The 57,671-nt window shown below is 54.1% G+C and carries 54 protein-coding genes and 1 pseudogene (1 of these 55 running past the window's edge); 20 read left to right on the top strand and 35 right to left on the bottom strand.

The genetic code is table 11. From position 1 onward, the window contains the following. The 7 genes from F3J37_RS20215 to F3J37_RS20185 form a co-directional block, all read right to left on the bottom strand. On the bottom strand, positions 1-337 hold the 5' portion of the coding sequence (locus tag F3J37_RS20215) for a DMT family transporter (RefSeq protein ID WP_166935396.1). The gene continues 530 nt to the left of window position 1, outside the view; only the first 337 of its 867 coding nucleotides appear in the window; it begins with the start codon at positions 335-337; its stop codon lies beyond the left edge, outside the window. A gap of 5 nt (positions 338-342) precedes the next feature. Continuing rightward, complete coding sequence (locus tag F3J37_RS20210) at positions 343-1,713, bottom strand: amidase (protein WP_166935308.1); 1,371 nt, start codon at positions 1,711-1,713, stop codon at positions 343-345. After that, positions 1,706-1,909 (bottom strand): hypothetical protein, encoded by a 204-nt coding sequence (locus F3J37_RS20205; RefSeq protein ID WP_166935306.1) that lies wholly within the window; start codon positions 1,907-1,909, stop codon positions 1,706-1,708. The genes F3J37_RS20210 and F3J37_RS20205 overlap by 8 nt, the downstream gene beginning before the upstream one ends. 66 nt (positions 1,910-1,975) lie before the next feature. Continuing rightward, entirely contained in the window at positions 1,976-2,983 is a 1,008-nt protein-coding gene (locus tag F3J37_RS20200; protein ID WP_034822438.1) for an ABC transporter substrate-binding protein, read from the bottom strand. A 2-nt stretch (positions 2,984-2,985) separates the two neighbouring features. Beyond that, positions 2,986-3,828 (bottom strand): ABC transporter permease, encoded by an 843-nt coding sequence (locus tag F3J37_RS20195; RefSeq protein WP_166935304.1) that lies wholly within the window; start codon positions 3,826-3,828, stop codon positions 2,986-2,988. A gap of 12 nt (positions 3,829-3,840) precedes the next feature. Next, positions 3,841-4,623: an ABC transporter ATP-binding protein gene (locus F3J37_RS20190; protein WP_034822435.1), complete on the bottom strand. Its 783-nt coding sequence runs from the start codon at positions 4,621-4,623 to the stop codon at positions 3,841-3,843. Next, positions 4,616-5,533, bottom strand: coding sequence for a carbon-nitrogen hydrolase family protein (locus tag F3J37_RS20185; protein WP_160833158.1), 918 nt, complete (start codon positions 5,531-5,533; stop codon positions 4,616-4,618). Before F3J37_RS20185 ends, F3J37_RS20190 begins: the two co-directional genes overlap by 8 nt. Before the next feature lie 133 nt (positions 5,534-5,666). Here F3J37_RS20185 and F3J37_RS20180 point away from each other — a divergent pair, with 133 nt between their 5' ends. Next, on the top strand, positions 5,667-6,326 hold the full coding sequence (locus F3J37_RS20180; RefSeq protein ID WP_166935302.1) for a helix-turn-helix domain-containing protein: 660 nt from the start codon (positions 5,667-5,669) through the stop codon (positions 6,324-6,326). Positions 6,327-6,398: 72 nt separating this feature from the next. Beyond that, positions 6,399-6,857, top strand: coding sequence for an OsmC family protein (locus F3J37_RS20175; protein ID WP_034822428.1), 459 nt, complete (start codon positions 6,399-6,401; stop codon positions 6,855-6,857). Here F3J37_RS20175 and F3J37_RS20170 read toward each other — a convergent pair whose 3' ends face one another. Beyond that, the gene (locus F3J37_RS20170; protein ID WP_166935300.1) at positions 6,858-7,943 is read right to left on the bottom strand and encodes a diguanylate cyclase; all 1,086 of its coding nucleotides are present in this window, start codon (positions 7,941-7,943) and stop codon (positions 6,858-6,860) included. It abuts the gene before it with no gap. 126 nt (positions 7,944-8,069) lie between these two features. Then, a complete protein-coding gene (locus F3J37_RS20165; protein WP_166935298.1) occupies positions 8,070-8,969 on the bottom strand; it encodes a DMT family transporter in 900 nt (299 codons plus the stop codon). A 97-nt stretch (positions 8,970-9,066) separates the two neighbouring features. On the opposite strand from F3J37_RS20165, the gene F3J37_RS20160 reads away from it, so the two are divergent. Continuing rightward, a complete protein-coding gene (locus tag F3J37_RS20160) occupies positions 9,067-10,401 on the top strand; it encodes an aminotransferase-like domain-containing protein (RefSeq protein ID WP_166935394.1) in 1,335 nt (444 codons plus the stop codon). A gap of 141 nt (positions 10,402-10,542) precedes the next feature. After that, positions 10,543-11,805 carry an MFS transporter gene (locus F3J37_RS20155; RefSeq protein ID WP_166935296.1) on the top strand — a complete coding sequence of 421 codons (1,263 nt, stop codon included), beginning with the start codon at positions 10,543-10,545 and terminating at the stop codon, positions 11,803-11,805. A gap of 40 nt (positions 11,806-11,845) precedes the next feature. On the opposite strand, the gene F3J37_RS20150 is transcribed toward F3J37_RS20155, so the two are convergent. The 3 genes from F3J37_RS20150 to F3J37_RS20140 form a co-directional block, all read right to left on the bottom strand. Continuing rightward, complete coding sequence (locus tag F3J37_RS20150; protein WP_166935294.1) at positions 11,846-13,681, bottom strand: methyl-accepting chemotaxis protein; 1,836 nt, start codon at positions 13,679-13,681, stop codon at positions 11,846-11,848. A 137-nt stretch (positions 13,682-13,818) separates the two neighbouring features. After that, complete coding sequence (locus F3J37_RS20145) at positions 13,819-14,460, bottom strand: aspartate/glutamate racemase family protein (RefSeq protein ID WP_160866926.1); 642 nt, start codon at positions 14,458-14,460, stop codon at positions 13,819-13,821. A gap of 118 nt (positions 14,461-14,578) precedes the next feature. Then, the gene (locus tag F3J37_RS20140; protein ID WP_166935292.1) at positions 14,579-15,490 is read right to left on the bottom strand and encodes a LysR family transcriptional regulator; all 912 of its coding nucleotides are present in this window, start codon (positions 15,488-15,490) and stop codon (positions 14,579-14,581) included. Positions 15,491-15,601: 111 nt separating this feature from the next. Between F3J37_RS20140 and F3J37_RS20135 the strand changes: the two genes are divergently transcribed. Further along, positions 15,602-16,042: an ester cyclase gene (locus F3J37_RS20135; RefSeq protein ID WP_097117666.1), complete on the top strand. Its 441-nt coding sequence runs from the start codon at positions 15,602-15,604 to the stop codon at positions 16,040-16,042. A gap of 196 nt (positions 16,043-16,238) precedes the next feature. Beyond that, entirely contained in the window at positions 16,239-17,162 is a 924-nt protein-coding gene (locus F3J37_RS20130) for a formyltransferase family protein (protein WP_166935290.1), read from the top strand. Positions 17,163-17,196: 34 nt separating this feature from the next. Here F3J37_RS20130 and F3J37_RS20125 read toward each other — a convergent pair whose 3' ends face one another. Next, complete coding sequence (locus tag F3J37_RS20125) at positions 17,197-18,246, bottom strand: NAD(P)-dependent alcohol dehydrogenase (RefSeq protein ID WP_166935288.1); 1,050 nt, start codon at positions 18,244-18,246, stop codon at positions 17,197-17,199. 110 nt (positions 18,247-18,356) lie between these two features. Here F3J37_RS20125 and F3J37_RS20120 point away from each other — a divergent pair, with 110 nt between their 5' ends. Next, a complete protein-coding gene (locus tag F3J37_RS20120; RefSeq protein ID WP_166935286.1) occupies positions 18,357-18,788 on the top strand; it encodes a winged helix-turn-helix transcriptional regulator in 432 nt (143 codons plus the stop codon). Here F3J37_RS20120 and F3J37_RS20115 read toward each other — a convergent pair. Further along, on the bottom strand, positions 18,730-19,554 hold the full coding sequence (locus tag F3J37_RS20115) for a helix-turn-helix transcriptional regulator (RefSeq protein ID WP_166935284.1): 825 nt from the start codon (positions 19,552-19,554) through the stop codon (positions 18,730-18,732). The genes F3J37_RS20120 and F3J37_RS20115 overlap by 59 nt on opposite strands. 103 nt (positions 19,555-19,657) lie before the next feature. Between F3J37_RS20115 and F3J37_RS20110 the strand changes: the two genes are divergently transcribed. Beyond that, positions 19,658-20,548, top strand: coding sequence for an SDR family oxidoreductase (locus F3J37_RS20110; RefSeq protein WP_160866932.1), 891 nt, complete (start codon positions 19,658-19,660; stop codon positions 20,546-20,548). Here the strand turns inward: F3J37_RS20110 and F3J37_RS20105 are convergent. Continuing rightward, positions 20,533-21,447 carry a LysR family transcriptional regulator gene (locus F3J37_RS20105; RefSeq protein WP_166935282.1) on the bottom strand — a complete coding sequence of 305 codons (915 nt, stop codon included), beginning with the start codon at positions 21,445-21,447 and terminating at the stop codon, positions 20,533-20,535. The genes F3J37_RS20110 and F3J37_RS20105 overlap by 16 nt on opposite strands. Positions 21,448-21,549: 102 nt before the next feature. On the opposite strand from F3J37_RS20105, the pseudogene F3J37_RS20100 reads away from it, so the two are divergent. Next, a pseudogene (locus tag F3J37_RS20100) lies at positions 21,550-22,725 on the top strand (MFS transporter). Between the two features lie 76 nt (positions 22,726-22,801). On the opposite strand, the gene F3J37_RS20095 reads toward F3J37_RS20100, so the two are convergent. Beyond that, on the bottom strand, positions 22,802-23,623 hold the full coding sequence (locus F3J37_RS20095) for a Cof-type HAD-IIB family hydrolase (RefSeq protein WP_045815508.1): 822 nt from the start codon (positions 23,621-23,623) through the stop codon (positions 22,802-22,804). Between the two features lie 137 nt (positions 23,624-23,760). Further along, complete coding sequence (locus F3J37_RS20090; protein ID WP_369410689.1) at positions 23,761-24,399, bottom strand: TetR/AcrR family transcriptional regulator; 639 nt, start codon at positions 24,397-24,399, stop codon at positions 23,761-23,763. 81 nt (positions 24,400-24,480) lie between these two features. Here F3J37_RS20090 and F3J37_RS20085 point away from each other — a divergent pair, with 81 nt between their 5' ends. Beyond that, positions 24,481-25,152: an O-methyltransferase gene (locus tag F3J37_RS20085; RefSeq protein WP_166935278.1), complete on the top strand. Its 672-nt coding sequence runs from the start codon at positions 24,481-24,483 to the stop codon at positions 25,150-25,152. Between the two features lie 32 nt (positions 25,153-25,184). On the opposite strand, the gene dksA is transcribed toward F3J37_RS20085, so the two are convergent. After that, on the bottom strand, positions 25,185-25,604 hold the full coding sequence (gene dksA, locus F3J37_RS20080; RefSeq protein ID WP_166935276.1) for an RNA polymerase-binding protein DksA: 420 nt from the start codon (positions 25,602-25,604) through the stop codon (positions 25,185-25,187). Between the two features lie 72 nt (positions 25,605-25,676). Here dksA and F3J37_RS20075 point away from each other — a divergent pair, with 72 nt between their 5' ends. Beyond that, the gene (locus tag F3J37_RS20075; protein ID WP_034822387.1) at positions 25,677-25,904 is read left to right on the top strand and encodes a hypothetical protein; all 228 of its coding nucleotides are present in this window, start codon (positions 25,677-25,679) and stop codon (positions 25,902-25,904) included. A 1-nt stretch (position 25,905) separates the two neighbouring features. Here the strand turns inward: F3J37_RS20075 and F3J37_RS20070 are convergent, their stop codons facing one another. From F3J37_RS20070 to F3J37_RS20055, 4 genes are all read right to left on the bottom strand, one after another. Further along, positions 25,906-27,096 carry a CobW family GTP-binding protein gene (locus F3J37_RS20070; RefSeq protein WP_166935392.1) on the bottom strand — a complete coding sequence of 397 codons (1,191 nt, stop codon included), beginning with the start codon at positions 27,094-27,096 and terminating at the stop codon, positions 25,906-25,908. A gap of 186 nt (positions 27,097-27,282) precedes the next feature. Further along, positions 27,283-28,494, bottom strand: a complete 1,212-nt coding sequence (zigA, locus tag F3J37_RS20065; protein ID WP_166935274.1) for a zinc metallochaperone GTPase ZigA — start codon at positions 28,492-28,494, stop codon at positions 27,283-27,285. A gap of 160 nt (positions 28,495-28,654) precedes the next feature. Then, positions 28,655-29,761 (bottom strand): ABC transporter substrate-binding protein, encoded by a 1,107-nt coding sequence (locus tag F3J37_RS20060; protein WP_166935272.1) that lies wholly within the window; start codon positions 29,759-29,761, stop codon positions 28,655-28,657. A gap of 288 nt (positions 29,762-30,049) precedes the next feature. After that, a complete protein-coding gene (locus tag F3J37_RS20055; protein ID WP_034822379.1) occupies positions 30,050-30,805 on the bottom strand; it encodes an IclR family transcriptional regulator in 756 nt (251 codons plus the stop codon). 381 nt (positions 30,806-31,186) lie between these two features. Here F3J37_RS20055 and F3J37_RS20050 point away from each other — a divergent pair, with 381 nt between their 5' ends. From F3J37_RS20050 to F3J37_RS20025, 6 genes are all read left to right on the top strand, one after another. Beyond that, complete coding sequence (locus F3J37_RS20050) at positions 31,187-31,579, top strand: RidA family protein (protein ID WP_058960439.1); 393 nt, start codon at positions 31,187-31,189, stop codon at positions 31,577-31,579. 139 nt (positions 31,580-31,718) lie between these two features. Next, positions 31,719-32,543 (top strand): ABC transporter substrate-binding protein, encoded by an 825-nt coding sequence (locus F3J37_RS20045; RefSeq protein WP_034822375.1) that lies wholly within the window; start codon positions 31,719-31,721, stop codon positions 32,541-32,543. A 50-nt stretch (positions 32,544-32,593) separates the two neighbouring features. Beyond that, complete coding sequence (locus tag F3J37_RS20040; protein WP_045833600.1) at positions 32,594-33,331, top strand: amino acid ABC transporter permease; 738 nt, start codon at positions 32,594-32,596, stop codon at positions 33,329-33,331. Then, the gene (locus F3J37_RS20035; RefSeq protein ID WP_045815500.1) at positions 33,328-33,972 is read left to right on the top strand and encodes an amino acid ABC transporter permease; all 645 of its coding nucleotides are present in this window, start codon (positions 33,328-33,330) and stop codon (positions 33,970-33,972) included. Before F3J37_RS20040 ends, F3J37_RS20035 begins: the two co-directional genes overlap by 4 nt. Beyond that, positions 33,969-34,706 (top strand): amino acid ABC transporter ATP-binding protein, encoded by a 738-nt coding sequence (locus F3J37_RS20030; protein ID WP_034822369.1) that lies wholly within the window; start codon positions 33,969-33,971, stop codon positions 34,704-34,706. The genes F3J37_RS20035 and F3J37_RS20030 overlap by 4 nt, the downstream gene beginning before the upstream one ends. 11 nt (positions 34,707-34,717) lie before the next feature. Beyond that, positions 34,718-35,989, top strand: coding sequence for an alanine racemase (locus F3J37_RS20025; RefSeq protein ID WP_166935270.1), 1,272 nt, complete (start codon positions 34,718-34,720; stop codon positions 35,987-35,989). Between the two features lie 122 nt (positions 35,990-36,111). Here the strand turns inward: F3J37_RS20025 and F3J37_RS20020 are convergent, their stop codons facing one another. Together F3J37_RS20020 and F3J37_RS20015 are read right to left on the bottom strand one after the other, a co-directional pair. Further along, a complete protein-coding gene (locus tag F3J37_RS20020; RefSeq protein WP_166935268.1) occupies positions 36,112-36,807 on the bottom strand; it encodes an aspartate/glutamate racemase family protein in 696 nt (231 codons plus the stop codon). Positions 36,808-36,900: 93 nt separating this feature from the next. Further along, on the bottom strand, positions 36,901-38,958 hold the full coding sequence (locus F3J37_RS20015; protein WP_166935266.1) for an FUSC family protein: 2,058 nt from the start codon (positions 38,956-38,958) through the stop codon (positions 36,901-36,903). Between the two features lie 252 nt (positions 38,959-39,210). Between F3J37_RS20015 and F3J37_RS20010 the strand changes: the two genes are divergently transcribed. Then, on the top strand, positions 39,211-40,158 hold the full coding sequence (locus F3J37_RS20010) for a sulfonate ABC transporter substrate-binding protein (protein ID WP_166935264.1): 948 nt from the start codon (positions 39,211-39,213) through the stop codon (positions 40,156-40,158). 33 nt (positions 40,159-40,191) lie between these two features. On the opposite strand, the gene F3J37_RS20005 is transcribed toward F3J37_RS20010, so the two are convergent. Further along, on the bottom strand, positions 40,192-41,151 hold the full coding sequence (locus F3J37_RS20005) for a quinone oxidoreductase family protein (RefSeq protein ID WP_166935262.1): 960 nt from the start codon (positions 41,149-41,151) through the stop codon (positions 40,192-40,194). A gap of 108 nt (positions 41,152-41,259) precedes the next feature. On the opposite strand from F3J37_RS20005, the gene F3J37_RS20000 reads away from it, so the two are divergent. Beyond that, positions 41,260-42,114, top strand: coding sequence for a LysR family transcriptional regulator (locus F3J37_RS20000; protein ID WP_072226533.1), 855 nt, complete (start codon positions 41,260-41,262; stop codon positions 42,112-42,114). Between the two features lie 35 nt (positions 42,115-42,149). Here F3J37_RS20000 and F3J37_RS19995 read toward each other — a convergent pair whose 3' ends face one another. The 8 genes from F3J37_RS19995 to ssuD all read right to left on the bottom strand — a co-directional run bounded on the left by F3J37_RS19995 (position 42,150) and on the right by ssuD (position 51,622). Continuing rightward, on the bottom strand, positions 42,150-43,364 hold the full coding sequence (locus tag F3J37_RS19995) for an acyl-CoA dehydrogenase family protein (protein ID WP_166935260.1): 1,215 nt from the start codon (positions 43,362-43,364) through the stop codon (positions 42,150-42,152). A 2-nt stretch (positions 43,365-43,366) separates the two neighbouring features. Continuing rightward, entirely contained in the window at positions 43,367-44,800 is a 1,434-nt protein-coding gene (locus F3J37_RS19990; RefSeq protein ID WP_166935258.1) for an MFS transporter, read from the bottom strand. 175 nt (positions 44,801-44,975) lie between these two features. Then, positions 44,976-45,851, bottom strand: a complete 876-nt coding sequence (locus F3J37_RS19985) for a MetQ/NlpA family ABC transporter substrate-binding protein (RefSeq protein WP_166935256.1) — start codon at positions 45,849-45,851, stop codon at positions 44,976-44,978. Further along, a complete protein-coding gene (locus F3J37_RS19980) occupies positions 45,848-46,546 on the bottom strand; it encodes a methionine ABC transporter permease (RefSeq protein ID WP_166935254.1) in 699 nt (232 codons plus the stop codon). Before F3J37_RS19980 ends, F3J37_RS19985 begins: the two co-directional genes overlap by 4 nt. Next, on the bottom strand, positions 46,543-47,562 hold the full coding sequence (locus F3J37_RS19975; RefSeq protein WP_166935252.1) for a methionine ABC transporter ATP-binding protein: 1,020 nt from the start codon (positions 47,560-47,562) through the stop codon (positions 46,543-46,545). Before F3J37_RS19975 ends, F3J37_RS19980 begins: the two co-directional genes overlap by 4 nt. Further along, positions 47,559-48,953, bottom strand: coding sequence for an LLM class flavin-dependent oxidoreductase (locus F3J37_RS19970; protein ID WP_166935250.1), 1,395 nt, complete (start codon positions 48,951-48,953; stop codon positions 47,559-47,561). The genes F3J37_RS19975 and F3J37_RS19970 overlap by 4 nt, the downstream gene beginning before the upstream one ends. 75 nt (positions 48,954-49,028) lie before the next feature. Next, positions 49,029-50,435, bottom strand: coding sequence for an FAD/NAD(P)-binding protein (locus tag F3J37_RS19965; protein WP_166935248.1), 1,407 nt, complete (start codon positions 50,433-50,435; stop codon positions 49,029-49,031). Positions 50,436-50,449: 14 nt separating this feature from the next. Then, a complete protein-coding gene (gene ssuD / locus F3J37_RS19960; protein ID WP_166935246.1) occupies positions 50,450-51,622 on the bottom strand; it encodes an FMNH2-dependent alkanesulfonate monooxygenase in 1,173 nt (390 codons plus the stop codon). A gap of 276 nt (positions 51,623-51,898) precedes the next feature. On the opposite strand from ssuD, the gene F3J37_RS19955 reads away from it, so the two are divergent. Next, positions 51,899-53,830, top strand: coding sequence for a sigma-54-dependent Fis family transcriptional regulator (locus F3J37_RS19955; RefSeq protein WP_370662135.1), 1,932 nt, complete (start codon positions 51,899-51,901; stop codon positions 53,828-53,830). Between the two features lie 448 nt (positions 53,831-54,278). Here F3J37_RS19955 and F3J37_RS19950 read toward each other — a convergent pair whose 3' ends face one another. After that, positions 54,279-55,250 (bottom strand): ParB family protein, encoded by a 972-nt coding sequence (locus tag F3J37_RS19950; RefSeq protein ID WP_166935242.1) that lies wholly within the window; start codon positions 55,248-55,250, stop codon positions 54,279-54,281. Positions 55,251-55,257: 7 nt separating this feature from the next. Further along, entirely contained in the window at positions 55,258-56,457 is a 1,200-nt protein-coding gene (locus tag F3J37_RS19945) for an AAA family ATPase (protein ID WP_058960453.1), read from the bottom strand. Positions 56,458-57,671: the final 1,214 nt, after the last annotated feature.

Below are 57,671 nucleotides of genomic sequence, written 5' to 3'. Positions count from 1 at the left end.
AGCGCAGCCGCTCTTTGAGCCAGAATGCTGCCAGCAGCATGGCGATCGGCGTGCCCATCTGGATAAACACGGCGGTGGTGCCCGCATCGGTGGTTTGCATGCCAATCACCATTAACCCGAAATGCACAAAGCCAAAGGTGAATCCCAGCAGCATCATGCCAGGTAGCTGACGCCACGTCAGGCGATGAAACGGCAGCAGCAGGGCCGCCACCAGCACAAAACGCAGCGTCAGCATGAACAGCGGCGGCAGTTCCATCAGGCCAAACTTCATGGCGATAACGTTAAAAGCCCAGCCGTTGACCGCCAGCAGCAGGATTAACAGGTCGCGCAGCGGAATGGGTTTCACGCACGTAGCCGGGTTGGCGTTTGCAGATGATAATCGTGCTCCTGTTGGAATCGACGCGCGAAAGCGAGCAGTTTGCGCTCAGCGCCATCACGTCCGATGAGCTGCATGCCAATGGGCATCCCTGCATGATCAAACCCGGCCGGCAGACTGATAGCGGGCAGTGCTGACAGACTTGCCAGCGCGTTGTAACGCATGTTGCCGGTCAACACGCTCTCTTCGCGGTCTCCCATTTGAATCGCTTCCAGTCCTTTATGCGGTGCGGTAAATGGCAGCGTCGGCACCAGAATCACATCCACCTGATTCAAATGCTGCAACAACTGCTGGCGTAAACCGGTGCGGAAACGTTGTGCCTGCAGATACTCCACTGCGGTAATGGCGAGTCCCGCTTGCAGCAGCTTACGCACATCCGCACCGTATTCTTGCGGACGGTCAGCAAGCCAGGCGGCGTGCAGTGAAGCCGGTTCCGCAAGGTTGATCAGCACCAGCGCGTTCACCGCCTGCTCAAGCCCGGTCAAACTCAGCGTGTGGCAACGCGCGCCCGCCGCACTCAACCACTGCACCATTTGATCATAAGCAGCCGCGACATCTGGCTGCACCTGCTGATGCACATCAGCTAGCAAGCCAATACGCAATCCGGCCAGTTCCGGTAATGCTGTCAGCGGCTGTGTTTTGCCGTCGAGCACGTTAAACAGCACCTCACACTCTTCGGCATAACGTGCCAGTGGCCCAACGGTATCGAGGCTGGTGGCGAGAGGAAAAATGCCTTCAGTGGAGAGTCGCCCCACGCCCGGACGTAACCCCGTGATCCCGTTCATCGAAGCCGGTAAACGAATCGATCCACCGGTATCGGTTCCGAGCGTTGCCAGCGCACTGCGCACCGAGGCGGCGACACCCGAACCGCCGCTGGAACCGGCAGGAATGCGGGCATCATCCCAGGGATTGCTGCTGGCACCGTAGTGCGGATTGTTGGTGGTGCCGCCCCATGCGAATTCATGCATGTTGGTGCTGCCGATGATTAACGCACCCGCCTGCTTCAGACGCTGCACGACCACCGCATCACGCTGGGCGATATTGCCGCTGAGTATCTGACTGCCCGCGTGCATCTCCTCACCGGCCAAATCGATATTGGCTTTAATGGCAATCGGCATGCCATGCAGCGGGCCCAGATCGTAGCCCTGTTCCAGTAAGCGTTGGCTGGCTTTGGCCGTCTGACGGATTTGAGACACATAGACCTCATTGAAAGCATTGAGATCGCGTGTGATTTCCTCACGCGCCAGACAGGCTTCGACCAGCTCTGGCACGCTGGTCTGCCGCATGCGCAACTGCTGTGCCAGCGTCAGCATTGAGGCATCGATTAACTCACTCATGAGGCAACTCCAGCGGCGGCTGCAAAGCGGAAACCCAGGCGTTTGCCGGTAGCAGCGTTGGCGCGAAATGTTGCGCAGCAAAGGCGCTAACGCCCGCCGCACGCGCTTCACAATCGGTAAGCAGGTGTTCCAGCTCAACCGCATCAGCCGCGCAATGGCGCAGTATCAATGCCAGTCGAAGTGTCAGTGCATCCATAATCATTCCTCTTTTAATGCGGGCGCACAGTGGTACGCCCGTAACCTGGCGACAGTCGGTGATGGCTTATTTATCACCCATCGCATCGACCGCTTCTTTGGCCTTAGTCGCCAGCGTCGTGTTCACGTTGTTCTGATATGACGTGGCTTCAGAGGGATAGGCTTTGATGTTTTTGGCATACAGCGCGATGTTCATGTTGTTATCCCAGGCCTTCTGCGACACCAGCACGTTCTCCGGATAGCCTTTGGCATCGATTTCACGCTGCACTGCGGTTTTCACCACCTCCTCGGGCAACGCCGGGAAGTATTTACGTGCAATGGTCACCGACTCAGCCGGATGCTTGTAGATAAAGCGTGAGGCCTGTTCAAAGGCGGTCACGACGGCCTGCGCGGCCTGTGGATTCTTATCAATATATTGTTGTGTGGTCGTCAGGCTAGAGAAGGCAAACGGATACCAGGATTGCGCGGCTGAGAACGAGTAAGCCACATGCAAGCCGTTTTGCTTTTCGGCCATGGTGACCTGTGGCTCCGCCGCTAACGCGTAATCTGCACGACCTGCCGCCACCGCCGGGATCTCATTGCCAATCGCCACATGCACCAGCTTCACGTCTTTGAGGTTATTCTGTTTGATCAGATAACTCATAAACGCCCAGGTGGTATCAGGTTGCGGGCTGGTCACCACACGTTTGCCCGCGAGCAGTGACAAATTGTCCTGCAAAGAAGCCGCTTCTTTGCCGAAGATGAAGATGGTTGGCGCGTTCTGTACCCCGGCCACCACCACCCCTTTGCCGCCGTTTTCACGGGTTTTCGGCACAAACACCGGATCCTGAATCGAGAAATCTGCCGAGCCGCCAATCACCGCCGCCCAGGATTGCGCCCCGCCGCCACCGGTGCTGATTTTCACATCAACGCCCTGCTGTTTAAAAAAGCCCTGCTCTTGTGCCACATACAACGGCAGATAGAGCAGCGATTGAAACGCCTGGTTGATGCGCACTGGCGTGTCAGCCGCGTGCGCACTCACCAGAGAAGCCAGACAAACTGCGGCAGAGATCGTAGCTAAACGGAATTTTTTCATGATTATTTCCTGTCCCAGGAGAGAATGAGGCGTTCAATAAATGCCACCAGCGCGTTGAAACACAGCATCATCAGCATGACCAGCACGATGCCAGCCAGCACAATGTTCATACCGAAATTGGAACTCCCCAGCAGGATCATGTGACCCACGCCGCTATCTGAAGAGATGTATTCACCGACGATGGCACCGACCAGTGCGAAGCCAACGTTAAGCCGTAAGCCCGACAGCACCCACAACATCGCGGATGGTACCACCAGCTTGAAGAAAATGGTGCCGCGTCCGGCGTTGAAGGATCGCAGGAGGTTGATGAGATCGGGATCGGTGCGCATCGCGCCTTTATAAGAGGTGGTCAGGGACACCACCACGCAGGAAAACGCCACAATCACCACTTTGGAAAGCATCTCCGTGCCGAACCAGATGATGGTCATCGGCGCAATCGCCAGCACCGGAATTGAGCCAATCGCGGCGATAAACGGCGCGGTAAGGTCAGAGATAAAGCGCGAGTACCACAGCAGCAACCCCAGGATAGAGCCGCCAATCGCGCCCACGGCAAACCCCACCAGGGTTTCAACGGCGGTGACGCGCACATCAGTCACCATTTCACCGGACTGAAAGCGCTGGACCAGCACCTCCCATACCTGCGAGGGGCTGGAGAACAGGAAGGCGTTGATGTTGCCACTGCGCACACCGAGCTCCCACCCTCCCAACAGCAGCACCACAATCGCCACCTGTAAGAACAGCAGCGTGTAGCGACGTGCGTTAGCTGAGCGGAAAAAGGTTTCTCGCGAACTGCGATTTGCCGTCGCCGCAACCGTAGGGCGTGTAGACACTGAGTTCATTGTCATGTCGTCCTCTCGTTAGTTAACCGGCTCAGGCTGAATGCCGATGCTGCGCCAGATATGCTCGTAATACTCATTGAAACGCGGCGACAAGCGGCGTTCGGGTATCGACAGGCTATCCGTGCCGAGATCGACCTCAATCTCCTGCACAATTTCACCGGGGCGCGCTTTCATCACATAAACACGATCCGACAGCGTGACCGCCTCTTCGATATCATGCGTAATGAAGATCACCGTCTTGTGCTGCTCTTTCACCACACTCAGCAATTCACTTTCCAGCGAGATTTTGAGCGGGTAGTCCAGCGCCTTATAAGCCTCATCCATCAGGATGATTTCCGGGTTGGTGACCATGGTGCGCATCAATGCCACACGTTGTTTCATGCCGCCGGAAAGCTGCGACGGATACTTCTGCTCGTAACCGGTCATTTTGTAGAGTTCGAACAGTTCACGCGCTTTGGCTCGCGCCTGTGCTTTGGGCATGCCGCGCACTTCCAGACCGAGGATCACGTTGTCGATCACCGTACGCCACGGGAACAGCAGGTCTTTTTGCAGCACATAACCGAGTTCCGGTGACGGCGTGCCGGTGGTTTCGCGATTCTTCAGCAAAATGCTGCCGCTGTCGGGCATTAGCAGCCCGGTGATGATGTTGAACAGCGTCGATTTGCCGCAGCCGCTGGGCCCGACAAAAGAGACGAATTCATTGCGATTGGCATGGAAGTTGAGGTTGCGCAGCACCGTCACCTCACCCTCCGGCGTGGGATAGCTTTTGTGGATGCCAGCGGCTTCCAGAACTTTACTCATGGTTTTCCCCCAAAGGTCGCGCGTGGCGATTGTGAACCGTCAACGGCGAAGGCGGGGCCTGCACCGGAACGTAATCTTTCAGGAAGTGATAGCCGAGATAGTCACTGCTGCGGGCGCGCAGAATGGCGGATTGCACCTCAACGCGGGCAATCGCCATGCCTTCCGTGGTGCCACTGTCGGCCACGATATTTCCCAGCGGATCGATAATGCGGCTGTGGCCGTGATAGTGAAGATTGCCGTGCTGGCCGCACAGATTGGATTCGATCATCCAGCATTGATTTTCCAGTGCGCGCACACGGCCAAACAGCGTGTAGCTATCCACCATGGGATCGGCATCGCCTGCACTGCCGTCTCCGGCATAGCCCCATGCGGTGGGCATAATCATGATGTCCGCGCCTTTCAGCGCCAACTCGCGAGTGCTTTCCGGGAACACTTTGTCGTAGCAAATCAACATACCAATGCGACCAATTGGCGTGCTGAACACCGGAAAATCGCTGCCGGGATAGTAGACGTGCTTCTCATCGCCCGGCTGATGCACTTTGCGATACACGCCGAGCAAACCGTCTGGCCCCAATAGCACCGCACTGTTAAACAGTACTTCGGCACGTTCAGGATGGCGCTCGGTCATGCCGAAAACCACATGCAAGCCCAGTTGCGTGGCGAGCTTTTGCATGGCCTGCACGCTCTCACCTTCGGTCACCACTTCGGCTTGCGCCATTTGCCACGCCACCGCTTCACCGTTCCAGTTGAGCGTATCCGGCAGATAGCCTTGTAAAACCTGCTCCGGGAATACCACCAGGTCGGCACCTTCCTGTGCTGCCTGTTCCATCCAACTCAGCAGGTTGTTGAGGTTGCGGGCTTTATCGTAAAACGCGGGCAGCGTAATGCTGGCGATGGTGGTTATGTTCATAGCAGCTCCCAGAAGTTTTCTTTTAAACTGCTACTCTGCTCACATTTAGACCAATACAATTTTCTTATGTGATAATTTTTATCATATGTGAGAAATTAACTGTCCAGTTCACTTAGCAGAAGAATCATTGCCAATGAAAACCACCCGACAGCATGAAGCCTCCGGGCTGGGCGCCGCCTTAACCGGCGAACAAGATTTTGGACTGCGAATCAAAACGATACGTCAGGCGCGAGAATTGACGCTGGAGCAGGTCGCCGAGTTGAGTGGCGTGTCGATTTCGACACTTTCGAAGATTGAAAAAGGCCAGGTGTCCGCTTCATTCGATACCATTGCCAAGATTGCCAGCGCGTTTGATTACTCTCTGGCCGAACTGTTCGCCGAAGAGTTGCCCCTGCCTTCGGTGGCGAGCACCGCCATTCAGGGCCGCCGCACTTACACACTGGCCGGTAAAGGATTGGCCTTTACCAACCCCTATTTTCGTTATGAAGTGCATGCTGCCGAACTGCTGGTGAAAGGGATGATTCCGGTGGTGATGGGAATTGAGACGCGCGAGTTGCCGCCGCCGGAAGCCTGGTCTCAACATGCCGGTGAAGAGTTCATTTATGTTGTGTCAGGCGAAGTGATGTTGCATACGCAGCTCTATGCACCGCTGCGGCTGGCACAAGGTGACAGCGCTTACATCGACAGTACGATGCGCCATACCTTTGTACGGCTAAGTGATGAAGCCGCCAGCCTGATCTCTATTTGTCAGACTGAAACGCTGGATATTGAGGATTTGACGCGCGGTGGCTGATCAGAGCCTTCCCGCCACGCCAGCAAACACAGTAAACTGACCGCCGATTACCCCACAAAAGGAACTTTAGCTATGGCACGGGAACACCACTATCAGGTCACGGTCCGCTGGACCGGCAATCGCGGCACCGGCACCTCCTCTTACACCGCTTACGATCGTAACAGTGAGATGCTGGCAGACGGCAAACCCATGATGCCTTTGAGCGCCGATCCGGCATTTCGTGGCGATGCCACGCGCTGGAATCCTGAAGAGTTATTGCTGGCTTCAGCCTCCGCCTGTCACAAACTGTGGTATTTGCACCTGTGCGCGGACGCGGGAATTGTGGTGGAAGCTTATGAGGATGCCGCGGAAGGCACCATGGTGGAAGGCGCTCGGGGTCGTTTCACGCAAATCACGCTGAAACCGCGCATTACGCTGCGCGATCCGGCAGATGCGGATCGCGCGCGTGAGTTACATCATCAGGCACATGAGGCCTGTTATGTGGCCAATTCACTCAACTTCCCGGTGAATTGCGAACCGACGTTTGCCTGATCAGGCGGCGCCGGCCAACGGTGGTTGCGGCGGGACCCACAGCCGCACACCATTTCGTCCGGCGCGTTTTACCTCGTATAACGCTTCATCTGCATGGCGTAACCAATGGCGCAAGGACTCGGCGTTGGCGGCTGAAGCAATGCCGATACTCACCGAACAGCGAAACTCTGCCGACGCTGGCAGGCGTACCTGGGCGATTTTTTCCTTTAAGTGATTTGCCAACGCGACCACCGTCTCATCGGTCGCATGGTGCACGATCACGCCCAGCTCATCACCGCCGAAACGTGCGGGAATATCCTGCAATCCCACATGATTACGAAGCAGTGCCGAAATCTCTGCCAGTAAAAAATCCCCGGCTTCGTGGCCCCAGGTATCATTCACCGACTTGAAGTAATCAAGATCCATCAGCAGCAGATAGCCCGCGCTGTCGCCACGACGCGTACTCAGGAATTCGCTCTCCAGACGACGTTCAAACAGACGCCGGTTAGGGATCTCCAGACCAGGGTCCATTAACGCAATACGCTCCAGTTCACGGTTTCGTTTACGCAATTGCCAGGTCAAATTGTAGGACGTCACGCTCAATACCAGCATATAGCAGGTTGCCAACGGCAATGTCAGCCAGACGGTTTGCTGACTGAATGTTAGATTGACACCCGCGCCATCCACCAGCCAGACCATAACGAAAGCGCAGAGGAAAGCCTGCATGGCAGCGATTAACTGCGCTGCGCCTCCTGCCGCATAACGATCCGAGGCCAGCACCGCCATAATGATAAATGACGGCAATGGGCTAAGCGCCATCAGCGCTACCCAAATACCGCCAAATGCCGCGTCCAGCGTTAAGTTATGCCGTTCGGTGCCGGTGGAGTCTTCGGCACGCAATGCCCGGCGATAAGCCACCCACGGCCAGATAAATGCATTGGTAAATAACAGGGCGCTGAACGCCAGACCGCGATCCATCTCCATCAATACCGAGAGAATCGGGAAGAAACATAAAATTGTGCCAAGCTGGCGCATGATAAACATACGACGAACGAAGCGCTGTGAACGCCGCTTCAGATGGCTATCATCAGGTGAGTAATAATTCATTCACTGGAAAAATCTGATCGACAAGAAAAGCAGTTTAACGGGAAAAACCGCGAGCGGAGCGGTTTATTTTAAGAATATTTACCTTGCGCTTAACAACTGCGCAAGGTTTGTTAGGATTTTGTAAAGCTACTGCCCAAATTTACGTGCAGCGGCCAAACAACATACAACGGCTGCCGTCACCACCAGCATGGATGGATGAATGGATTCATGAAGTAACCAGGCTGAGAAAATCAGGCCAAAGAAAGGCTGTAACAGCTGCAGTTGTCCTACGCTGGCGATACCGCCGGTTGCCAGCCCCCTGTACCAAAAGATGAAACCAATCAGCATGCTGAACAGCGATACATATCCTAAAGCCCACCATGCAGACGCCTGAACAGGTTCAAAACTGAGAGGAGCCGTCATCACTGTTGCCAGCAACATGATCGGCAGTGAAAGGATCAGTGACCAGCATATGACCTGCCAGCCACCCAGGTGTCGAGAAAGCATTGCGCCTTCTGCATAACCCAGGCCGCACACTAACGTCGCCGCTAACATCAAGAGGTCACCGGTCAGTGATGCCGCTGCGCTCTGCACCAGCGCAAACCCCATCACCAATAGACAACCGAGAGTGGAAAACAACCAAAATGCTCTTCGTGGTCGTTCGCCTCCACGAATCACGGCAAAAAGCGCGGTAGACATTGGAAGCAATCCAATAAAAACGATCGAATGTGCTGAGCTGACATGCTGTAACGCCAGCGCAGTGAATAAAGGAAAACCTATCACGACACCCAGCGCGACAATCAGCAATGAAAAAAGCTGTACGGGCGCAGGTCGGCGTTGTCGAAGGGCTAAAATGATCAGGACCGCCAGCACTCCTGCAATTGAAGCGCGTATGAAAGTCAGGAAAAAAGGATCGAAACTTTGTACCGCCACACGCGTAGCCGGTAACGATCCACTAAAAATAACCATCCCGATAAATCCACTCATCCATCCTTGTAATCCAGAATGGTTAGCGTGAGATACGCTTGTGTTGCTGCTAGTCGCCATAAACGCCACCTTGATTCATTGACTTACCCACCGTTGACGCTTTAGAGCGTAAATGACAGCATTAATGACAATCAAAAAATTGTCATGGATACATTGGATGAAGGCTCGCTATAAAGTTATCGTTGATGAATTCGCCAGCGCGATACAACTCGGCCATTTGCCCGCAGGGACACGATTGCCCACGCACAGAGCACTCGCCAGCGAGCGTGCTATCTCATTGGCCACCGCAACGCGTATTTACAGTGAGCTGGAAGCCATGGGACTGGTGAGGGGTGAAACTGGTCGGGGAACCTTTGTCAGGGAAATTTTGCGCCCACTGGGATCAAGTGATGATCAACAGCGAGTTGCACCAGATGTAGTAGATCTGAATTTCAACACCCCTTCCCTGCCGGAGCAAGCTGACCGTCTACGCAGTGCGCTGAGACAACTTGCGACACGCGGTGACATCGAATCGTTATTGCGCTATCAGCCTTATGCCGGGCGTTTGAACGACCGTGAAGCGGTTGCCTCTTACCTGAGCAATATGGGAGTTGTTACGCAAGCCGAAAACGTTTTGATGGTCAATGGCGCGCAACAGGGTTTGGCGATAACCGTAATGGGTTTATTGAGACCGGGTGATGTTGTCGCGGTTGATGCTCTGACTTATCCGGGCTTTAAAGTGTTGGCCAGCCTGTACCATCTGGAACTCGTCCCTATCCCCGTCAATCCTTCTGGCCCTGATCTTATGGCTTTGGAAACCGTTTGCCAAAGCAGGCGGGTTCGCGCCATTTACTCCATGCCTACATTGCATAATCCGCTGGGCTGGGTGCTCAGTAGCGATCAGAGAGAAACTATCGGTTCAATTGCCCGAAAATATAATTTACTGATCATTGAGGATGCGGCTTACGCCTATCTTGAGCCGCGACCTCCAGCACCCCTGGCCTGTTACGCCCCTGAAAGGACGATATATGTCACTGGTTTTTCTAAGAACGTAGCGACGGGGTTGAGAGTCGGTGCCGTAGTGTCTCCTGCGGAACATCATGATGCACTGGAACGCGCGATTCGCGCCACTAGCTGGAACACGCCCGCATTAATGACCTCCATCGTCTGCGACTGGTTGCGAGAGGGATACGTCGCACAACTTGAGGAAGAGAAGCGAAGAGATGCCGGGCAACGTCAAACCCTGGCGCGAACAATCTTGCAGGATTTTACCTGCTATGGACATCCAAATGCCTATTTCATCTGGATTGTGTTACCTGAAGAGGCTCGGGCGGAGCGCGTGGTAAAACGCCTGCTGCAGAGTCGAATTTCCGTATCAACCGCAGAACCTTTTAGTACCTCGGCGACCGTGCCGCAGGCTATCCGGCTGGCGCTGGGTTCTGTAAGCCTGCATGATTTGCAATCGGCTTTGATAAAAATAAAGGAAGCGATTGATTACGAAAAAGGTTTGTAAGACGAATCCTGTTTGTCAGCCACTCAATCAGTGAAAACTTTGAACCCACAGCGATTTTCAGCAGCTGATTAGCGCCAGCGGTTGTCACATCAGCAGCTTGAACGCAGGATGTTCACTGCCCCCTGTTGATAGGAAAACGTCATGTCTCTTTCTGCGGCACACAAGCGCGTGCTCATTGCCGGATCCGTCGGCAATTTTATTGAGTGGTATGAATTCGCCGTTTACGGTTTTATGGCCACGCTGATGGCTAAAAACTTCTTCCAGCTTGAGGGCGAAAGTGCCCTCACCAGTCTCATCCTGACCTATGCGGCATTTGCCGTGGCCTTCTTTTTTCGTCCTTTAGGCGCGGTAGTGTTCGGCAGGTTGGGCGATCGGTATGGACGCAAGCCGGTATTGATCGCTGTGTTGATATTGATGACGCTCGCCACCGCTGCGATCGGTCTGGTGCCGGTTTATGCCTCCATTGGCGTTGCTGCACCGCTGCTGATTACCGTGTTACGCATCCTGCAAGGGTTGTTTGCCGGGGGAGAGTACGGCGGCGCAGTTTCACTGATGACGGAATTTGCGCCCCCGGGCAAACGCGGCTTTTACGGAGCATGGCAGTCTCTGACCGTGGCGTTTGGATTACTGGCGGGCGTGGCCGTGGTGGCGGTTTTGCCGTTGCTCATCGGAGACGCAGCCATGATTGACTGGGGGTGGCGCATCCCGTTTCTGCTCGCACTGCCACTAGGCGCTATCGCACTTTGGCTACGGTCGGGCTTAGAAGAGTCTCCACAGTTTGAGCAAGCAACCAATGCAGAAAGCGCGTCGGTCAGTGCCACTGTACGCGCCATTGTGCTGGGGATCGGACGACTGATGGTGTGGTCCGCAGCGGGCTATACCTATCTGGTGATCATGCCCACCTATTTGCAGGCAGCGCTGCATACCGGCTTCAATCAGGCGCTGCTGATTGCGGTGATCTCGAATCTCGGATTTGCGGCGACTATCCTGCCTGCGGGTATCCTGAGCGATCGCGTAGGACGACGCACAGTGATGTTACTGGCGACCTTCTTGTTGCTGGTGCTGGCATTCCCGCTGCTGAAAGTATTGCAGGACCCACTAAACGGCTTGCTGATCAAAGCGGCGGTGGTGTTTGTGGCCGGGGCATTGGTCGGCATGCTTGCAGGGCCGGGGCCCGCGATGCTGGCGGAGATGTTCCCGACGCGCGTGCGCTACACCGGGCTTGGGTTAGCCTACTCGCTGTCGAATGCGCTGTTTTCTGGCTGTGCGGGGCTGATTATTACCGGTTTGATGAAACAGACCGGTAATGCGGATATTCCGGCCTGGTATGTGATGGGCACAGCGCTGGTGAGCTTTGCCGCGCTGTGGACGTTGAATAAAGACGATCACCGCAGGCCGTTATAAAAAGAAGGCGGCCATCAGGCCGCCCCATCCTTGAACAAACTTAACGCCCCGCCCCCTGCAAGCGGAACTGCGCGACCAATCGCTCCAGCATCATCGCTTGTTCTTCCAGCGAGTTTGCCGAATGCGAGGATGCGCTAACCAGCGTGGCGTTTTGCTGGGTAGTGGTATCAAGTTCACCTACCGCGCGAGCAATTTGCTCAATGCCACGGCTCTGCTCATCGGAAGCAGCAGAAATTTCCTCCATGATCTCATTCACGCGCGCAATGCTGCCGAGAATCTGATCCATGGTTTCGCCAGCACGCGCTACCTGCTGATGCCCGTTGCTGATGCGGCTCACCGACTCACTGATCAACTGTTCGATGTCTTTCGCTGCACCGGCGCTACGCTGTGCCAGGTTGCGCACTTCACTGGCGACCACGGCAAAACCGCGCCCCTGCTCACCGGCTCGGGCCGCTTCGACCGCCGCGTTCAATGCCAGAATATTGGTCTGGAAAGCGATGCTGTTAATGACGGCAGTAATGTCGGCGATTTTCTTCGAGCTGTCGGAGATTTCCCCCATGGTGCTGACCACATCGCGCACCGCTTTACCGCCCTGATTCGCATTGTGTGAAGCTTCTGCGGCAATCTGGCTGGCCTGCCGCGCGTTCTCGGCGTTATTTTTAACGGTAGCCGTTAACTGCTCCATGCTGGCAGCCGTTTCCACCACCGCCGCCGCCTGCTGCTCGGTACGTGATGACAAATCGAGGTTGCCCTGATTGATCTCGCTAGCGGCTTGCGACACGCTGCTGACGCTATGCAACACATCGCCAATCATACTGCGCAGACGGTCGTTCATCCGCCCCATCGCCGAGGTCAGCTTGCCGAGTTCATCATGACGATCAGTGGTAAACTGCGAGCTTAAATCGCCGCTGGCAATGCGCTCCGCCAGCTCAAGATTGTGGAATACCGGACGCGTAATCTGACGGATGATGTACCACGCTACCAGTACGCCAAACAGAATCGCCAGCCCCCCAATCAACAGGGATAGCGTTGCTGAACCGTTCGCCAGTTCATCATTGCGCTCCTTGACGATAGCAATGATCTTTTTGATCGCCGCGCTGCTCTTATCGCCTGCCACTTTTACCGTGTCTTCTGACGCACGCAGTTGGCCATAGGTGTCGGCGGCTTGCAGGCTGAGATCTTTAAAGCGTTCCGTATCCTGCCACAGCGCGGTAAATCCGCCTTGCTGTTCCGGTGGCAGCTGAACCAACAAGGCTTTCATGCCCTGATCGGCCTGCTGGAAATGGGTTTGTAAGGTGTTGCGCAGACTATCGGTGACATTGAAGCGCAGTGCCCAGGCTTCTTCACGCACGTTGCTGATGGCGAAGAGCTGCTCATAGATCTGATTGGTCAGTTCTGGATTGGTCACTGGCGTGCGAATCAACTGCGTGTAGCGCGAAGTCATGTCTTGCTGGCTCAGGGAATCGAGCTGTGCACGCAGACTGTTCAGTTGCTGGGTAGCTTGCGTCATCGCCCCGATGCTGTTCTGGAAACTGGCGAGATGGGTGTCGAGTTCATCCACCAGAGGACGCGCGTTATCTGACCAGGAGAGTTGTTTAGCCTCGCGATTCAGCTGCTGTGCATGAGTGACATAGTCGGCCATCACCTTGCCGGATTTATCATCACCATAAAGGTATTTGAGGCGGTTAATTTTGGCCTGGAACACCTCAATGTTGATGTCGTAGATCAGATTGGTTTTCTGATAGATGTCATGAATCGCATTGAAACGCTGCACGCTGATGCCGGTGGCTAATGCCACTAACAGCAACACAATGCCAAATCCTGCTGACAATTTTCGGGTGATGCGTACATTACGTAAACGGGATACCAGCCCCATGTTCCCTCTCCTGCGAATGTTGTTATTGTAAATTCTGGTAAGGGAGTTATCGGAGCGAAGCGGGATTTGTTTATCGCGGAGATCACAAAAAAACGATTACAGGATGTTATGCGCCGCCGGGCAGCGGCACGAGCAGGTTATCGCGCGGATTGCGGGGCTAACTGGCTGATAAACAGGCCTGCCGCACTCACCGCATCCACCGCCACTTTCCCTAACTGCTGGCGAATGCTGTCGCCTAGCGCGATGGTGGAAAAACCGGTGCATGAGAAGGCGATGACTTCAATGCCATCGCGGTAAAGACTATCCGCACAGGCCAGGGCGCTGGCGCGGCCTTCTGCGCTCAGCAAGTCCGTAGTGTTCAGCACCCCTTCTGGACGCGCGTAGCGCACGGATTCACCCAGCAACTGACGGAAAGGCGCCGGGGCCGCCGCGCCAATCCCCATCACCGCGACAGGACGCTTGAGCATACGCGCAATACTTGCCGATGCCGAACCGGCGCTGATGACGGGGATCGATACGGCATCGCGCAATGCGGCAAGGCCAGGATCGGCGGCGCAGCTGAGAAACAGCGCATTGCAGCCGTCGGACTCTAATTGCCGCCCGAGCGTAACGATCTTAGGCACCGCCAGCGCTTCACTGGCATCATCAAAAATGCCTTTGTGCTGATCGGGGATCGCCCGGCTAATTGAGTTGATAGCGTACTCCTGATGAATCAGCCGACCATGTTCTTCGACAAAGTGCTGATCTGGATGGGTTAATACGCGGATTATCCCCAGCATGGCTGTTACTCCTGGTCTGATGTTAAACGGGTTTACAAAGCGGCCTGGTTTTTTATTGTGTCGAGTAACATGGCAGGTTTATGCAAAAGCGGCAACACGTACCCGCCGCTGGTTTGATCTACAATGCTGCTCCGACTTCCGCGATCACACCGCGTAACCACTGATGCGCCGCACTGTCCTGCGTCCTGCGATGCCAAAGCAGATCAAATGGAATCGAGGGCAGCGCCAACGGCGGTTCAAACATGATGATGTCGCCCTGGCTGGCTGAAGTGGTGCCCACGCGGCGCAGTACCGTTGCCACATAATCCGTTCCCGGCAAGAGCGCGGGCACGGTAAACATGGTGGGCAACGTCAGACTGATGGTGCGCGCTAAACCTTGCTCTCGCAATTGTTGGTCCACCAAGCCGTAATGGTTGCCTTCCGGTGACACCAGGATGTGGCGCATTGATAGAAACGCTTGCAGGTTCATGCCTTTACGCGCGGCTTCGTGGTCGCGCCCGACTAAGGTGACAAAGTCATCACGTAGCAACGGCTGGGAAAGAATTCGGTTCTCTGCTTTGGTTGGCGGTACGCCTACGGCAATATCAATCTTGCCCGCATCGAGTAGCGCAACAACCTCATCGCGATCAATAAAATAACGCACATGAATCGTGCAATGAGGTGCCACCGCCGCGAGCTTTTTGGTTAGCGCAGGCAGCAGCACATGCATCGGATACTCCGTCAATCCCAGGGTAAAACTGCGCTGTTTGGCTGTGGGATCAAAGACCTCTGCGGGCTTCATTAAATGACGCACCTGCCCTAACGCATCGGCCACCGGTATCGCAATCTCCTGCGCTTTCGCCGTGGGTAACAAGCCTTCTGCGCTGCGGATAAACAAAGGATCGTCAAAAACACGACGCAGGCGAGAAAGCGCCGCACTCATCGCCGGTTGGCTTACGCCAGCCAGTGCCGCCGCTTTAGTGACGTTGCGCTCCAGCATTAAGGCATTAAATGCCACCAGCAAATTGAGATCGAACCCTTCAAAATTCATATTTTGTATAATGCTCTATACCAATCATTTGTTGGATGGATAGTGTCAGATTCAGGAATACTGCACAAGCCGGTGAGATGCACCGCTAACTAATCCAATAAGGTTTCCAACATGTCTGCGACACAACCACTGAACCAACGCCTGCAAGCTGAACGTACTGCGGTAGAAAACCTCTATCGCGCTTTTAGTGACAAAAATCCCGATCTGCTGGATCTGGCGGTCACACAAGACTGGGATGACATCCCACTGGCGCCAGGTCAGGGGCCGGGACCAGAAGGATTTAAGCCACTACTGGCAGGTTTTATCGCCGCGTTCCCGGATATCAACATCACCGTGCACGACATGCTTCAGGAGCCTGGAAAGATTGCTGTGCGTGCAGAAATTACCGGTACGCACCAGGGTGAGTTTATGGGCATTGCACCAACCGGTCGTCGCATTAGCGTGCGCCTGCACGAATTCCACTTGCTCAACGGCGAGCGCGTGACCACCACCTGGCATATGGAAGATTGGTTTGCCATGTTCCAGCAAATTGGGCAATTCCCAACTCCCTAAAAGAAGCACTGCAGATAGCGTATAACTCATGGCAGAAGTCCGCGGCATTGTTAGTCACTAATGACGCAGCGGAGAGTTAAGGACATAAACAAGCCTTTGACGAATTAACAGCGATCAACTGCATGGTTTAAGCCAGGCATAATCTTCCCCTGCTATGCTAAGCACCAAACGTTAATCAGTGTTCACAGGCGGAAGAATGAAAGTCGTGTTATGTGCGTATCATGAGATGGGATGCGCGGCGCTGGAGAGTTTGCAGGAAGTGGGATTTGAAGTGGTGTGCGTGTTCACCCACGCGGGCGCCCATCAGGAAAACAGCTTCTTTGACTCGGTTGAAGCCATGGCGCTGCAGCAACAGATCCCGGTGTTTTGTCCGGACGATATCAACACGCCAGAATGGATTGCCAAAGTGGCGTCGCTGCAACCCGATGCGATTTTGACGCTGTCCTATCGACAAGCGCTCTCTCCTGCATTGATTGCCACCGCCAAAAAAGGGGCATTCAACGTGCACGCTTCGCTGCTGCCTGCCTATCGCGGACGTGCGCATCTCAACTGGGTGATTATCCGTAATGAACGCGAAACCGGGGTAACGCTGCATCGCATTAACAATGTGCCCGACGGCGGGCCAATTCTGGCGCAAAGCCGTGTCGCTATCACTGATGAAGATGAGGCGCTTTCATTACATCGCAAACTGGTACGCACCACACGTGAACAGTTGCCAAACTGGCTGCGCGCTCTGCGGGCGGGTAGTTTGATTGAACGCGTGCAGGATGAAAGTCTCGCCAGCGAACCGGGACAACGAAAGCCTGAGGATGGGCAGATTCACTGGCATCAGTCTGCCGATGAGATTCATGCTCTGATTCGCGGCGTCGCTTATCCGTGGCCAGGTGCGTATAGCCTGATGGGAGAACAGCGTTTTATCGTGTGGAAAAGCCGCGTGATTACCCAGCCACATCAGCACGCAGCGGGCAGCATTATTTCCATCGATCCGCTGTATATCGCCTGTGGCGAAAATGTGCTGGAAATTGTCGCAGCGGGGTTATCGCATCACGACAATCTTAGTGCGGCGCAGCTCGTGCAGCACTTCTCACTGTGCGTGGGGATGCAACTGAAGTCATGTTGAGCTGGCGATTTCAGGCTGAAATCGCCAACCTTTATCACCAGCGGGTCGCTGCCATATCAATCACAAAGCGATATTTCACATCACCCTTCAGCATGCGCGCAAATGCATCTTCGACTGCTTCACCCGCAATCAATTCGATATCTGCCGTGATGTTGTGTTCGCCGCAGAAATCCAGCATCTCCTGCGTCTCTTTGATGCTGCCGATGGATGAGCCGCTGATGCTCAGGCGACGGAAGACCATCGGCGTGACGTCAGGTGCCTGATGCGGTTGTTCCGGAATGCCTACCAGCACCAAACGACCATTGGTTTTGAGCGTGGCGAGGTAGGGATCGAGATCGTGAGGCGCAGAAACGCAGTCGATAATGAAGTCGAGAGAGGTTTGCGCCGCTGCCATCTGTTCCGCATCGCGTGAGACCACCACGCGGCTGGCCCCCAGGCGTCGCGCATCGGCACCTTTTTCCGGAGAGGTAGTGAACAGCGTCACTTCCGCACCCATCGCACTCGCCAGTTTTACCGCCATATGCCCAAGCCCGCCTAAGCCCACTACGCCGACTTTGTCGCCGGCCTGCACCTTGAAGTGACGCAGCGGTGACCAAACGGTGACGCCCGCACACAGCAACGGCGCAACGCCTGCCAGCGGCAGGTTCTGCGGCACTGACACCACAAAATGCTGATCGACCACCACATTCTGTGCATAGCCGCCCCAGGTGCTGTCGCCAGTGTGTTTGTCGATACCGTTATAGGTCGCGGTAAATCCGGCTTCGCAGTACTGCTCTTCCTGCTGCTGGCAGAAATGGCATTCACGACAGGAATCGACCATCACGCCGACACCCACCACATCACCGACCTTGAAGTTTGTGACCGCTACGCCAGTTTCCCGCACGCGGCCGACAATTTCGTGGCCCGGCACCAGCGGATAACGACTCACCGCCCATTCGTTACGTGCCATATGCAGATCGGAGTGGCACACGCCGCAGTACAGGATATCGATTTTAACGTCCTGCGGTTGCAGTGGACGCAGCGTGATCTGGCTGGATACTAAAGGTTTTGCCGCGTCGTGTGCGACTAATGCGTTGATTTTCATGGTGCCTCCGCAAGGTGCTGGCGTTATTGAGTTGAAGGCGGCAGACTATAGTCAACGTGGTGCAGAAATGATAGTAGTCACCTTTTGGTGACCATAGAGGAGTGACACTGATGCCAGCCTGGGTTGACGGCAAGCTGTTTTTTTATGCGGATTCCCCGCCGCGTCGCTTGATGGATTTGTTCTCGCTGAAGTGGAGCAGCATGGTGCTGCACGCGCTTTATCACTGGCCGGGACAGCGTGCGCGCACCGGCGAGTTGCAGCGCAGCCTGCAGGGAATTTCGAAGAAGATGCTGTTTCAGACATTAAAAGAGCTGGAGCAACGCGGATTGATTGCCCGCCATGTGTACGACGTGGTTCCACCGAAAGTGGATTACCGTTTGACGCCGCTGGGACAGACCTTTGCAGCCCCAATCGAACAGATGTACCAGTGGGGACTGGAGAATCAGGCGGCGCTGGATGCAATGGACGCCAACCTGCGCGCGGCTACGGACGTGCCATCAGACGTTCCACCGTCTCACGATCTCTCGGCAAGCGAGGATTAAACACTACCAGGCTTAGGCCGGGCTTGCCCTCGACCGCGAAGGTGCTGTATTCGAGTTCCAGCACGCCTTCGTCCGGTAGCCACAGTTGCTTTATCCCTTCGCCATGCTGGCTCACTTCCTGCGATTGCCACAGTTGGCGGAAGGTTTCGCTCATCGCGCTGAGTTCTTCCACCAGCGTGCGCACATGCTCGCTGGCACCGGTACGTGCTACGTCGGCACGGAAATTCGCCACCATGTTACGCGTGACCTGATGCCAATCCGGCAGGCGTTTTTTCATCTCTTCGTTGCTGAACATCATTAACAGGATATTGCGCTGTTCCGGCGGCAGTTGGGCGTAATCCACAAATACTTTGGTCGCCGCATGGTTCCACGCCACCACCTGCCATTCAGCAGTTTTCACCAGTGCGGGCGTGTGCGTCATGCTATCCAGAACGCGTTGCAATGAGGGTGAAACATCCACGCCCGCCTGCCAGGTGACGCCCGGCAAACGATTTTGCGCCAGCAGAAACAGGTGGTCGCGCTCGGCGGCACTTAGCTCCAACGCTTTGGATAACCGTTCCAATACCTCTTCGGAGGGCGCACCGCCTCTGCCCTGCTCCAGCCAGGTGTACCAGGTGGTGCTGACGCAGGCGCGCACCGCCACCTCTTCCCGACGCAATCCGGGCGTACGACGCCGCAGCAACGGATAGCCGAGTTTGCCGGCATCCAGTCGCTGACGTCGTTCACGCAGATAGTTGCCGAGCAGATTGTCGTCTTGTTGGGTCATGGCGTTATCCTGTTAGTGCCTATACCTGTATAAGCTCACGACTTTTCGCCGCGCCGCAGACTTTTATCATAGTGCTTCAACAGCCAGAAATAGGAGTCCGAATATGCGACTTTTTGTGACCGGCGCAAGCGGCTTTATCGGTTCGGCGATTGTGAAAAATCTGCAGGCACGCGGCGTGGACGTGCTTGGACTGGCACGCAGTGACGCGTCAGCAGAGAAGCTGCACCAGCAGGGAGTCCAGGTGATGCGCGGCGATTTAGAAGATATTGCCAGCCTGCGTAGCGCCGTTGAACAGAGTGACGGTGTGATCCATGCCGGATACATTCATGATTTCAGCCGCATGGATCACGCAGCGGCTATCGATCAGCAGGCGATTCTGGCGATGGGTGAAGTGCTTGCCGGGTCAAACCGTCCGCTAGTGGTGACCACCGGTACCGCATTGGTCTCGCCAGGACGTCTTGCGGTTGAGCAGACTCAACCGGTTTCCGGCGGCCATCCTCGTTCCGACTCCAACATCGCCGCACTCGCGCTGGCGGATAAAGGGGTGCGCGTCTCGCTAGTACGTCTTCCGCCCACGGTACACGGCGCAGGCGACCACGGCTTTGTGCCGATGATCATTAACATGGCGAAAGAGAAAGGCGCGGCGGTGTATGTCGGGGATGGTGCGAATCGCTGGCCTGCGGTGCATCGTGATGATGCGGCAGAGTTGTTCTGCCTCGCCGCCGAGCACGCCGAAGCCGGCACGATTTTGCATGCGATTCAGGAAGAAGGCATCCCATTTCGTCAGATCGCCGAAACCATTGGAGCAGGTTTGTCTCTGCCGGTGAAAAGCCTGAGCATGGAAGAAGCGAAAGAGTGGCTGGGCTGGATGGCGTTCTTTGCTTCAATCGATAACCCAGCTTCCAGTGAATGGACGCGCCAGACCTTTAACTGGCAGCCTACCGGGCCTGGATTGCTGCAGGATATGCGTGAGGCGGGTTATTTTTCTCGTTGATTTCGCACCGCTTCTTGCAGGAAATCAATAAACGCGCGGCTTCTTGCAGGAAGAAAACTCCGTTCCTGATAGAGCAGCGCAATCTCAAGGGGCGCGGGAGCGAGTTCAAGTTCAATCACTTCTAACTGCCCATTACGAATATAAGGCTCACAAGCCTGCGCTGAAAGGATGGCAAACCCGATGCCTTTCAGTGCAGCTTGCATCGCCATCTCACCACTGTCGACACGGAAAGGACTCAGCACATTGATGTGTCGAAATCCTTTGCCAGTGGTTATAAATTGCCACGCTTGCCCCTGAAGTGCACTTACGGTGGTGATGCAGGGCAGAGCCAGCAATTGTTCTGTATGCGTTGGTCTGGCGTATTTTTGCAGTAAAGTCGGCGCCGCAACAATGTGGCAGGGTAATGAAGCCAGCGGTCGAGCTATGACATCACTGCTGGCGCGCGTGCCGCGACTGATATCAATGACAACATCGCAGTCATCCCACAGTGCCTCTGCTCCCTGCAGGCTGGTAGTACAATGGAGTTCAATTCTGGGATATCGCAGTGCAAAGTCAGCCAAAAGATTGCCGAAAATCACCGGCCCGACTCCATTTGGTAAACATACGCGTAGCAGCCCTTCCGGCTCAGTTTGTGCGTGGCTTAATCTGGCTTCCGTCTCATTCACCGAGTCCAGCAGTGGTCGCATGCTGTCAAAAAACATCTGCCCTGCTTCAGTAAGCTTCATTTGACGCGTACTTCGCTGTATGAGTCGCATCCCTAATCGTTCTTCCAGCTGCGAAATCTGGCGACTCACATTCGATGCAGGTATATTCAAGGCACGCGCGCCGCCGACAAAACTGCCCTTCTCTGCAACGGTGACGAATACCCGCAAAACATTTAAATCGATTCTACTGCGCATCGATTATCCCATTTTTGATAATTAATCCTCTCACTTTATCGCTCTAATCATAATGATGCACGGGCAATAGACTAGGCCTCCTGTAACTTAATGGAGCAAATTATGCCTGTCCTCACGCCGCAATCAGGTTCATTCGCTGTGATCCGCATCGCTGTGATTATCGCTTTTGTTCAATTCACGAATGCCCTCGAATACATGATGTTTAATCCGCTGTTTGCCTACATGGCGTCTCAATTTTCAGTGCCTGTCACTTATGCAGGTTATGTCACGGGGACTTACACCCTGGGTTCAGTGCTATCCGGGTTATGTATTTGGAAATGGATTGACCGCGTTAACGCCAAACGGTTTTTACTGTGGAATATGGCGCTTTTAGGCGCTCTGACGGTGCTGATCACCTTCACGAGCGATTATACCCTGCTGCTGGTTCTACGATTTATGGCGGGCTTAGTGGGAGGAACAACCATGGGTGTAGGGATGAGTTTATAAATCAGCCTCGCGCCAGCGGCATTACGAGCACGGATGATTGCCACCGTCATTGCCGCTTTCTCTGTGGTCAGCATTGCAGGGATGCCGACCATGCTGTTTTTGAGCACACATTTCGGCTGGTATAGCGCAACGAGACTCATTGGTTTGCTGTGCCTGATAGCTTTGCTTCTTATTGCCGGGTTTATTCCTGATGCCCCGCGCAAAATCGCCCCTAAATCATCGATAACAATGACGCCAGAATGGTTGTTTTTCGCCAGCGGGAACGCCATCGCGCAATTCACTCCTATGCTCATCATTCCTGCTTTGGTGCCTTTATTGACCCAACACATGCAGGCTGTGAACGCCTCGCTGCCCATGCTGTTCTTCATCGGTGGCATCGCTGGGTTGATGGCGACAAAGCTTACCGGAAAACTATTGGCTCACTGGTCCAGCTACACCTTAGCCATTGTCTCAACGCTGATATTACTGGTCAGCATGCTGCTTCCCGTGACAGGTTTGCATGCCAGCTCATTATTCATGGGGCTGTTTCTGAGCGGGGCTTACGGACGATTGGTGGTGGTGTCGTGTGTGACGACGAGATTTCCAAATGAGGCCAGTCGGGCTGGTTTCCTGTCCCTGCAAACGGCGCTGATGTCATTGAGTACCACCCTCGCCTTTTTTGTTTCGGCCATGACTTTTGAGATAGCAGCGCCACTGCCGATCATATTCTGGGTGCTGGTTGCCGGCAGCGCATTACTCTTGCCGCCGCTGATTAAGAGGATGGAAAAAAGGTTAGCGAGACGTGAGGCCTGAGGTGATAAAGGTAGCGGCAGAATCGATCGCCCAGCTAAAAGTTTAGCTCTGGTTCGATAAACTCTGCCGCGAGGGATTAGCCAAACGGCTCTTCGCGTGCCAGCAAGCGTGCTATCACGTTAAGCGCACCTTCGTCGTTATTGCTGTCGGTTTTATAACGCGCAACAGCGGCCACGGGCGCGGCTGCATTGGCCATCGAAAAGCTGTAGCACGCCTGACGCAGCATTTCGAGGTCATTGGCGCTGTCGCCAATAGCCAGCACTTCGCAATCGTCGATGCCCCATTTTTCCTGCAGCAGCGCGATGCCATGTGCTTTGTGGCAGCCAGGAATGATCAGATCGACAAAACCAAAGCCGCTGGAGACCGGATGCATAATGTTTTCAATCGCGCCCAGTTCTTTGTGCAGACGATCCATCAGGGCATCCACCCCTTCGTGGGCCAGATTCAGCGAAAACTTAAAGATGGTGTCATCGATATCGTAGAGGTTGTCGCGCTTTTCCAGCCGATGATAGTGATTCGCCAGCATCGCAATCACTTCCTCCGGCATTGAGGTGTGCACATAAGCGCCATTGCGACCGCACACCACGGTGCTGATATCCGGCTCTTTCGCCAGAATATCGAGAATTTGATGGACGCGTTCTGGCGCTAATTCGCCGCAGAAGATCTCTTCATTGCTGTCTGACACCCAGGCACCGTTCTCGGCGACAAAGGCGATTTCATCTTTGATATCCGGGAAGTAGCGTTGTAACTGGTAATACTGATTGCCACTGGCGACCACAAAACGAACGCCTTTCTCTTTCAACAAGGCGTACTGGCGCGCGAATCGTTGAGCGTTGTACTGTTTGTTGTCATCGAGAAAAGTCCCATCCATATCCACCGCAATCATTTTTACTGCCATCTTGCTCTCCCGTATCGTTTGACCAGCATTCCATCCAGCTGTGAAAAGGTTTTCATAGAGCTTACTCGCGGTGTGGATTAATGAGAATGGTAATAATGAGATTGTTAACCGCTTTCAGAGATTTCCAGTGCCATCTTTTACTGCAAATCCGCCCCTTTTTCCCTGATCCAGACACAGAACATCTCTGCCATGTCCTTTGCGTAGTCGAAAATCTCCGCCTCAGTGCGCGGTGTTTCGGAAAAATGCTTGCCCACGTTACCCAGTGTGCTGTTGATCAGGTCGGCAGCGCGCAGACGTTGATTCTCTTCCAGATTGGGCAATAACTCAGACAGGAAGTCACTCATCACGTTTTCACCCGCCGCGCGCGCGGCTGCCACTTCCGGTGCATCACGGTATAACGGCGCTGCATCGTTAAGTGCGGTCCGCATTGCCGCTTCTTCACACTCTGAGTGCAAGAAAGCGAGCGTGAGTTGGTGCAGACGTTCACCCGCAGGCACATCTCGATTGCGCAGGATTGATCCTAAAAGATCGCCGGTGCGTTGCCACTCCTCACTTTGTAAGCGGAAAAGGATAGCCGCTTTATTGGGAAAGTATTGATACAACGATCCAATACTCACACCAGCACGCTCCGCCACACGTGCGGTGGTAAACCGCGTGGCGCCTTCCTGTTCCAAAACCTGAGTAGCGGCTTGCAAAATCGCCGAAACCAGCTCGCTGGATCGCGCTTGTTTAGGAATTTTTCTCTCTGAAATCCTGGTGTTACGACGTTCAGCCACCTGATACTCCCGAACACGAATAGTGAAATGCGAATGATTCATCGTATTCTGTTCGCACAGATTAATCTACGGAGAATCATCATGACGAGCTTAACTTCCGCGCCATTGGCGCCGCTGCTTAACTACCTGTTCGAACTGGCCGACAATATGGCGCATCCGACCAATGAAGCCTTCCGCGTCATGTCCGATGAAGAGCAAAATCGCCTGTTGCAGAGCAAAACAGATTATCTCGAACTCTATGGTCATCTGAAAAATGTGCCACTGGCGGTGTCGCGTGAAACCGGCAAGTTGCTGTACATGCTGGCACGCAGCAGCAAGGCGCAGTCGATAGTGGAGTTTGGCACCTCCTTTGGGATTTCAACGCTGCATCTCGCGGCAGCGTTACGCGATAACGGCGGCGGAAAGATCATCACCAGTGAATTTGAGCCGGGAAAGGTGGCGCTGGCGCGCAATCATTTTGCCGATGCGGGCGTAAGTGATTTGATTGAAGTGCGCGTGGGTGACGCGCTGCATACGTTGAGCCGCGACCTGCCTGCTGCCATCGATATGCTGGTGCTCGATGGCGCCAAGGCAATTTACCCTGAGATACTGGCGCTGGTTGAACCACATTTGCGCCCTGGTGCGCTGATCGTCGCCGATGATGCCGATTTCAGCCCCGAATATCTCGAACATGTGCACAGCGGGCGTGGCTATCTGTCGCTGCCTTACAACGACGGCGTTGAAGTGTCAATGTGGCTGGGACGTTCACAGTAATCAGCACCCAGAGCCTGTGCTCTGGGTGGCTGTCATTTTCGGTACTGCGCTTCGACCCGTTCCTGCTTGATCTTGGCATCAATGGAGAGTTCTGCGGTGGGGCGTAGCAACAGGCGAGCCAGGCCAATGGGATCGCCCGTCTCACGACAATAGCCATATTCACCATGATGAATACGCTGCATGGCGGCATCAATTTTCGGCAGCAGGCGACTTTCGCGATCAATCTGGCGAAACAATAAGCGTAACTCCTCTTCGCGGATCGCTTTATCGGCTTCGTCACCTTGCTGTTCGCTGCGTTGCAGCTGCGATTTCAGGTAGTCGATGTGTTGCAGCAGTTCCTGGCGCTCAAAACGTAATAAGCGCAAAAAATACTCACTTTGGTGAGGATTCATATACTCTTCTGGCGGCATACTGAGAAGGTTTTGCTGCTCGGCTGCTGTGGGTTTGGTCATATTGAAATTCCTTAACAGCTTCGTGTTAATGTTATATCGTCACATTTCTAATCATTCATTGAGGTTGCTGCGATGAAGACCACTGTTCCTCTGTTGCTTATCGCCATAGCATCGGCAAAAGCAGGTGCCTTTCAGGCAAAGATTGATACGTTAAAACTGGCGCAAAAACCGGATACCGCAGTGGCCAACGTCGATTTGACGCAGCCTCTGGCGACCGCGGAAGTGCATGCGGCGCTGTTAAAGCCCGTATCCGGCTGCCAGTGTCCGTTCTGTACGCAAATGCGTGCGCTGGCGGGCTAACTCAGGCGGATACGCGCGCCACGCGCTGCGGCCAGGGATCGGCAAATTCACCGCCGCTTTGCCACCATGCAAGCTCCTCTTTATTGAGAAAGCAGCGTTTCAGGGCGACGGTAAAGGCTTTCACTTCATCCGGTTCACCAATCACCGTTAAACTGCAGCGCCGATCGCCAAATCGCCCCGGCATTTTTGCCACTGCCTGTTCGACCGCCGCACGCTCCTCTGCAGTGAGCGGACTATCACGATGATTCAGAATTCCCGCTTTCCAGTAACTGATAAATTCCAGACTGATGCTGCCGGTGGCCTGATTCCACAACAGCGCTAAATCATCGCGCGTCGGCAACCAGAAAAAGCCTTTACTGCGATAGATGCCCGCGCCCATAAAGTGGTGGCAGGTATCCCACAATCGCTGCGGATGGAATGGACGATCGTCGTGAATCACTTCGGAAGTCATTTGCCACGCACCGGGTTCAATGGCATCCACCTCATCCGCTAATTCTTCAATTAACTGCGCGACTCGCCCGAAATCGTAGGGCTGCATCGCCATGAGTTCACTCAGAGAGAGGTTTCCCCGCGATACCGCCATCACTGCCACATAGGGATTGAGCGGATGAATGGCCTGGGCAATGCGGGTAATGCTGGAAGACGGCAGCCGATCATTTTTGGTGAGCAGCAGATGGCTGCAAAACATGATTTGTTCTGCCAGCAGATTCTCGATGCGCCGCTCGTGACGAGTCAGATTGGCCTGCAAACGAGGAATCAGCGCTTCGCCCTGCTGGTAATCATCATTCAGCATCACGCTGTCGACCAGCGATAAGAATCCATTGAGTTGCACTTCAGCATGATCGCGGAAATAACGCACCAGCGGCAACGGATGGCTGCTGCCCGAGGTTTCCAGCAGGATCAGATCCGGGCGATGTGCGTTGAGCATCGACTCAAGTGCGGCATCGAGTTTTTCGATACCCGTTCGGCTGCTGATGCTGTCGGCTGAGAGCGTGATGAAATTATGTTTACTGGCGTTGACGATTTCAGTATTGGCAATCAGCACGCCATCAACGTCCAGTTCGCTCATATCATTGACGATGACGCAGACTGCAAGTTGCTGTTTGTGTGCCTGAACCAACAGACTTTTTAAAAGCGTTGTTTTGCCTGCACCAAGAAAACCGTTGAGAATGGTGAGGGGGATTTTTTGCATCGTGACCTCTTGCTGCCGCACTTTGCGGCGTGGGTTTGCAATCCATGGCGTCATGCCGTTCCGTTAAACCAGGTTGTGCCAAAGTACCCGCTGGGGAACTGCGCTTCGCTCAGGCAGAAATATGTGGCCGGGCGCTCAGTTCATTGCACCGTCAACGATCTGCCTGGTTCCTCGCGTTTATCTTCCTCAGTGAAACCAGGGTTCAAACGGGTCCGGATATTCGGCCCAGTTTTCCGGGCCCTGCGCCATCTCTTCGTCAGTCAGCAGCGCATGTTCCAGCTGGTTGCGCAGACGGGCCTCATCCATCTCAATACCAATAAACACGATTTCCTGACGCGCATCGCCAGTGCTCTCGACCCAGTTCTGCATGATGTATTCCAGCGTCTCGGGATCTTCCGGCCAGCGCTCTTTCGGCGCGCTGGCCCACCACATGCCTGCTAAGCCCTGACGCGTCACACCACCGGCCTGTGACCAGGAACCGGCATAATGAGGACGACTGGCGAGCCAGAAGAAGCCCTTAGACCGCACCACGCCTTGGAGATCGCCTTCAATGACGCTAGCGAAGCGGGTGGGATGGAAAGGACGACGCGCGCGGAACACAAAGTTGCGGATGCCATACTCTTCGGTTTCTGGCGTATGTGAACCGCGCAGTTCTTGCAACCAGCCGGGGGCTTGTGAGGCCGCATCAAAATCAAATAAACCGGTATTCAGCACTTGATTCAGCGCGACTTTGCCAAACTCAGAGGTCACCACGCGTGCACGCGGGTTGAGAGAATGCAATATCGCCAGCAAGCGGGCTTTTTGCGCTTCATCAATCAGATCGGTTTTGTTCAGAATCAGCACGTCGCAGAACTCAATCTGATCCACCAGCAGATCCACCACCGTGCGTTCATCTTCTTCACCCAGCGATTCACCGCGGGATTTGATGCTCTCGTTGGATTCGTAATCGCGCAGGAAATTGAAGCCGTCCACGACGGTCACCATGGTGTCCAGCGCAGCGACTTCCGATAAACTCTGTCCGTCTTCATCGGCAAAGGTAAAGGTTTCCGCCACCGGAAGCGGCTCGGAAATACCGGTAGATTCGATCACCAGGTTATCGAAACGGCCATCTTTTGCGAGGCGATCTACCTCCAGCAGCAGATCTTCACGCAGCGTGCAGCAGATGCAGCCGTTACTCATCTCGACTAACTTCTCATCGGTGCGCGACAACTCCGCCCCGCCCTCACGCACCAGGGCGGCATCGATATTCACTTCTGACATATCATTGACGATCACTGCCACGCGGCGACCTTCGCGATTGTTGAGAATATGGTTAAGCAGTGTGGTTTTGCCCGCGCCGAGAAAGCCGGAGAGGACAGTAACCGGCAACTTTTTAAAATTCGGGGATAATGATGACATTGCAACTCCTTCAACATGACAAGTGCAGGTGCGGTGACATGCCACACCAAACGTTATAATTGATATGTTATAACATAACAATTACGGTTGTCATTGCGTCGAAGAAAGATTGTTGTTTAAGGCTAATAAAAAGCGGGCCGTTTCGGCCCGCTATAAAGCATTACTTGTTATCGGGATAGCTTAGATCGATCGCTTCATCCGGTAACTTAGTGAATTTTTTCACGATGGTGCGGAAGTCGGCGTTAGGCGTCAAATCGGCAAACTGTTGCGGATAAAGGTCTTTTGCCAAAATTTCCATCCCCACGATGTTGTAAGGGTGGTTATAGAAATGATGGTAAACGCCATAAACACGGCCATTTTTCACCGGCTCGATCTGTGCCAGACCGGTACGTTTCAACAGTGTCTGGAAAGTGGCATTCACCTCTTTCGGCTGCACGCCGTAGCCGAATGGCAGCACGTTGGTGTTAGGCCGCTTTGAACCGGTCATGATGTAAACGTCCGGTTTCATCGCTATAATCTTTTCCAGCGCGATAAAGCCCACGTTGCCCGGCAACAGCTCGGAACCAATATTCTTACCGCCTACGGCTTCGACTAATCCGCCCCAGCCATTGTGACTGTGAGTGAAGCAGCAGTTATCGCTGTTACCGGCAATCGGCTCAATAAACACCGTCGGTTTGTTCTTCACCTCAGCGACGCCTTTGGTGATGCGATCAAACCTCTGCTGATAGAAATCGGTATAGGCCTTAGCCTGGCTCTCCCGGTTAAACACTTTGCCCAACAGCGTGACGCTGGGTGCCGTGTTTTGCGCTGGGTGCAGTTCATAATCCACAAACACCACGGGAATATGCAGATTATTCAGCGTACTCAATACACCTGACTGTTGCAGCGCCGGTTTCGCGCGCAGTTGGGCAATCATCATGTCGGGCTTTTGCGCCAGCACGCTTTCCAGATTGACCTGGCCCTGGTCGCTGAAGCCCATATCGACAATTTTGGTCGCTTCAGGCCATTTGCCTTTCAGCAGATCCCAGGTTTGGGTGTCTTGTTTCTTCGGCAGGTTATTCCACGCCACCACACGCTTGAACGGGTCATCACGATCCAGCAGCGCCAGCGTCAAAATATCGCGGCCATCCTGCAGGATGATGTGTTGCGGTTCTTTGGTGATGGTTTGCGTGTTGCCGTCCATATCGGTGACGGTTAACGGGTAAGTGGTAGCCGAAGCCGCCGTGGAAGCCAGTAATCCCATTGCCAGTAGCAGGCGCGTTTTCATCCTAAAACTCCGTGGTAAAAAGAATAGTTATTATTATCAATTACCTTAACACAACCTTAAGGGCCGAAAATAAACGCCAGGACAATGGGTTGTAACCGAGTATTAATGTTGAGTGATGAAGGTTGGATGGCGGATGGCGGATGGCGGATGGCAGATGGCAGATGGCAGATGGCAGATGGCAGATGGCAGATGGCAGATGGCAGATGGCAGATGGCAGATGGCAGATGGCAGATGGATTATCCGTTCCCTGCAGGCAGCCCGCAAGCCGCCGCAGCAGGGAAATGCGCGTCAGGTGAAATCGGACAGCTTCTGCCCGGAGGTAATCAACTCCTGCAACAGCATCTGCCGACGCTCTTGCGACGTATCACGGCTGACCATAAAGCAGATCGCCGCCACCGCCTGGCCGCTGCGTGAGCGAATCGGCGCGGCCATACAGCAGGTAAAGCTTTCGGAGAGCCCTTCCGTCATGCAATAACCCAGCTTACCGGCATGGTGGATTTCATCGAGAAACGCCTGCTTATCGAGAATCTGCCCGCTGGCGAGACGGTAATCTTCTTCTGGAATCAAATCGAGGATCGCGCTATCAGACCAGTTACTGAGCAGTAAACGCCCGGTAGCGGTCCAGGTGATGGGCACGCGTACGCCGATATCTGAGGTGATCTTGAAGGGGTGCGCGTTGCTGCTCTCGGACAGCACCACCGTGTACTTGTTGCCCTCCAGCATACAAAGCTGCACAGTTTCGCCATGGCGCGCCACAATCTCGACCATCAACTGATGCGCGCGCCGGATCAGATCGTTGTGCGCCATGTAATCCGCACCGTAATAGTGCATCTCGCGACCGAAAAACACCGCACCATCTGCATCTAATTCCACCAGCCCGGCTTCACTGAGCAAACTGACCAACTCATAAACGCTGGATCGGGGTGCGCCAGTGGCATCGATCAAATCGCGCATCGCCATCGGCTGACGGGCAATATGCAACTGACGGAAAATATCAATAACCCGGTCAACACCGCGCGCCCGTGACGGTTTTTCATCCGGCATACGCTTACTCCCCTGTTGCATTGGTGCGATTGGAATACATGAAAAAAGAAAAGCATCATACACCCCAACGCAACAATTACCCATCCCCGTAAAAATAAAAATTAGTCACTGACGTTATATTATGGCGATCTATTTTGGGGCCTCATTTTGGCGCAACGATTTTTTGCTGACATTAAAAATGTTCGACGAAGGTCACATTCTTATTAAACGAACACTCCGCAATAAATTTATTTTGCGATCCCGACTACATCACAAAAAATTAAATAGCCGATCACATATTGCAAAAGCAAATCCACTGTGCAAATCTTGCCCTATCCGGTATTGCAGATTTAAGTCTGATATATCGGACAGACTAACAACTCCAGAAATGAGGCAATTTGCATGACGATAAAACGTTATGGCATTGAAGGCGGGACCGGCACTGGCGGGCAAATGTTGCCCTTCGCCCGTGCGGTAGAGGCCGATGGCTGGCTGTATATCTCAGGCCAGACGCCAATGCGCGACGGTGAGGTAGTGGAAGGCGGTATCATCGAACAGACCCAGTTAGCATTTGATAACTGCCTGACCATCATGCGCGAGGCAGGTTATCGCGTGGAAGATGTGGTACACGTCACAGCCGTGCTGACCGACGCACGCTACTTCAGTTCCTTTAATAAAGTATTCAGTGAGATATTCAGTGGAAATCCACCGGCACGCATTTGCAGCGTGCAGGATTTAGTGGTCGACTGCAAAGTGGAAGTGGATATGAAATGCTTCCGCGCCGATCGTAAATAATTATTACGGTTAAAACAGGCTGACGATCTTTTATTTTCTTCGCCCACACCAGGACAGCCTGTTATTAATTGATGCTTTTCATTTTGCTGTGAAATATCGGTGTTACGCCGACTCATAACCATTTTATAGAGAGCATAAAATGAACACAACATCGCTTAAATTCGGCGCCGCTGCGCTGGCATTACTGGTTTTAGCTGGCTGCACACCCACCGAAGAAAAAAAAGAGGCTGGCGCCGCACCGCAATCGGCCCTGCAGAACGTACTGCAACGCGGCACGCTGCGTGTCGGTGACTGCCTGAGCTTTGCCCCCTTTGGTTTTTATGACAAAGACGGCAACCCAGATGGTTATGACGTTGATTTGGCTAAAGCACTGGCCAAGGAGATGGGCGTGAAACTGGAGATGGTGAATACCACCAGCGCCAACCGTATTCCTAACCTGCAAACCAATAAAGTCGATGTGGTGTTCTGTAACTTCACACGCAATCTTGAACGCGCCAAAGAGATCGGCTTCACCAACCCGTATGTGGTGGCCAGTGAAGCGATGCTGGTGCGCAAGAACAGCGGTATCCAATCTGCGCATGATATGGCAGGCAAAACCATCGCCACAGTGAAGGGTTCAACCAATGGGGATGAAGTCCGTAACCTCGGTATTGATGTGAAAATTCAGGAATACGACTCATCGCAAGCCGCGATCCTCGCGGTGAAGCAAGGTCAGGCCGATGCGATGATCGAAGACAACAACTTCCTCGCCTATCAGGCCAAGCTCGATCCGACGTTAACCGTGACCAACGAAGCGCTGGTACCACTGGAATATAACGCCTTCGGTGTGAAACAGGGGGATCAGGTGTGGACCAACTATCTGAATGAATTCCTGTTTGAGATTAATGCATCGGGTGAAAACGCCCAGCTGTATCAGAAATGGTTCGGTAGCAAGCCACGTTACCCGCTGAATCCGCAATATTGATTGATGTGCGGCGCGGCAGTTGATGCCGCGCCGTTCGAAGGAGTCAAACCATGAGTTATCAATGGCTAACCCTCTGGCGCTATGCCGACACCTTTCTTGAGGCCGCATGGCTGACACTGCAGGTGACATTGCTGGCCTTCGTGCTGGCGGTAGCATTGGGTTTATTGTCGGCATTAGCGAAATCATCGCCTGTTGCTCCCCTGCGCTGGATCAGTCACTGCTACGTCGAGTTTATTCGCAACACGCCGGTGCTGCTGCAAATTTTCATCATCTTCTTTGGCCTGCCCTCGCTGGGCATCACCATGAGTGCCTTTACCGCCGGTGTGCTGGCGCTGGGCATCAACGTTGGCGCTTACTTGTCTGAAACCTTTCGTGCCGGGATTCAATCGGTGCCAAAAGGTCAGCTCGAAGCCGCTTATATTCTCGGCATCCCGCGTCGGCAAATCTTTCTCAGCGTGGTGCTGCCGCAGGCGGCACGCGCCGTATGGCCGGCGATCATCAACAACCTGATTCAGTTGCTGCTCGGTACTTCGCTGCTTTCTGCGATTGCCCTGCCAGAACTGACCGGCACCGCCACGGTGATCAACGCCCGCACTCTGCTGTATATCCAGACCTTTAGCGTTGTCGCGCTGGTCTATCTGGTGCTGAGCAATTTGTTCTCCTGGCTGGGCACGGTGGCAGGACGGCGCATGTTCCACCCGCCGCTGGTGACCCCGGTAAAAAAGTCCGCCTGGTGGTGGGCAAAAAAATGGCTGACTAATCCAGTGAAACAGGAGAATGCGCTATGAGCGAGCTTATCATCAGCTCTTTCCCCATCCTGCTGAAAGGACTGGGTATCACGCTGTTGCTGTCCATCGCCGCCATTATCGGCAGCACGTTACTGGGCTTACTGGCGGCCGTGTTGCGCACCAGCCGATTGCCGGTCGCCAAACAGATCGCCGTACTCTATACCGAGCTGTTTCGCGGTACGCCGGTGCTGATCACGCTGATGTTCATCTACTTCGGCGTGGCCTACTTCGGTTATGAGATCAATCTGTTTGCCGCCGGGATCCTCGGTTTGAGCATCTACCAGGGTGCTTATATCGCGGAAGTGTTCCGCGCCGGGATTGAAGCGGTACCGAAAGGACAGTGGGAAGTGTCCTGGATTCTCGGGCTTTCCAAACGTCAAACCTTCATGAGCGTGGTATTGCCCCAAACCCGTGGCATCGTGTTGCCGCCGCTGGCCGGTCAGTATCTTTCGCTGATTAAAGACACCTCAATCGTCAGCATGATCGGCATGTCCGAACTGATGCATCAGGGCCAGGCGATTGTCGATCGCATCGGCCAACCGGTGGTGATTTACGGCCTGGTTGCCCTGCTCTACTTCGCCATTTGCTTCCCGCTTTCACGTTGGGTTCAACATCATCAAACCAGGAGCCAGATATCATGAGCCAATCTGCGATTACGCTGAGCCGCATTACTAAATCATTTGGCTCCACTCAGGTGCTGAAAGAGATCAGTCTGGATGTTTCACCCGGCGAAGTGCTGGTGTTAATTGGTGCATCCGGCTCAGGAAAAAGTACGGTGCTGCGCATCATGAGCGGCTTAGAAACCGCTGATGGCGGCGAAATATGGGTCAACAAAGTGCCATTGCACGACCGTAAGCGCAGCAGCGAAATTTGCGGCCATGTCGGCATGGTGTTCCAGCAGTTCAACCTGTTCCCGCACAAAACCGCGCTGGGTAACGTCACCCTGGCGCTGATTAAAGCGCAAAAACTGTCGGAAGCGGAAGCCAACAAACGCGGCATGGCGGCACTGACTCGTGTTGGGCTGGCGGAACGCGCGCATCACTATCCGGCACAGCTTTCCGGTGGTCAGCAGCAGCGCGTCGCCATTGCGCGCGCGTTGGCGGTGGAACCGAAAATTATGTTCTTTGATGAAGCCACCTCCGCACTGGACCCGGAGCTGGTTGGCGAGGTGATGGAAGTGATGCGCAGCCTGGCGCGTGAAGGCATGACGATGGTGGTGGTGACGCACGAAATGGGCTTTGCCCGTAAAACGGCGGATCGCGTGGTGTTTATGGATCAAGGCGTTATCGCTGAGCAGGGTTCGCCGGAGCAAATCTTTGTTAATCCGCAGAACCCGCGCACTCAACAATTCTTATCGCGCGTGCTTGAGCACTAACAGGAGCCACTATGTCGATTCATTTTCCTCTGCAGGCAGACGGGTTACTGGATGCTCAACAACCTGCGCCACGGTTTAAATCGGTGTCGGGTGCAGGCGATCAGCCGTTAACGCCGGGCAGTAACGTGTTTACCAGTGATGAAGTGTTCTCCCCGTTGATGGTGATGAAGCAGTCAGCGCTGGAGAACAACCTCCACCAGCTTGCAACATTTTGCCAGGAGAACGGCATCATGCTGGCAGCGCACGGGAAAACCTCAATGTCGCCCGCGATCTTGCGCCGCGCCATTAGCGAAGGTGGCGCGTGGGGATTGGGTGCTGCCACGCCAGCACAGGTGCGCGCGCTGCGTCAGTTTGGCATCCGCAATGTGTTTCTCGCCAATGAGCTGGTCGATCCGGCGGGCATTCGCTGGATTGGTCAATGGCAGCAGCAGCATCCCGACCACGGTTTCCTCTGCTATGTGGATTCACTGCAGGGCGTAAAATTGCTGGAGCAGCATCTCGGCGATGCACAGATTTCTGTGTTGCTGGAGATGTCGGTGAGCGGTGGTCGCACCGGCTGCCGTTCCCAACAGGAAGCAATCAAGATTGCCGAAGCGATTAAAGACAGCCCTTCACTGCAGCTGGTGGGCGTGGCCGGTTATGAAGGTGCACTGGGGGCGGGTCGCGATGAAGCCGGTATTCAGCGCGTGAAAGCGTATTGTCAGATGATGATCAGCACCGCTGCACTGCTGGCAGATCATCAACTCTTCAGCAGCGATCACATCATCCTCAGCGCTGGCGGTGGCGCCTGGTTTGACGTGGTGACCGAATGCTTTACTGCCGCGACATTACCGCTGCCGATGACACCCTTGATTCGGTCCGGTGCCTATATGGCGCATGACAGCGGCTTGTATGCGCGCATTGCACCCTTCGCGCAACCGGGTTCGAGCCATCACTTCGATGCAGCGCTGGAGATTTGGGGGCGGGTATTGTCTCGTCCTGAGCCAGGATTGGCTTTTGTCGATTTTGGTCGGCGTGATGTGCCGTTCGACCAGGATCTGCCCAATCCATTGTGGATCCGCAACGCAGATGGCAGTGAACCGCGCGCGGCAACCCATCTGCGTATCAGTGACGTCAACGATCAACATGCGTATCTGCTGCTGCCCGATGATGAAACGTTGCAGCCGGGTGATTGGGTAGGATGCGGTATCTCTCATCCCTGCACCGCTTTTGATAAATGGCGCTATCTGCCACTGGTGGACGACGATTATTGCGTCACAGATTCACTGGAAACAGCATTCTGACCACAAAAAAGGCTGCCAACGTATTGGCAGCCAGTTCTGGCACATCCCTGTACGACCATGTGGGGTCAGACGTTGTGCCTTCAATGAGTACATAGTAACACACAAAATAATTAGCAGGATAATTATTTTATTACCAGAGCCAGTTTCACCGCATCCTCGGCATGAATCAACGTGGTATCAAACAGCGGCACGCTGGCATCTTCGGGCTTCACCAGCAGGGTAATTTCGGTGCAACCCAAAATGATCGCTTCGGCGCCCTGCGCCACCAGCTCAGCAATCACCTCACGATAACGCGCTCGCGACGACTCACGAATAATGCCAAGGCACAACTCCTGATAGATGATGTCATGCACCGTCTTCCGACCCGATTCATCCGGTACCAGCACATCAATGCCGGACTGCGCCAGACGGCCTTTGTAGAATTCCTGCTCCATGGTAAATGCCGTCGCCAGTAAGCCCACGCGCTTCACGCCCGCAGCCTGAATACGCTGCGCAGTCGCGTCGGCGATATGCAGCAGCGGGATAGCCACGGCATCGGTGATCTGATGAGCGACTTTGTGCATGGTGTTGGTGCAGAGCACGATAAAATCCGCCCCACCCTTTTCCAGACTGCACGCGGCCTCTGCCAGAATCTCACCGGCCTGCTGCCACTCACCCGCCACCTGTAACTTCTCGATTTCCTGAAAGTCGACGCTGTACATCAGGCTGCGCGCCGAGTGCAGTCCGCCAAGTTGCTGCTTCACCTGTTCATTGATGATGCGGTAGTAGAGCGCCGTCGATTCCCAACTCATTCCACCGATCAAACCGATCATTTTCATCTGCGATTATCCTTTATCAAGCCTGTTCAGCACTGTACGGGATTTGGCAGTCCGGTGCATGTCCCCTGCTCAAATACAGGGCTCACGGCACACTTATACACGGCCAACCTCAAGTGACGCGTTTTCCGGCCAGCGCGCTGAGGGAAACAGCGATAAGCGGATATTGAACAGATGGAACATCGGCGTAAACAACGCCTGTTCCTGTAATGTTCGCGCTTCTAAACCCAGCAGCAGGCGATTAAGTTCATGCAACAACGCCGAATGGGGCTGTGTCTGCAGGGATTTCAGCCTGCGTTTGAGGAACACACTCAGCTCATGGAACATCGCCGCACTCTCAATGCCATTCTCGGTCAGCAGCGCTTTGTGCCGCGTGTAATAGTCGTAACAGTTGGCACCAAGCCAGGCCTCGGCAATCAGATTGCCGCCGGAAACCAGATCGGGCGAGGGATCGACGCGCTTACGTGGCAAGATAATGTTGACCTTATCCAGCGTACGCGCCACAAATTGCTGCCGCGCCGTCATCGTCACCGTGTTGAGACGCAGCGTAGCGATAAACTGCAGCAGATCGCGGATCCCTTTGCGCACCGCGCGCTTCGCCGTCCACGACGGACGCTTGTTGCGGATTAGCAACGTCAGCACCAGCGCGATGACAATGCCCACCAGCGTCGAAATCATGGCGTTTACTATAAGCAGAAGATCGGGTTTGAAATGGTGGCTCATACCAATCAACCCTGGAATCTGCGTGGCGACAATCAGGCCAATCAAATTGGTTGCCGGGTTGGCAATCACCAATCCCAGCGCAAATAATCCGGGCGCAAGGCAGATGATCATCGCTTCAAACGTTACCGCCTGTGGTATCAACACGGTGACGTAGAGCAGACTGATCGCCATTGAGATCAATACGCCCTTCAGGAATAGCTTCATCGGCGCGATAGGACTGTCCAGCCCGGCAAAGAATGAGCAGAGTACCGCCGCCATCATCGGCGCAGTCGAGCCATCTTTCCAGCCGCTGCCGATCCAGAACAAGCAGGTGGCGAAAGTGGCCAGAAACGCAGTAAAGCAGGAAAGCAACAGCAAACCTTTATCGACATGCTTATGCGCACGCACGGTTTTTCCCGGCTTGACGGTCGGTGTCCACTCACTCACGCGCTCGCTGACGCTGTGATAGGCATTAGCGATACGCACGAAGTTGAGCAGGCGCTCCAGCAATCCAATCAACAAAATACTCTCTTCACTGTTGAGCCGCCCCTCCTGCCAGGCCTGCTTCAGCTGCGCCTGTGTAACGGTCAAAACATCGTGAATCTGAACCTGGTCATCGCCGTTCAGCCATAACAAAAATTGCTGGAATGCCTCTGCAACATAGTCCGGAAAACGGATTTCCTGCTGCGCCAGCAAATTAAGCCGCGACTCAATCGCTGTCAGCGTCGGAATCAAATAGGAAAGATGTTGATACTGCACGCTAACCAACCGCACCAGACGTCGCGCGGCATCGCCTTCATAAACACAGTGCGTAATCAGGGTTTCGACGTTGAGAGGATAGTTCGCCATCTGCACCAGAATATCTTCTCGTTCCACCGATTTATCAGCTGGCATCACCGTGACTAACTCGCTGCACAGCTTGCGCGCATTCTGGTACCACAGGCTGACGCTTTGCTCCAACAGACTGCGCATCGACACCGGCATGATTAAGCGGTGCACCAGGCTGCTGCAGATGATCGCCACCGTGATCTCTTCAATACGCGAAATCACCGTGTAGGTGATGGCCGAGGGTGACGTGACGTCGGGAAAGCCCATTATCGCCGCACTGTAACCAGCGAGCATAAACACATAGCTTTTCGGCGTGCGGTCATGCAGCGACAGGTAGAGACATGCCGCCACCCATAAAGAGATGCACAGGCTGAACAGCATCGGTGACTCTACCGTAGTGGGATAGATTAGCAGCGTAAACAGCCCACCCAGCAAGGTGCCGAAAAAGCGAAACACCGATTTCGATACGGTCGAACCCGAATAGAGTTGTGAGGCAACGTACACTGTAGTCAGTGACCAGGCCGGTTTATCGAGATTGAGTTCCAGAGCAATGTAAAAAGCCAGAAAGGCGGCAAGACAAGTTTTGGCAGAAAACAGCACTGCGCTTTGTGAAAACCACTTCATAGAGCGAAAGAAACCCATAGCAGGCAACGTAAGTGCCTATCCTGACAGAAGCATATCGAGATGACATTTTGATTTGTTATACAAATTATTACCGTGCTAATTATCTGGGCATCTATGCAAATCAAGATGACATGCTGATTACAGTGAATGATCTTGATCACAAAAAATTAGGTTATAAGCGATCGAAATTAGTTATTTATTGGTTATATAAGCGCTTTGCTATGGTGAGAAAAAATCCACAAGAGACTCATCATGCAAACAAAAATTCCTGCTCTGAGCGCGTTGGCGCTTAGCTTTGGCCTGCTCTCTGCGCACGCCTTTGCCGCTAAACCAGAAACCGTGACCATCGGCTATCAGAAAGCCAATATTTTTGCGCTGCTGAAGTATCGCGGCACGCTGGATGAAACCTTCAAGAAGGAAGGCATCAATGTCCGCTGGGTAGAGTTTCCGGCCGGGCCGCAGATGCTGGAAGGGCTAAACGTGGGCAGCATCGATTTAGCCGCCACCGGGGATGCTCCACCCGCTTTCGCGCAGGCTGCCAAAGCGGATTTGATTTACCTCGGTCACTCCCCTGCTAACCCCAAAACCGAAGCCATCGTGGTACCTAAAGATTCGCCGATCAAAAGCGTGGCGGATTTGAAAGGTAAGCGCGTTGGATTGAACAAGGGTTCTGACGTGAATTATTTGCTGGTGAAAGCGCTGGAAGATGCCGGACTGAATTATAAGGACGTGAAACCCGTTTACCTGCCACCAGCTGATGCGCGCGCCGCCTTCCAGAAAGGCGCGATTGATGCGTGGGTGATTTGGGATCCGTTCCTCGCGGAAGTGGAAGCGAATGCCGATGCACGTGAAATCCGCAATGCGGAAGGCCTGGTGCCGCATTACACCTTCTATCTCGCCAGCCGCCCCTTTGCCGAAGGCCATCCTGACACCGCGAAACAGGTGGTGGATGAATTGAGCAAATTGAGTGACTGGGCGAACGCCAATCAGGATGAGGCTGCCGCGATTCTGTCCAAATCGACCGGGTTAGATAAGGCAATCTGGCAGACCACGTTGAAACGCCTGCCGTATGGCGCCACGCGTATGACGCCGCAGGTATTTGATGAACAGCAGGCGTTAGCCGATACGTTTACCCGTGTCGGACTGCTGCCAGTGAAAGTGGATGTGCGCAGTGCGACCTGGTCACTGGATAAGCAGTGACCAGATAGTGTGCGGCCTTGCGGCCGCACACTGTTAAACAGTGATAAACACTCTGCCTAAACGCCCGCGCGTTTCTGCTCGTTGATGCGCTTCAACCACCTTTTCCAGCGGGAAAGTACTATCGATAGGCACGATCAGTTCGCCTTTCGCCGCCATCACCATTAGTTCATTCACCAAATCGCGGGCAATCTGTTTTTCACCCCATTCTGGTCCCAGCAAGCATCCGATCAACGTAATACGGTGCAACAGCAGATATTCCGCATCGACCATCTGATTACGTCCAGCGAGAATGCCGATCAGAACCGCCGACCCGCCGTCTTTTAATACTTCAATGCCATCTGACAATGCTGCGCCGCCGATGGTATCGATCAGCAAATCCACTTTATTGCCGCCCAGCAATTCCCGCACCTGCTCGCCAGCCTGCTTGTCACCCACCACAATGGCGTCATTGAGGCCAAATTCACGTAATTTTTCCAGTGATTCGGGACGCGTACCGGTTCCGATCACCCGGGCACCCATGCGGGATGCCAGTTGGACGGCAGCCATGCCCACCCCACCCGCCGCGCCGAGAATGAGCACGGTTTGGCCTGGCTGCAGCTGACCTAAATGAAACGCCCATGCAGCGGTGCCTGGCCCCACCGGAATGGCGGCAGCAATGCGCGCATCCAGGCCATCTGGAACAGGAAAACAGTTATAGGCAGCGACAGCGCGACGTTCTGCATAGGCACCTCGCCAGTTAAACGTTGCCACTTTCTGACCGATCTTAAATCCCGTCACGTTTGAACCGATGGCAAGAATGGTTCCTGCCGCCGCATAACCAAGTGACTCGCCCGCTTGTAAGTACTGACTATTGCGCGAAATGATATCGCCACCCTCAACACTAATGGCTTCCACCGCCACCAGCAGCTCATCCTGCGTAATCGAAGGTTCAACGACATCCACCAGTTGTAAAACCTCTGGACCTCCTGGTTGGGGGTAAGTGACTGCTTTCATCTCTGCTCTCCACACTGCTGAATACGAATAATGACCGGTAGATAAAGCGTAGCGAAGCTGATGATATGTTGGTAGGCTGCATTCACATGTATCAGACATAACCCCATCATGATATCGGACAATTTTGAACCCGCGCTGCTTCGTACTTTCGTTGCCGTTTGTCATCACCGCAGCCTGACACGCGCCGCCGAACAGGCCGGACGCGCCCAATCCGCACTCAGTGCACAGATTCGTCGACTAGAGGAACATACAGGCCAGCGTTTGCTGCGTCGTACAGGACGCGGCGTCGTCCCCACCAAAGAGGGAGAAGTGCTGCTCAGTTTTGCGGTGCGAATTCTCGCGTTGGGGGAAATGGCGGTCGCGCAACTGAGTGAAAGTACGCCCGCCGGCACGCTTCGCATCGGTATGTCCGAAGATGTGGCATCGAGTTTGCTCCCCTTTGCACTTGGCAGGCTGAGAAGATTGTGTCCGGGTCTGCACATCGAGCTTTCCATAGAGAGCGATCACATCCTCGCCAGACGTTGGCAGGAGAGCGCGTTTGATATGGTCTTGGGTCTGACCGCCGGTTTCAGCGAAGACCCGTTAACCAGTTGGGAGATCGACCTGCATTGGGTGTGCGGAATTGACTATCCCTGGGATAGCGCGCTGACGGTCGATGCTATTGTTTGCGGTGAACCTTGTTCATGGCGACGCTTGATGTTTGATGCGCTGATTGAAGCAGGCAAGGAGTTTAGGATCGCGGTAACCAGCTCCAACCTGGGTGCGATCATCCCCGCTGTTGAAGGCGGATTGGGTGTGGCCATGCTGCCAGCGGAACTCATTCGTCATGACAGTATGCGTCTGGTGAATGTCGCGCAGGCTCCGGTAAAAGTGACATATGGTTTGTTTGTCACGCGGCGGCCAAATTCCAATGTCACCACGGCGCTGAATGTGATTCAGGACAGTTTAAAAACGTTGTATTAGAAGTGGGCGGCTCAAGCCGCCCGGCATGAAATGTTTTACCCTTCCCCGCGCCCAATTTGCCAGATCCCTGTCGGCGGCGTCCCGTTAACCTTCCAGCCACCGATGTCACGTGCTTTATAGATCACCGGATTGTGTGACGAGACGGTACGCGCATTACGCCAGTGGCGGTCTAGCGCTTTGCTGATACGCGTATCCGACGCGCCGATCGCGTTAAACAACTCAGTTGCTGCGCGTGGTACCAGCTCACTGGCGATCACCTGTGCCTGACCCGCTTCAGCTTCTGCCAGCGCATTCACTGCCAGAAGTTGCGCTTCGTCGCTGCTTAAGTGCGCTTCATACGCTGATTGCAGTGAATGTGCGGCGCGGATCACCGTCGCTTCGACGGCAAACGCCAGGCTGGTGATCTCACCGATGACCTGTAGCACCTGCACATCCTGACGTGATGAATCGCCGTTGCTGTGGCTGTAAATACGATTGCGAGCGGCCACCGCTTTTGCACCATCGCGTGCGACTGCCCTCCCAATCCCGGCTAGTGTTGCCAATAGCACATGTTGATAGAACGCGGTTTGATAGCGGAAGCGCGTGGCGAAATCGAAGACGTGTTCCTGCTCGACGTGGGCGTTGTCAAAGCGTGTGGTGCCGCTGCCGGTCAAGCGCTGGCCGAAACCATCCCAATCGTCTTCACGCGTTATACCAGGTTGGTGAGTGCTTACCAGAGCGATGACATCACCCTGGTTATCGTTGCGTCGTGCATACACATCAATCCAGTCCGCAAACAACGTGCCCGTGCTGTAAAACTTCTCGCCGTTGAGCGTCCAGCCATTTGCGACGGGCGTGACACGGGTAATCACATCGCCGAGTTTCACCGCGCCAATTTCAGTCCAGCCGCTGCCCACCAGCTCGCCGTCGATAAAACGGCGGAACCAGCGATCGCGCTCAGCGCTGTTGGGCTGGTTGAGGCGGTCCTCGACAAAGGCAAAGTGCGCACGTAATGCCTGCGGCAGATTGGAATCCGCTTCCGCCAGTTCGGTGAGCAATTGGAACAGCTGCGGTAGCGATGCGCCCCACCCGCCCTGCTCTTTCGGGATGCGTACCGTGCCGAAGCCCGCCTCTTTTAACCAGGTGATTGCTTCATGGGGCAAGGTGCGGCTGCGTTCGCGCTCCACTGCGCCTTCAGCAATACGATCAAACAGTGGGCGAAAATGCGCCGCCAGCGCAGCGTAATCGGTGCCTGTAGAAAGTTGGCTCATAATCACTCCTGATGAGAAAGATCGTCGATGTCGTGGCGCGTCGGTTCGTGGCGCACCGCGAGCAGGAAAAAGATCGGGATGATGGCGGCAAGCGACACCACCCAGAACATATTGGTGCCCAGCGCCGCCTGCAGAATCGGCAGAATAAACAGCGCCAGCGCGCTGCCAATCCCTGACAGCGCACGACTGAAGCCCACGCCAGTAGCGCGAATGGAAGTTGGATAAGAGAGCGCCGGATAGACCATCAGCTGCGCACCCGGGCCAAAGCCTTCAGCAAACAACCACAAACCAAGCATCAGCACCGCAAACACAATCCCCGCAATCGCTTCAGGGTGCCCAATCAATGCCAATGCAATCAGTGCGAAGAACTGCAGTGCAAATCCGGCCATTGCTACATGGCGAGACGGATATTTCCAGGCCAGACGCATGCCCAGCAGACCGCCGGTGAAAGCAAACAGCGCGTTCAGGCCGAGCGATGCGGAGATCGTTTCAAACACGCCCGCGCCGAGGAACTGCGCGAGGATCGAAGGCAGGAAGAAGGCGATCGCGGTGTATTCAAACGAAATGCAGATGTTCATCACGCCTGCCACGATGGTGCGTTCACGCCAGGGTTTCTGGAACAGCACGCGGAAACTTACTTTGGGTGCCGCTTCCGCGGGTGGTGCTTCGGGTTCCGCTTCATGCGCATGAATACCGTAAGAGTCACGCAAAATGCGCACCGCAGACTTAAGATCGCCCTGATTGGCTGCCCACAGCGGTGATTCGTTCATAAATTTGCTGCGTACCGCGATGATCAACAACGCAGGAACGGCCCCGAACAGCAGCGATGCGCGCCACAACCAGTCAAGATGCTCTTTCGGTAACAGGAAGTAGAGCGCGAAGATCAGCAGGAAACACACCGTTGACGCGGCGTACCACATCGGGCACCAGGCGGCGAGTCGCGCGGCTTTGTTGCCTTTGCCTGCGAATTTAGAAAATTCCGCCAGGTAGGACATCGCCACGGGTAAATCGATACCCACGCCAATCCCCATCAGGAAACGTGCGCCAATCAGTACCCAGACATTGGGCGCTAATCCCGCTGCGATGGCGGAGACCACGAAGAACAGCATATCGGCCATAAACACCGAGTAACGGCCATATTTGTCGGTCAGCCAGCCACCAATGAGATTACCGACGATGGTGCCGACCATGATTGAGGACGTCACCAATCCGGTGAGAAGAGGAGAAAGCTGGAATTCGCGTACCACATCGTCAATTCCATAAGAGAGCGTGGTGAGATCGTAGGCATCGAGGAAGACGCCGCCGAGGGCGAGGAACACAATCATGCGCGCATAATTGTTTTTGTCACTGCGGGTGTTGATCAGCCTTGCCACATCACTGACCGAACGAACCGGCTCAGATGTCGGTAAGGTGTTTTCGAAAGAAACGGTACTCATAATGCCTCACGTTGTTTTTTAGTTGTGCAGGTGAGGTTGTTATAAGCGCTTACCCTTCAGGTCCAAAGCAACAAATATTGATATTAAATTGTTTAAAATCAATAATATGAAAAACTTTCAAACACAAAATCCCGGACGCGCATCGCGAGCCCGGGTGAAGGATAACACCAGGAAATTAGTCTGCAGAGACCGGCACTAATACGCCTTTAACTAACGGATCATCCGTCGTTTTCAGCCACTGCTGAACGCGAGGATCGGAGAACGCCTGTTTTAGCTTTACGATGTTCTCCTGCTCCAGATAGGGCGTACCAATCACCAGCTGCGAGGCAAAAGTACGCGGTGCCGGTGGGAACAGAATGCCTTTATCACGCTGCACTTTTCCGGCATCAAACTGAGAAACATAGCCAATCGCCGCGTCCACCGAATTCAACGCGCGTGGCATGGTTAGCAAATCGAGTTCTCTGAAGACGAAGCCATGCGGATTACCGACAATGTTTTTTAATTTGGCGGTACGCGGTTCAACCTTGGGATCGAGTGTGATCAACCCCTGACGCGCCAGCAGCCACAAGGCTTGTCCCTGGTTGGCGCCGTCATCCGGCACCACAATGGTGGCCCTCTGCGGCAGCTCAGCGATGGATTTATAGCGATCGGAGTAGACGCCGAATGCCCACTGGAACAGCGGTAAGGCAGAGGTGAGCTGGAAACCGTTGGCATCCACCACCTGCTTTAACCACCACTGGTGCTGATAGACGGTTGCCGCATATTGTCCTTGCGCCACGGCGCGATCCGCCTGCACCGGATCCTGCACGCCCACCGCTTCCAGCTTCAGGCCATAATCGGGCGCGATGTGCTTGCCGACATACTCGATCAATTTCTGTTCTCCCGCCATTGCCGGTTCAAAGTGGATTTGTAGCGTGGTGCCAAAGACCACCGCTTGCGGTTGCTGACTGCGCCAGAACCCTGCGGCGGCGGCCAATGCAATGACCACTATAATCAGTAGCAGCCACGGCCAGCGGCGCGTCTTACGTAACTCAAATTCTTGTGTTGTCATCGTGATATCCCCTGAGGATGGCGTAGAATTGCGACTAAACGGTCACCGATAAATTGAATGGTTTGTATCAAAGCGATCAGCACCACAATGGTGGCGATCATGATGTGGTTGTCGAAGCGCTGATAGCCGTACACCACGGCTAAATAGCCGATACCGCCCGCGCCGATGGTGCCAGCGATGGCGGAGTATTCGATCATGGAAATCAGGTTGAGGGTGATGGCGCCAACAACAGCAGGTAATGCCTCACTCAGCTGCGCCGAACGGATGATCTGCCAGCGCGACCCGCCGCATACCAAACCCACCGAGGTCACTTCGCCTGGCAGTTCACGCAACGCGTTATCCACCAGACGACCAAAGAACGGAATGCCCGCCGCAATCATCGGCACCACCGCCGCAGGGATACCGATGGTGGTGCCGGTCAGCCAGAAGGTGAACGGGATGATCGCCGCCATTAACACCAGAAACGGCAACGAGCGTCCCATATTCACGATCCAACTCAGCACCCGATAAATGCCGCGATGAGGAAATAATCCACGCACTGAGGTGTTGAATAGCACCACGCCAACGATACCGCCGAACGTCACCACGAACAGCATCACGATGCCGACCATCAGTGCGGTCTCACCTATCGCAGGTAACATCAATGCCGGAATTTCCAGCCACGGCGTGTCCTGACTTATCACGGAAACGCTCATACCGCCTCCCGCAACTGATGGACACTGCCCGAGACGCTGGCAACCAGTCCAAACTGTTCGAGCTGCGCCAGCAATCGCGCCAGTGGCACACGCTCTTGCTGGAAGTGAATGCCCACCTGCAAGCGTCCGGCCTGGATACCATTGACCTGCTCAACGTGCGCGCCAAGCAGATCGATGCGCAGATTGAACTGCACACTCAGACGCGAGATCCAGTCGCTGATGACCGGTACATCTGTGCGATAACTCAGTTGCAGAATCAATTCCGCCACGCCAGGTTGCGCCACCAGTGGGAACAAACGTTGCCCCAGTGACGAATCGGGCTGCGCCAGTAACTGCTTCAGCACGCCATAATGCACAATCTGCCCATCGCGAATTTCGGCAACCGCATCCGCCGCCTGACGCACTGCATCCATCTCGTGGGTGATCAGCACGATTGCCAGCTTGTAGTCGTCACGTAGTTTTTTCAGCAAGTCCAGCACAGCAACCGTGGCTTCAGGATCCAGTCCTGACGTCGCCTCGTCGGCCAGCAGCACGGCAGGGCGAAGCGCCAGGGCTCGCGCGATGCCAATCCGTTGACGCTGTCCCCCTGAAAGCTGGTCGGGATACGCTTTGGATTTATGGCTCAGTCCAACACTCTCCAGCAACTCACCGACACGCGCAGAAATATCCCGCTCGACCACACCGAGATAACGCAACGGCAGCGCGATGTTTTCCCAGGCGCTTTTGCGCTGCAGTAGGGCAGAAGATTGAAAAACGGTGCCAATCGAACGGCGCGCGCGACGCAGTGCTTCGCCATTCAGCCGCGAGAGATCGCTGCCATTGATGCGAATACTGCCCGCGCTGGGCTGCTCCAGTAAACTGATGCACTTCGCCAGCGTGGATTTTCCCGCGCCGCTGGGCCCAACGACAGCAGTGATGTTGGCCTGTGGTACCTGCAAGTTGATGGCTTTCAGCACCTCAGTGACGCGTCCATCCGCGGTGCGGTAATGCTTGCTCAGCTGGTCAATTTCAATCATATGACCTCCGGCAGTACCGAATTTTTCACCCGATAGCCCACGCCGGGATGCGGTTCGGTTAACTGTGGTCCGGCGTTAAACAGCTTCTCGCGCAGCGTACCTTCCGCATACGCCTTCTTATAAACACCGCGCTTTTGCAGCTCTGGGATCAGCAGTTCAACCACATCCTCAAAGGTTTCATGCGTTAATGCGTAGGCGAGGTTGAAACCATCAACGTCAGTGTCTTCCACCCAGCTTTGCAGTTCGTCGGCGACGGTTGCTGCACTGCCGACAATCAGCGGACCAAAGCCGCCAATGCCCACCCAATCCGCCAGCGCTTTTACCGTCCACTGACGATCAGGATCGGCGGTGGAGAAGGTTTCGACGGCTGACTGGATGGCATTGGTGTGAAGGTACTTCAGCACCTGGTCAGGTTGATATTGACCGAAGTCGATACCCGTCCAGCTAGATACCAGTGCCAGTGCACCCTCGTAGCTGACATAGCTTTGGTATTCTTTCCACTTCGCCTGCGCGGCGGCATCGGTCTCACCGACGATCACCGTTTGCAGATTGAAGATCAGGATGCTGCGCGGATCGCGCCCTGCTTCTGCTGCGCGGCGACGAATATCCGCGACGGTTTTCTTCAGCAGCACTTTCGACGGCGCGGCAACAAACACGCATTCAGCGTGCTCAGCGGCAAACTGTTTGCCTCGGCTCGATGCTCCCGCCTGATACAACACCGGCGTGCGCTGCGGTGACGGCTCACACAGGTGAATGCCCGGTACGTTGAAGAAGGTGCCCTGGTGATTGATGGGGTGAATTTTGCGGGGATCGCTGAAGATACGCCGTTCACGATCGCGCAATACCGCATCCTGTTCCCAACTGCCTTCCAGCAGCTTGTACACCACCTGCAAGTATTCATCGGCATAGTCGTAGCGGCTATCGTGATCGCTCTGCGCCTGATGACCAATATTGCGCGCCCCGCTCTCCAGATACGAGGTCACAATATTCCAGCCGATGCGCCCTTTGGTCAGGTGATCGAGCGTCGATAAACGGCGCGCAAAGGGATAAGGATGCTCAAACGATAGCGATGCGGTGAGACCAAAGCCGAGATGCTCGGTCACCAGCGCCATTGGGGTAATCAACGCCAGCGGATCGTTGACCGGTACCTGCGTCGCCTGACGAATCGCGGCATCGCCATTCCCGTTCAGCACATCGTAAATACCCAACACATCGGCGATAAACAAACCGTCAAATTTGCCACGCTCCAGCAGGCGCGCCAAATCGACCCAGTACTCCAGATCTTTGTATTGCCAGGAACGGTCGCGCGGATGCGCCCACAGGCCCGGTGATTGATGTCCGACACAGTTCATATCAAAAGCATTCAGGCGAATTTCACGTTGCGATGGCATAGCAATCTCCATAGCGAGGCCGTGATCGTGCGACGACCCGGCGTTCGTTAGTGTGTTTTTAGGATGTTTGAGAGATTAAGAAGCGTAAGGGGGACATCGCTCGTCTTGAGCGATGTGAAGATCTTCAAGAATTTGCTGAGCAACGGCAGCGGCGTGATCGGCAACCTGTGGCAGGCCCATCAACTCACCGAAACGCGCGCGGGCGGCGGGTCCGACTACGAGCAGGCGGGCGTTGGGCAACCCATGGTGATTCAGTGCGTGCGACTGCGCATCAACGTCGAGGCCAAAGCCAAGCTGATCACCGCGAATCAGGCCTTGTTCACTCAGCGAACGTAGCAGCGGCTGACTTTGTGTCAGCGCATCATGGCCCGGTCCGGTGGTGACGATCAGATGGTCGAGCAGGCGCGTTTTCATTTCACCCTGGCGTGTACGCAGCGTGATTGCCAGCTGGAGGCCCTGAGCAGTGATGGCGTCCAGTCTTGCTGCCAGCACCTGCAAGCTGCCCTGCTGCTGTCGTCTGGTGATTTCTGCAGACACCTGCGGCGCGATGCGATAGCGATGTACATCCCACCACGAACGCAAATGGCGCACAAAGCGCTGCTGCTCGCGCAGCGGCAACGATTGCCAGATGGTTTGGCCCTGCGCACGGACATCATCCAGCACGCGTTGCCAGGGTAATTGCTGCTGTGCCGCTCGGGCAACTTCATCCCTGATGTGATGCAGCCACAGACGCGCGCTGGGGACGTTCTGAGGCGCTAACGTCCATTCAGGCCACTCACCCTGCAGATTAGCGCGTGAGAGCTGTCCACGGCGTGAGAAAGCGGTTAACGGGCCTTGATGATGCCGCGTGCCTAATGAGGCAACCACATCCGCCATACTCAGGCCGGTTCCGATAATGGCAACGGCGGCGTCAGGATCTATCGCATCCAGCACGCCGGCTTGCCATGGATTGGCAATGAGCGCTGGGTGAGGGGCAAAGGGCTGCAGCGAGCGAGGCAAGGATGGCGGTGGGTGACTGATCGCTAACGCCAGCACATCGCCCTGTAGTGTCTCGCCATTGCTGAGTAACAGCTGCTGCCCTTCCCATGCAATGGCACTGGCCTGAACGTGCCGTAACTCAATCTGCGGATGCCGTTCCGCCGCGAGGGCAAACTGCTCTGCCAGGTAGCGACCAAACATCGCGCGCTGCGGATAGACTGATCCGTCATCACAATGGGCTACTGAATCCAGTGAACACTCAGGCTGCTGACGATACCAGCGGTCAAAGGCGCTCTGCTCATCGCCGCTGAGTTGCATGCGTGAAGCCGGGACGTTGATGCGATGCGCCGGTTCCTGCGTGGAGTAGGCCACCCCACCGCCCAGTTGCTCACGCGGTTCGACCACTGTAATCAGTAATGGAGAGGACGATTGCCGCGCGAGATGAATCGCCAGCGCCGTTCCGCTGAACCCGCCACCTGTGATGATGATGTGAGGTCGTGCCATCGTCTTCTCCTGCATTAGCTGGCGCTCGCCTGTTTTGAAGGACGTTTATCGCCACCAATGGTTTCGCCAAACGGGCCGGTGTTAATGGTGCGCGCACGCTGCTGCTGGCCATTTGCCAGCGGTAATAGCGGCAGCAGCAATTCTGCCACACGATGCGCCTCTTCCAGATGCGGGTATCCCGACAGGATGAAGTTGGTCACACCCAGTGCCTGATATTCCCGTATGCGCTCAGCCACCTGCTCAGGACTGCCGACTAAAGCCGTTCCGGCTCCGCCGCGCACCAGACCAACGCCTGCCCATAAGTTTGGTGAGATGTAGAGATTATCGCGGGAGCCTTTGTGCAGCGCGCTCATACGCGCCTGACCTGCCGAATCCATGCGCGCAAAGATCTTCTGCGCCTGCGCGATGGTGTCTTCATCCAGATGACCAATCAGTTTCTCCGCAGCCGCCTTCGCTTCCTGCTCTGTCTCACGCACAATGACATGCAGGCGGATGCCGTATTCCAGTTTGCGCCCGCGCGCTTTAGCACGTTCACAGACGACTGCCAGCTTTTCTGCGACCTGCTCCGGGGGCTCACCCCAGGTCAGATAGGTATCGATTTGCTCAGCGGCGACATCAATCGCGGCCTCCGACGAACCGCCAAAATAGAGCGCTGGGCCGTTTTCCTGCACTGGCGGAAACAACACCTCCGCACCTTCAACGTGAATATGCTGCCCTTCATAGTCAACCTTCTCTCCACGCATTAAACGGCTATACACATCGAGAAACTCTTTGGTGACTTCATAGCGTTCACTGTGATTGAGAAAGATGCCATCACCTTTGTTCTCAACCGGGTCACCGCCCGTCACCACGTTAATCAGCAAACGTCCTTCAGAGAGGCGATCCAGGGTTGTGGCCATACGCGCGGCCAGTGTCGGCGGTTGAAGTCCAGGGCGAACGGCGACCAGATAGCGCAGGCGTTTAGTGATGGGTGCCAGCGCAGACGCGACCAGCCACGAATCCTCGCAGCTTTTACCCGTGGGAATCAGCACGCCATAGAAACCGAGATTGTCGGCAGCTAATGCCCCCTGCTGTAAGTAAGCCAAATCAACCGGGCGCCCACCTTCCGTGGTACCGAGATAGCGTCCATCACCGTGCGTCGGGAGAAACCAGAAGACGTTAATATTCTTGTTTGTGGATTCGGCCATTATGCTTTTCCTATATAACTTTATTAAAAAATGGTCATTTCGGACTGATTATTTAGTTATATGGCTATTAGCGAAAAGCGTGCCAGCTTTGATTCTCTTGATAATGACGTTATTTCAGCAGGTTAGACCCTTACTGCGGTTTCTGTTTGTTGCATCGGCAACTTACCGCTTACAGCTATTGCTGCATATGCAACTGCTTATGCTTTTTTCCTGCTGTTCACAGTGAATAGCAACGTTTAGCGTGTGCTGATTCTCCTTAATGGACATCAAAAGATGCTGACCAACTATAGCAATTACGCTGATTCACCACGTTTAGTCGACCCGGCTTCTCTCGCTTTTCAATCATTGCTCGACAAATTCGCCCCCACTGACGCCACGGTATTGATTGTCGGCGAGACCGGCACGGGTAAGGAAGTTGTCGCACGCTATCTCAATCATCATAGCCAACGCCGCCATGGCCCCTTTCTCGCCGTTAACTGCGGTGCTTTAACTGAAAGTCTTGCCGAAGCCGAACTCTTTGGTCATGAGAAAGGGGCATTTACCGGCGCGACCCAGGCGCATCCCGGTTGGTTTGAATCTGCGCAGGGCGGCACTCTGCTGCTGGATGAGATTGGAGAGCTGAGTTTGTCGCTACAGGTCAAATTACTACGCGTATTACAGGAGCGCGAGATTACGCGCGTGGGTTCGCGCAAGCCGATTAAAGTCGATGTGCGTGTTATTGCGGCCACCCATGTTGATTTGGCACAGGCGATCCGCGAACGGCGATTCAGGGAAGACCTTTACTATCGCCTCAACATTGCGGTGGTGCCGCTGCCTCCGTTGCGACAGCGTCGTGATGATATCCCGCTGCTGGCGCAGCATTTCCTTTCGCTGTATGCACGTCGTTTAGGTCGACCGGTGCGTCGTTTGTCACCGGATGCTTTGGAAGTGCTGCTGGAGTACAGCTGGCCGGGCAATATTCGCGAGCTGGAAAATACGCTTCACAACGCAGTACTTCTGAGTCGGGAGGAGACGCTAACGCCAGCTCATTTGCGACTGACAAGATACAGTGAACAGGGATTTAACAACGCGGAAGCATCAACGCTTGATAACTTCCTGCGTCAACAACTCTCCACTAAGCCCAATCAACTGTTTGATCGCGTCATCACCAGCCTGATTACTCACGCGCTGGATTTCACTGAACACAATCAGACACAGGCCGCGGCGTTGCTTGGCATCAGCCGCCACACGCTGCGTACTCATCTTGCTCATCAGGGAATGATAAAAGGACGGCGTAAGGCGGCGAGTTGCATTGCAACTGCCTCTGCTGATGAGCCTCATCAGGAACGCGAGTTACGTATCGGTTATCAAAAATTCGGTAATCTTGGGGTATTAAAAGCACGGCAAAGTCTTGAGCAGTGCTTTGCACAGCAGGGCGTCAGCGTGTTGTGGAGCGAATTTCCTGCCGGGCCTCAACTGCTTTATGCCTTACAAAATAACGAGATCGATTTCGGTACCACCGGCGAGGTGCCGCCTATTTTCGCCCAAGCGAATGGCAATGCAGTGACCTACATCGCCTGGGAACCCCCTGCGCCCAGTAGCGTGGGGATAGTTGTCCCAATCGATAGCGATATACGTAGCATTGCTGATTTACGTGGTAAACGTATTTCGGTCAATAAAGGTTCTAACGTTCACTGGTTATTGCTGCAGCTGCTGGAAGAAGCAGGTATCGCCCTTAATGAACTCAAAGTGGTGTATGCGCCGCCGAAATATCCTCTGACGGCCAGTGATTATCTGGCGGTCGATGCATGGATGATGTGGGACCCCTTACTCAGTGCGGCGGAGAGCAATCCTGAGTTGCGCGTGCTGGCCAACGGTGAGGGGCGTGTACGCAACCACCAATTTTATCTGGCACGTCGCGATTATGTGGAAAAACATCACGACGTGGCCCATCAGCTAGTGGAGAGTTTACAGCAGACCGGCATTTTTATTGATAATAATCGGCAGGAAGCTGCTGGTCTGCTTGCGCAGGAATTGGGTCTTGACCTCTTGGCCGTTGAAAGAGCTTTAACACGACGCAGTCATAAAACCCGTTTAATGGTATTTGAAGTGATTAAAGAGCAACAAATCATCGCCGATCGTTTTTATGCATTGGGTCTGATAAACAAGCCTGTCCGTGTTCGGGAAGCGGTTTGGCAATCGCCCAGCGTTTTGTCACTTACAGCCTAACGACCCGAATAAAGTTATCCACCTTTTCTGTGGATAAATCATTGAATATCATCTGGCTAAACCGGGTTAGTACCCTCGATGCAGCGCTGAAATTTGCTGAAATGCTGGCGATTTCAGCCTGAAATTAATTTAAAAAACACTTTTAATTCAATTTATTAGCTGTGAAATCCTGATGGCGAATGAAGAAAATTTCAGGGCATTCGCAATCTAATTTCCTCTCCTGGATAGCCTTTGTTGATTTCCTATCCAGCTGGTTATTTTGCCTTCACCACAGATTCACTAAACTCTACGGCGCAAGATTGTTATGCATATAGACGGTGAAAAAGTTGGCGATTTCAGCCTGAAATTTCTACACAGGTTAGATATTTTTCATACAGTTAGCGATGAAATAGCACTGGCGAAAAGCTGAAATTCAGGCAAAAAAAAACCGCCCGAAGGCGGCATTTCGCTACTGATTGAGATATTTATTGAGTGTCTCGTTTATCACCCGATCCAACTCATCTTGTAATTCTTTCGACTGGCGATTGAATTCGTAGCTGAACATGCGGCCGCGAGTCTTCTTGCGGGCATAGCGATCTTTATCAGCAAACGTCCAGAGAGGCGTGGCGACCGCTTTGTCCTTTGCTGGCGACTGGATCAGTGTTTGGCTACCATTACGCACCAGACGCAAAATCCCATTTTTTACTTCATCTTCAGCCAGACCATCACGTGCGCAGACCGTATCGACATCCATGCCAATGGTATCAATTAAGGCTTCAACCGACTGACCAATCTCCTTAAGCTTCTCATACGCCTGCAGCAGCGTTTTGTAATCCGGGTAAGTTAACTCGGAATGATTTGGGAACAGGGTAACCAACTCCAGTGGTACGCTCGCGGCTTGCAACGCACGCGTAACTTTTGCCTGCGAGAGGCCTTCGCTCTGAGCAATCTCTTTCTGTGACAGGCCACTCTCCTTTAATGACAGCAGGCGCATCCCCACTTCACGCAGATTATGTTCGCGTGCGGTTTGGATGTCCTGCGCCAGACGACGTGCTTCATCTGCCGTGATGGCAACCTCAGTGACCAGCACATCCAGCCCAGTTTTGCAGTGCAAAGCGGCGGCACGGCGGCGGGAACCATCCAAAATTTCGATACGGTCGCCGCGCTTCACACCAATAGCAGGGAAGAACTGCTGCAATTTAATGGTGCGGATAATGTCGCGCAGCGATTCAGGCGTCAAACCTGACTGGTCGCGGCCATTCGTTTCCATTACCACATAGGTTTTTTCTTCAATTTCCTTCGCCGTAATGTGTTCAAGCGTGAACAGGGCACGTTTACCGGTCGAAAGGATAAAGGTTTGAGAATGTCCGCCTGAGGCATCCTCAGTCTGCAAAGGTGTCTGGCTGAAGGTACGGCCAATCGTGATTCGTTTTGCGCTCATAGTAACCTCAGTTCAGGCGAATAAATTCAATGCGATCAAATACGGCTTTAGCGAAATCTTCCGCTGCCGAACGCGCATTCTTTAAGGCTTCGGTGCTGCCCACATAGGTCGATGGGTTCGCAGAGATTACCGTATCAAACGACTCTCCACAGCGCTCAAAGCCGTCCAGGCGCGGTAAAGCAGCATCCAGCATGTCGCCGCCAAAGATCTCTTTTGCCAGGCTGTGACAAAGTTTGTGGTCCGCTTTATTCGACAGCTTAGACATAAAGCCGATGTTGCCTTGCAAGCGGCAGGATGCGCCTGATTCCTCAATGATGCCAATCAGTTCCGGCAGGCGCGTCAGATACTTCAACGTCGAGTGGAAATCAACTTGTGCTGGTGGAACTGGCGTCATCAGTAAATCAGATGCGGCAATGGCGTTCTTCAGGAAGGCATCCAGATGTGGGCCACTGTCGATGAAAATGAAGTCATAGTCTTTCTTCAGTTTTGCAACGACGTTGTCATACAGAACCGCATGCACATTCTGCGTAGGCAGATGCTCAGCACACAGTTCTTCCCAACGTGATGCAATGAAGGCGTCGTCAATGGAGGCCGGCAGTACGTCGACACCAGGAATAATCGATGGCACGATGAATTCATTAAGCAACTCTTCGCGGCCCACGTTTTGCAGCATCGCTTGCGCAGCTGTGGCTTCTACCAGTCCGACCGAACGCTCATGATTGAGGAACATGGTGGCAGAGGATTGCGGATCGAGGTCGATAACCAGAATGCGCAGATCTTCATACAACAGATGTGGGTGCGCACGCAGCGCATGGGCCAGTGAGACCGTTGAGACGGTTTTCGATACGCCACCTTTGAGATTACCAACAAACAGCGTGAATGCCTCTGCGTGACGATCGCGATACTTTGGCACGCCGCGATGATGGTAGATATCAATGATGTTTTGGATAGACATTGCGTACTTGGTAGAGCTGCCCGCCGCGCGTTTATCGAATGGATAGCCGTTCTCTTCCATTTCATTTACGGCGTAATCAACGCTCGCACGCGTTAATTTAGGGAGTTTGGCTAACGCCGCTTTGGCGTAAACCTGATAAAAAGTGTTTTCCTGCAACTCTTCTTTCTGCGCCTGAATCTGTTCCGTCAGGCTCATTAGCATTTTTTCTGAACGTTGTGCGACTTTCAGAACTTGCTTCTCATCGTTAGCCATACTTGCTCCACACATGTAGGATTTATGACTTTATACCGAAATCCTGCACATGAGGCAAATCTATCTCATCTAATGCGAAACATTTAGCGCTGTGAAAATACCTTGAGTAAGAGCGTGTTAGTGCAAACATTCACTGTAATCAGCGGAGATGTTTTAATCAGAGCGTAATAATGGATGAAAGTGTGAGCAACGCCTCATTCGCGTATTTGCTACAGCATTCACTGTAATCAGTAATTTGATCGTCCGTTGCACGAGAGTTGCGGGCAGGGTGATATGGCTGAAATCACAGCCTGCATTCACTATATTCGGCATAACATTCACTGTAATCAGTAAAAATTCACTGTAAGTGGTAATAGGTTCACTGTAATCAGTAAATAACTGCGCTACGTTCACTGTAATCAGTCATATTGATTTTCACGCTGAGCAGTTGAAAGCCAGGGCTCTCCATGACGAAATCGGCTGCAGGCGTTTTCGGTTGATAGAGAGACCTTAGTCCCAATATAAGCATTCACTATAATCAGTAGACTGCATATGGGGAGCATTGATTTAATCCGAGTGTTCACTGTAATCAGTAATCAACAGCTCGTATGGCTAGCTGGCATTCACTGTAATCAGCAATTTGTCTAAGCCACATTCAGACGTTCACTGTAATCAGCAACCCAAATCGTTCTCTCAGCGTAGCGTTCACTATAATCAGCAGTTTCGTCTTAAATGGATTCGCCATAATCGGCGGAAAGGGAAGGGCGTACGTGAGAACGTTCACTGTAATCAGTATGTGAGTCAGGCGTCAGGCGTCAGGAGTCAGGAGTCAGGAGTCAGGAGTCAGGAGTCAGGAGTCAGGAGTCAGGAGTCAGGAGTCAGGGATGTAAATACGGGCTAAAATGACTGTCAACATTCACTGTAATCAGTAACCCAATTTGCGTTTTCAGTTGTGATTCGTGGTTCGCGAATGCGGGTTTGTTGTGAGTGAGTGAGTGAGTGAGTGAGTGAGTAACGCTAAATCATCGGTGGCTTATGGCTGACTGTACGTGAGTGAAAACGGGTAGATGCTCAGCGTTGAGCATTGCAAGTACGCGATAGCGGGTAATGGAGTTGCCCCCGCTAAAACGGACACGGTTAATTTATAGCTAGTAGCGAACTTCTGTATTCCCTTGGTGACTGCATTTTCAGCCCTTTATGGGGATGCCAGTTATTATAGTCTTCCATCCATTCTG

Source organism: Candidatus Pantoea communis (assembly GCF_011752685.1).
Classification (GTDB): domain Bacteria; phylum Pseudomonadota; class Gammaproteobacteria; order Enterobacterales; family Enterobacteriaceae; genus Pantoea; species Pantoea communis.
The sequence above is the reverse complement of the archived record's forward strand: the minus strand, read 5'-3'. Positions and strand labels throughout refer to the sequence as shown.

Coding starts and splice junctions, on each gene's coding strand:
- F3J37_RS20210 (WP_166935308.1), bottom strand. CDS start 1,713: ATGAGTGAGTTAATCGATGCCTCAATGCTGACGCTGGCACAGCAGTTG.
- F3J37_RS20205 (WP_166935306.1), bottom strand. CDS start 1,909: ATGGATGCACTGACACTTCGACTGGCATTGATACTGCGCCATTGCGCG.
- F3J37_RS20200 (WP_034822438.1), bottom strand. CDS start 2,983: ATGAAAAAATTCCGTTTAGCTACGATCTCTGCCGCAGTTTGTCTGGCT.
- F3J37_RS20195 (WP_166935304.1), bottom strand. CDS start 3,828: ATGACAATGAACTCAGTGTCTACACGCCCTACGGTTGCGGCGACGGCA.
- F3J37_RS20190 (WP_034822435.1), bottom strand. CDS start 4,623: ATGAGTAAAGTTCTGGAAGCCGCTGGCATCCACAAAAGCTATCCCACG.
- F3J37_RS20185 (WP_160833158.1), bottom strand. CDS start 5,533: ATGAACATAACCACCATCGCCAGCATTACGCTGCCCGCGTTTTACGAT.
- F3J37_RS20180 (WP_166935302.1), top strand. CDS start 5,667: ATGAAAACCACCCGACAGCATGAAGCCTCCGGGCTGGGCGCCGCCTTA.
- F3J37_RS20175 (WP_034822428.1), top strand. CDS start 6,399: ATGGCACGGGAACACCACTATCAGGTCACGGTCCGCTGGACCGGCAAT.
- F3J37_RS20170 (WP_166935300.1), bottom strand. CDS start 7,943: ATGAATTATTACTCACCTGATGATAGCCATCTGAAGCGGCGTTCACAG.
- F3J37_RS20165 (WP_166935298.1), bottom strand. CDS start 8,969: ATGGCGACTAGCAGCAACACAAGCGTATCTCACGCTAACCATTCTGGA.
- F3J37_RS20160 (WP_166935394.1), top strand. CDS start 9,067: ATGAAGGCTCGCTATAAAGTTATCGTTGATGAATTCGCCAGCGCGATA.
- F3J37_RS20155 (WP_166935296.1), top strand. CDS start 10,543: ATGTCTCTTTCTGCGGCACACAAGCGCGTGCTCATTGCCGGATCCGTC.
- F3J37_RS20150 (WP_166935294.1), bottom strand. CDS start 13,681: ATGGGGCTGGTATCCCGTTTACGTAATGTACGCATCACCCGAAAATTG.
- F3J37_RS20145 (WP_160866926.1), bottom strand. CDS start 14,460: ATGCTGGGGATAATCCGCGTATTAACCCATCCAGATCAGCACTTTGTC.
- F3J37_RS20140 (WP_166935292.1), bottom strand. CDS start 15,490: ATGAATTTTGAAGGGTTCGATCTCAATTTGCTGGTGGCATTTAATGCC.
- F3J37_RS20135 (WP_097117666.1), top strand. CDS start 15,602: ATGTCTGCGACACAACCACTGAACCAACGCCTGCAAGCTGAACGTACT.
- F3J37_RS20130 (WP_166935290.1), top strand. CDS start 16,239: ATGAAAGTCGTGTTATGTGCGTATCATGAGATGGGATGCGCGGCGCTG.
- F3J37_RS20125 (WP_166935288.1), bottom strand. CDS start 18,246: ATGAAAATCAACGCATTAGTCGCACACGACGCGGCAAAACCTTTAGTA.
- F3J37_RS20120 (WP_166935286.1), top strand. CDS start 18,357: ATGCCAGCCTGGGTTGACGGCAAGCTGTTTTTTTATGCGGATTCCCCG.
- F3J37_RS20115 (WP_166935284.1), bottom strand. CDS start 19,554: ATGACCCAACAAGACGACAATCTGCTCGGCAACTATCTGCGTGAACGA.
- F3J37_RS20110 (WP_160866932.1), top strand. CDS start 19,658: ATGCGACTTTTTGTGACCGGCGCAAGCGGCTTTATCGGTTCGGCGATT.
- F3J37_RS20105 (WP_166935282.1), bottom strand. CDS start 21,447: ATGCGCAGTAGAATCGATTTAAATGTTTTGCGGGTATTCGTCACCGTT.
- F3J37_RS20095 (WP_045815508.1), bottom strand. CDS start 23,623: ATGGCAGTAAAAATGATTGCGGTGGATATGGATGGGACTTTTCTCGAT.
- F3J37_RS20085 (WP_166935278.1), top strand. CDS start 24,481: ATGACGAGCTTAACTTCCGCGCCATTGGCGCCGCTGCTTAACTACCTG.
- dksA (WP_166935276.1), bottom strand. CDS start 25,604: ATGACCAAACCCACAGCAGCCGAGCAGCAAAACCTTCTCAGTATGCCG.
- F3J37_RS20075 (WP_034822387.1), top strand. CDS start 25,677: ATGAAGACCACTGTTCCTCTGTTGCTTATCGCCATAGCATCGGCAAAA.
- F3J37_RS20070 (WP_166935392.1), bottom strand. CDS start 27,096: ATGCAAAAAATCCCCCTCACCATTCTCAACGGTTTTCTTGGTGCAGGC.
- zigA (WP_166935274.1), bottom strand. CDS start 28,494: ATGTCATCATTATCCCCGAATTTTAAAAAGTTGCCGGTTACTGTCCTC.
- F3J37_RS20060 (WP_166935272.1), bottom strand. CDS start 29,761: ATGAAAACGCGCCTGCTACTGGCAATGGGATTACTGGCTTCCACGGCG.
- F3J37_RS20055 (WP_034822379.1), bottom strand. CDS start 30,805: ATGCCGGATGAAAAACCGTCACGGGCGCGCGGTGTTGACCGGGTTATT.
- F3J37_RS20050 (WP_058960439.1), top strand. CDS start 31,187: ATGACGATAAAACGTTATGGCATTGAAGGCGGGACCGGCACTGGCGGG.
- F3J37_RS20045 (WP_034822375.1), top strand. CDS start 31,719: ATGAACACAACATCGCTTAAATTCGGCGCCGCTGCGCTGGCATTACTG.
- F3J37_RS20040 (WP_045833600.1), top strand. CDS start 32,594: ATGAGTTATCAATGGCTAACCCTCTGGCGCTATGCCGACACCTTTCTT.
- F3J37_RS20035 (WP_045815500.1), top strand. CDS start 33,328: ATGAGCGAGCTTATCATCAGCTCTTTCCCCATCCTGCTGAAAGGACTG.
- F3J37_RS20030 (WP_034822369.1), top strand. CDS start 33,969: ATGAGCCAATCTGCGATTACGCTGAGCCGCATTACTAAATCATTTGGC.
- F3J37_RS20025 (WP_166935270.1), top strand. CDS start 34,718: ATGTCGATTCATTTTCCTCTGCAGGCAGACGGGTTACTGGATGCTCAA.
- F3J37_RS20020 (WP_166935268.1), bottom strand. CDS start 36,807: ATGAAAATGATCGGTTTGATCGGTGGAATGAGTTGGGAATCGACGGCG.
- F3J37_RS20015 (WP_166935266.1), bottom strand. CDS start 38,958: ATGAAGTGGTTTTCACAAAGCGCAGTGCTGTTTTCTGCCAAAACTTGT.
- F3J37_RS20010 (WP_166935264.1), top strand. CDS start 39,211: ATGCAAACAAAAATTCCTGCTCTGAGCGCGTTGGCGCTTAGCTTTGGC.
- F3J37_RS20005 (WP_166935262.1), bottom strand. CDS start 41,151: ATGAAAGCAGTCACTTACCCCCAACCAGGAGGTCCAGAGGTTTTACAA.
- F3J37_RS20000 (WP_072226533.1), top strand. CDS start 41,260: ATGATATCGGACAATTTTGAACCCGCGCTGCTTCGTACTTTCGTTGCC.
- F3J37_RS19995 (WP_166935260.1), bottom strand. CDS start 43,364: ATGAGCCAACTTTCTACAGGCACCGATTACGCTGCGCTGGCGGCGCAT.
- F3J37_RS19990 (WP_166935258.1), bottom strand. CDS start 44,800: ATGAGTACCGTTTCTTTCGAAAACACCTTACCGACATCTGAGCCGGTT.
- F3J37_RS19985 (WP_166935256.1), bottom strand. CDS start 45,851: ATGACAACACAAGAATTTGAGTTACGTAAGACGCGCCGCTGGCCGTGG.
- F3J37_RS19980 (WP_166935254.1), bottom strand. CDS start 46,546: ATGAGCGTTTCCGTGATAAGTCAGGACACGCCGTGGCTGGAAATTCCG.
- F3J37_RS19975 (WP_166935252.1), bottom strand. CDS start 47,562: ATGATTGAAATTGACCAGCTGAGCAAGCATTACCGCACCGCGGATGGA.
- F3J37_RS19970 (WP_166935250.1), bottom strand. CDS start 48,953: ATGCCATCGCAACGTGAAATTCGCCTGAATGCTTTTGATATGAACTGT.
- F3J37_RS19965 (WP_166935248.1), bottom strand. CDS start 50,435: ATGGCACGACCTCACATCATCATCACAGGTGGCGGGTTCAGCGGAACG.
- ssuD (WP_166935246.1), bottom strand. CDS start 51,622: ATGGCCGAATCCACAAACAAGAATATTAACGTCTTCTGGTTTCTCCCG.
- F3J37_RS19950 (WP_166935242.1), bottom strand. CDS start 55,250: ATGAGCGCAAAACGAATCACGATTGGCCGTACCTTCAGCCAGACACCT.
- F3J37_RS19945 (WP_058960453.1), bottom strand. CDS start 56,457: ATGGCTAACGATGAGAAGCAAGTTCTGAAAGTCGCACAACGTTCAGAA.